Origin of the sequence: Lysinibacillus sp. PWR01, from assembly GCF_043359455.1 — a bacterium.
Lineage (GTDB): Bacteria > Bacillota > Bacilli > Bacillales_A > Planococcaceae > Lysinibacillus > Lysinibacillus fusiformis_F.
Genome location: NZ_JBHERJ010000073.1, coordinates 1 through 57,671, shown reverse-complemented (window position 1 = coordinate 57,671; position 57,671 = coordinate 1). Strand labels below are relative to the sequence as shown.

The following is a 57,671-nucleotide window of genomic DNA, read 5'->3' as shown; positions in this document are numbered from 1 at the left end:
GGAGATGTATTGATGGCATTTATCGGCGCCGTTGCATTTGCGACTATTTTAGCCGTTGTTTCTGGTTTAGTTCTGACAGGGGCGTCTGCCATTTCTCATGATATTTATGGAGAAATCATTAAAGGCGGTAAATTAACAGAGAAGCAACAGGTGATGGCAGCCCGTACAGGTTCTATTTCGATTGCAATCGTGTCTATTATTCTTGCTCTGTTTGCACAAAGCTTAAATGTTTCATTTTTAGTATCCTTTGCCTTTTGTATCGGTGCATCAGCAAACCTACCTGTGATCCTTTATACAATCTATTGGAAGAAATTTAATTCCACAGGTGCTGTAACAGCGATGGTAACGGGATTAGTGTCCTGTTTAATTTTAGGAGCAATGGGACCAAATGTCTGGAGCCCTGTTGAAGGTGCGGCAATTTTTGTTGGACAACCACTTGTGCCACTTGCTGTTCCAGCGATTATTACGATTCCACTTGGCTTTATTGCTGGATACTTGGGAACTGTCCTTTCACCTAACAGAGTGTCACAGGAAGAGGCAGAACGTATTTATAAAGAAATTCGTGTGAAAGCAAATACAGGTGTGTCTGTTTCTGATATTTCACATTAATATTTATACACCACCTGCATAATGAATCCTAATTCAAAAAGCGCAAAAAAATAGGCAAAAAATTCGATTTTTGGTCGAGTTTTTCGCCTTTTTTGTTATTCAATATCTACCAATTTATTTATCGAACAATATTATTTCACTTCCAAAAAACAGAAAAAATCCAATTTTCACTAGGCAAATAGTGTTTATTTTTGATTGAAAAAACGAGATTTTTTTGTAAATTTACCCTTCATTTTTTGTCAAGAATCTAGATTTCTCTTCACTTCATTTATTTATCTGAATTTTCTAAAACCCTTTATATTCTTGAGTTTACGCCATTTTTTCTCTCCTAAGAGTATTTTCTGAAAAATTTTTTTTACATAATTTTTCTGAAATGTATTGCAATTTTGTGAACTGTTTCATAAAATGAAAATGTGAATTCACTAAACTAGCAAAATCAAGTCTTGAGGTAGAAAAAATATACACAAAATGGGGAATGTTAATGGGGAACAATCAAGCAAAAAAAGGTATCGTGATTGACTATGATACAATTGCAAACCAAGAATCGTTTAAATCTCTTGTACGAAGAAAGAATTCTTTTCTTTGGTCTATGACTGCCATATTTTTATCGGCATACATGTTGTTACCAATTCTGACATCGTACACAACAATTCTACACCAAAAGGCATTTGGGGAAATTACTTGGGTGTGGATCTATGCAGCAGGTCTTTTCATCATGACATGGGGGTTATGTCATTTATATGTAGCAAAAGCAAACAGCTTCGATAGAGAAGCAAAAGCGATTATCGCTGAATACGAGAACGGAGGTGGCCGCCGATGAGTAACGGAATGAGTTTTACAGCCATATTCTTCTTCGTAGGCATTGTTGGTTTAACATTAGTTATTACATGGTGGGCATCTAAACGTACATCTTCAGCAAGTGATTTCTACACTGCTGGTGGTGGCTTAACAGGCTGGCAAAATGGACTAGCTATCGCAGGTGACTACTTATCAGCAGCATCCTTCTTAGGTATCGCTGGTGCTGTAGCATTATTTGGATTTGATGGATTCTTCTTCTCTATTGGTTATTTGGTAGCTTACTTAGTGGTATTATATATTGTTGCTGAGCCGTTACGTAACCTTGGGAAATTTACTTTAGCTGATATGATTACAGCGCGTTTTAATAACGAAAAAGTTCGTGGAACAGCTGCTTTAAGCACTATTACAATTGTTTTATTCTACATGATTGCACAACTAGTTGGTGCAGGAGCACTTATTCAATTACTTTTAGGAATCGACTATTGGATCGCCGTATTAATCGTAGGTTTCATGATGACAACTTACGTGCTATTCGGTGGTATGACAGCAACATCTTGGGTACAAATTATTAAAGCTTGTCTTTTAATGTTAGGTACAGTTATTATTTCATTCTTAGTATTAAAAGAGTTCGGCTTCAGTATTGCTACAATGTTTAAAGAAATGACAACTGTTACTGAAAGTGGCGCTGCTTATTTAAACCCAGGTCTTAAATATACAAATGGACTTGATACAATCTCTATGTTAATTGCGTTAGTATTAGGTACTGCGGGTCTTCCACATATCTTAATGCGTTTCTTCACAGTAAAAGACGCAAAAACAGCTCGTTCATCTGTTATTTGGGCTACTTGGATCGTAGGTATCTTCTACGTTCTAACAATTTTCTTAGGTTTCGGTGCAGCAGCATTCGTTGGGAAAGAAGATATTATCGCAGCAAACGCTGCTGGTAACATGGCTGCCCCACTTCTTGCAGAAGCACTTGGTGGCGACATTCTATTCTCATTCGTTTGTGCAGTAGCATTCGCAACAATTTTAGCGGTAGTAGCAGGTCTTGTACTATCTGGTGCATCTGCCCTATCACATGATATTTATGGACAAATTATCAAAAAGGGTAAAATTACAGAAAAAGAGCAAGTTCTTGCAGCTCGTATCGGTTCGATTACAATCGCTGTTATTTCTATCCTATTAGCACTTGGTGCACAAACATTAAACGTTGCATTCTTAGTATCTTTAGCATTCTGTATTGCAGGTTCTGCTAACCTTCCAGTAATCATTTACACAATCTATTGGAAACGCTTTAATACAGCTGGTGCTGTTACTGCGATGTTAACAGGTTTAATCTCTGCATTAGTATTAGTTGCTATGTCACCTAACGTGTGGAATCCAGTTGAAGGTAAGGCCATTTTCGTTGGTGATCCTTTAATCATGTTAACGAACCCAGCCTTAATCTCTGTACCACTTGGTTTCCTTGGTGGTTTCATCGGCACATTACTTTCTAAAGAAACAGATGATGCGAAATATCGTGAAGTTGACGTTAAAGCTAACACAGGTATTTCTGTACAGGACGTATCTCACTAATACACTCGACAGCCTCGTAAGTATCTTGCTTACGAGGTTTTACTTTTTCTTCCCTATTCGCTACTATAGAATTAAATAATGAATTGGAGGTTATGCTCGTGTCACAGTCTAACGCTAAAAAGAAGCGGATGCACATAAAACGCACAGTCGGTAAAGATGTTGAAAAAAATCGGCAATCTATCGCTTTCAGTACACATGAACGCTTAACGAAAACAAAGAACGAAAAATTGGAGCATGATTATACAAAATATAAAAAGCAGTATAAGGACGATTAACTCGTACCCTATACTGCTTTTTCTTTTAAAGCCGATAGAAGGCTTTCGTGTTTTGCGTAATGATTTTGGCCGCTTCCTGTATTGACAGTCCTTTGATAGAGGCAATCACTTCAATTGTAGAATGCATCATCCATGGCGATGTACGCTTGTTCGTAAACGGTCCTTCAAACGGCCAAGGACCATCCGTTTCCACCATCATCAGTTCAATCGGATAAGCATGAATTAGCTGTTGAATCTCCTCTTCATACAAACAATCTGGCGTAATGGAAATAAAATAACCACGCTCGATCATGCGCTTCACAACAGCTTCATCCCCTTTAAACCAATGAAAATGGGCTTGACGCAGCTGATGCTTTTCCAGCAAATCACACACAACACTAGCGTCCTCATATACAGCGTGTAATACAATCGGCTTATCAAGTTCCTTCGCCAATACAACAAAACGCTCTAATAACGCCACATAAGGACGGTCATCAATCGCTTGCTCTTGCCTTAAATAATAAGGTAGACCCACCTCACCAATAGCGACCATCTCATCCTGATGCGTACGAATCCAATCGAATAAAGCTGCCTCGTCGCTTGGACTTAGTAAAGGCTGTTCAGGATGGAAGCCAAAAGCAGGCTTTACTTGCTGATAGCTGTTCGATAAACGCAACGTTCTTTCACACGAGGATAGCTGCATGCTAACCGCAATCACAGCATCGACCTCTTCCAACAATAATGGAATTTCCTCATCATTATACTGTTCCAAATGAATATGCGCATCAATCAACATACATATCACCCTTTTCTTCTTGTAAATACGTAAATAGCTGTTGCTTTAACGCTGTGAACGCTGCGGAATGTCGAATCTCCTCTTTCCGTGGTCTCTCAAAGGGCACAATGATTTCCTTTTTTACAGTTGCTGGACGTTTGGTTAAGACAAGTATACGATCCGCTAAAAAGAGAGCTTCCTCAATACTATGTGTAACAAATAGGATTGATTTACGATACTCTTCCCAGATGGATAAAAGCCATGCCTGCATTTCCAGTCTTGTAAATTCATCCAACGCAGAAAATGGTTCGTCTAAGCATAAAATCGGCTTATCACTAACCATTGCACGAATGAACGATACACGCTGCTGCATGCCTCCTGACAGTTCGTTCGGATAGGCATGGATAAAGGAGGCAAGACCAACCTTTTCTAGCCATTCTTTGGCACGTTCCACATCAGGTTTATGCTGCAATTCCTCTACAAGCGTGACATTTTCTAAAATCGTACGCCAGGGTAATAGGCAAGGTTGCTGTGGCATATAGCCAATCGTTCCTCTTTTTTGCTGGATATCCTCTTCATTTAATAAAATGGCTCCTTGATCAATTGGCGAAACACCACCAATTAATTGAAAAAGTGTGCTCTTACCACTGCCTGAAGGACCCACAATGGCCACAAACTCACCATCCCTTACGTCAAATGAAAGTTGATCAAGGACTTTTAGTGCATCGAAGGATTTAGCGATGTTTTGAATGCTGAGCATGATAGCCTCTCCCCTTCACCATGAATTTTTCAATCAAACGAATCCCGCTAAACAATAGTAAGCTCAAGAGAACAATCGCAAAAATTGCCACAAATACACGATCTGTGCGGAAGGAGGACTGAGCTAAGGTCATGTAAACACCAATACCCTTTTTTGCACCGAGCCACTCCGCAATCACAGCCCCCATCACACTATATGTAGCAGCAATTTTAACGCCTGAGAAAATGGCTGGATAGGCATGAGGCCATTCCAGCTTCCAAAAGGTTTGTGCCTTGGTAGCACCGATCATGGCAAAATAATGCTTTAATTCAGGGGCCGTTTGCCTAAATCCATCCATCGCTGCAATGACAATTGGGAAAAAGCACACGAGGCAAATAATAATGAGCTTCGGTAATAAGCCAAAGCCAAACCAAATAATAAGCAATGGTGCCAAGACAAGAATGGGAACATTTTGCGACATAATAAGAATTGGATAAAACAACTCCCGAATGAATGTAAAACGATGCAACACAATCGACACCGTTAGACCACAAGCAATGCCAATGGCCAGACCTAGTAAGGCTAATTGCACCGTAGCAAATACATGTGGTAGAAAGGTTTGATACGACTGAAAGGCTTCCCACAAAATACTACTTGGCGCAGGTAATAACCAATGTGGAACTTCAGCAAAATGCACGATTAGTTCCCATATGAATAAGAGGAAGGCGATAAAAATTATCGTCCTTCCCTTTTGCAATGCACGTTTCATTACTGATATTTCTCCGTTAATGTATCCATCGTAATACCCTTTGGCTGATATAAAATTTTCACTTGTGTAATAACATTAATGGCACCAAGCTCGATCATCTTCTCATTCATTTTTTCAATGATTTGGAGCAATGTAGAAAGCTCGCCTTCCATCGTTGTTTCCAATGGATGTACCTCATATTTCACGCCAGAAGCATCGATCACAGCAATCGCTGCATCCACATAAGGTATAACATCTTCATATTTCTCTGTCTTTGGTATGATTTGCACACTGATTAATGAATTTGCCATCTTAATTGGCCTCCTTTTTAGGTAAGAAATCATTTGTAAAGGCTTGTTTCGCATCAAACTCGCCCTCTAGTACATGATTGCTAGACATCCATTTTGCATAGTTTTCCCACACAGAAAGCTTTTGCTCTCCCCATTGCTTGGCATCATTCTGATATTTATCTGCCAGCCATTCCTGACTTTTATGCACTAGCTCTTTATCTAAATCAGGAGCCGCTTCGATTAACATATCAGCTGCTTCACTTGGGTTTTCTATTGCGTATTCATAGCCTTTTGATGTAGCTGCAACAAAGGCTTTGACAACATCAGGGTTGTCCTGTAGCATTTTTTCATTCGTAGCTAGAACAGGTGTATAGTAATCCAATTGATCACTATAATCCGTTAGATACAGCATATTAATCTTTTCCCCACGCAGCTCAGCTTCAATCCCAGTCCATGCATAATAAATCCAAGCAAAATCAATGTCTTTTTCCATCATTGTGAAGAAATCTAAATCCCCTGCATTGACGATATCTAGCTTATTGATATCTGCCTTTTCTGTTTGCATTAATGATTGGAGAACGGCTTGCTCTAATGGCGCACCCCAACCACCATAAGTTTTACCTTCAAAATCCTTTGGCGATGTAATGCCTTTTGATGCAATAGAAGCAAAGCCAGATGTATTATGCTGAATAATCGCTGCGATAGAGACCAGCGGCACATCTTGTACACGCGCCTGTGTAATGCCTTCCTGATAGCTCACGCCAAATTCTGCCTTTCCAGAAGCAACAAGCTGATCTGCGCCCGCCTCACCAGGCATAATTATCTCAACATCTAAGCCCTGTTCCTCAAAATAACCAAGTTTTTTTGCGACATACAGACCTGTATGATTCGTATTCGGTGTCCAATCCAGTACCACAGACACCTTTTTCAGCTTGTCAGTTGCCTGCTTGTCCTCCTTGTCACTACAGCCCACTAAAGTCAAAAGTGCTGCCAATAGAATAAATAACCATTTTTTCATGCGAAAGCCTCCCAGTTTGTAATATGAAAGTGTTCATGAATGAATGTTGTCACCAGAAGAAAGCGTATACAAGGTTTTCAAACTATTGCTTGAAAACATAAAAAAACGCCTAGGATTCCTCCCAGACGTATTACAATCATTCTTCAAAACTTTGCTTTTTTGAATAGATGTTCCCTACGCTGGTACGAGCCAAATCAGGTTCAAAGGGTCAGCGTCTATCGGACACAATCTCAGCTAGCAACTACTAGCCCCCCTACATTCTTTCGCTATGAACTTTTCGATGATTATTATACCCATAGTTACACTTAAATGACAAGGTGCTATTTTTGAATAGCGATTGTATTCAAGACAAAAGCCCAGCTCTCCTAAGAGACTGGGCATGATATTAGCTAGGTTTTTGTTCTTTTTTGGCTGTTAATACATGGGAAATCGCCCCATCTGTTGCAATATCCACTTTAAACGAACCGTTGGAATGGCGATCTGCACGAGACAATGCTTGTACAGCAATTACCTCTTGAACGCCTTTTTCGGTTTCAATCACAACCTGCTCCTCGTCTGTCGCTTGTATAACTGCTACAATTCGGTGAGGATTTGCTTTTAACTCTGTTAATACTTTTAGTCCGCGTTTTGCACGACTTGCTACTTCAACTTCAGCGACATTCATTTTCTTCACGGCTCCACGCTGTGTCACAATCACTACATATTGTGTAACATCAGGCTGTAGCACATTGACACCAACTAAGGCTTCTCCATCTTTTAGCGTGATCCCTTTCACACCGCCTGTTTTCACACCTGTAACGGGTAGTTCCTCCATCGGGAAACGAATCGCATAGGCTGTATCCGTTGTTAGCATCAGTTCTACATCATCCGTCACAAACGATGCATAGATCATCGCATCACCAGCCTTGACGTTCATCGTTTTAATTGGCTTTGAATAACGTGTTACCGCATAGTCTGCGAGTGGTGAGCGCTTAATTTGACCATCTTTTGTGGCTGTGAAGACATACGTATTGGGCTGTTCAAATGTTTCAAAGCCATAGACCGCAATAATCGATTCATCTTCCCCTGTTGGGACAATACTGGAAATATGCTGGCCCAGGTCCTTCCAGCGTATGTCAGGAAGCTCATGAACAGGTTGATAAATATAATTGCCACGATTTGTGAACAGCAATAGATGGTGCTGTGTATTTAAGTTTGCTTCATACAATAAATAATCCGAATCCTTCATGGCAAAATCTTGCCCGTTTGAAGCGGCATGAGAACGTGTCGATGTACGTTTAATATAACCGTCCTTCGTCACTGTCACGACAACCTCTTCACTTGGCACAAGGACATCTAATGTAATTTTAATTTCTTCAATTTCTTGCTCAATCTTCGAGCGACGTGGCTCTGTAAAGCGTTTCTTAATGTCTAGCAACTCTTGTTTAATAACACGTACTAGCTTGGCTTCACTTTGTAGAATGCCCTCTAGCTTGGCAATTAACTTATTTAATTCGTCCTGTTCCTGACGAAGCTCTGTAATATCCGTATTCGTTAAACGATATAATTGTAGGCTTACAATGGCCTCTGCTTGTACCTCTGTAAAATCAAACTTCGCTTGTAAATTAAGCTTCGCATCCTTCTTATCATTAGAAGAACGAATCGTCGCAATCACTTCATCTAAAATGGAAAGGGCTTTAATTAAGCCTTCTACAATATGAGAACGGTCCTTTGCCTTTTGTAAATCGTAAATGGAGCGGTTTGTCACTACTTCTTTTTGATGGGCGATATACGCGTCCAGCAATAATGGCAATGTCATCATCGTTGGGCGACGATTGTGGATGGCAATCATATTAAAATTATAAGCTACCTGTAAATCCGTTGTTTTAAACAAGTACTGTAAAATTCCTTGCCCTGGTACATCCTTTTTCAGCTCAATCACGACACGTAAGCCTGTACGGTCTGATTCATCTCGAATTTCCGCAATACCTTCTAGTCGTTTATCTACACGTTGCTCATCAATTTTTTTCACAAGATTCGCTTTATTTACATCGTATGGTAACTCCGTGATAACAATTTGCTCTTTACCACCCTTGATTGGTTCGACAACTGCTTGAGCACGGACAATGATTTTGCCGCGACCTGTTTCATACGCCTTTTTGATGCCGTCCACACCTTGAATGATACCACCAGTTGGGAAATCTGGCCCTTTAATCACCGTCATCAATTCATCTACACTAACATTAGGCTTGTCTAAGCGCATCAACACAGCATCCAGTACTTCATCTAAGGCATGTGGCGGAATATCCGTCGCATAACCAGCGGAAATCCCTGTAGAGCCGTTGACTAATAGGTTTGGAAAACGTGCTGGTAAAACGGTTGGCTCCATATCCTGGTCATCAAAATTCGGCACAAACTCGACCGTTTTCTTGCCAATATCTCGTAGCATTTCAGCGGCAATAGCAGATAGTCTCGCCTCTGTATAACGCATCGCAGCTGGTGGATCACCATCGACCGAGCCATTGTTCCCGTGCATCTCAATGAGCATATGACGCGCCTTCCAGTCCTGACTCATACGGACCATCGCCTCATACACAGAGCTATCGCCGTGCGGATGATAGTTACCGATTACGTTACCCACTGTTTTTGCGGATTTACGGAACGGTTTATCGTTTGTATTGCCTTCTGTAAACATCGCATATAAAATACGGCGCTGTACTGGTTTAAGACCGTCACGTGCATCAGGCAACGCGCGGTCTTGAATAATATATTTACTATAGCGACCAAAACGGTCACCCATCACTTCTTCTAACGGTAAATCTTGAAACTTTTCTGTACTACTCATGCTTGGTCCTCCTCTTGTTGGATGAATTCATTCTCTAAAATGTTAGAATCATCCTCCATACCGAAGTCTACATTGGCTTCGATCCACTTACGACGTGGTTCTACCTTATCGCCCATTAACGTCGTGACACGTCTCTCTGCACGTGCACCATCCTCGATTGTGACACGAATCAATGTCCGTGTCTCAGGGTTCATCGTTGTGTCCCATAGTTGGTCTGCATTCATCTCACCAAGACCTTTATAGCGCTGTAATATGTAACCCTTTCCAACCTTTTTGATGGCCTTTTGTAAATCATTTTCTGTCCAAGCATATTCAATGACTTCTTTTTTTCCAGTACCTCTCGAGACTTTATAAAGCGGTGGTAGCGCGATATAGACTTTTCCTGCTTCAATTAGTGGACGCATATAACGATAGAAGAATGTTAATAGCAAGACTTGAATATGTGCCCCGTCTGTATCCGCATCAGTCATAATCACTACTTTATCGTAGGCGGAATCCTCCACCGCAAAATCCGTTCCAACACCTGCCCCGATCGCATGGATAATCGTTGAAATTTCTTCGTTTTTCATAATGTCCTGTAGCTTGGCTTTTTCTGTGTTGATTACTTTCCCACGCAATGGCAGAATCGCTTGGAATGTACGATCACGGCCTTGTTTGGCAGAACCTCCTGCAGAATCACCCTCGACTAAATACAGCTCATTTTTTGACGCATTGCGTGACTGAGCTGGCGTTAATTTTCCTGATAGAATCGTACTACCCTTTTTGTTTTTCTTCCCATTTCGTGCATCCTCACGTGCTTTACGAGCCGCTTCACGTACTTGCTGCGCACGAATCGCTTTACGGACAAGGGAAGCCGATAACTCCGCATTTTCCTCTAGCACATACAAAATTTGTTCAGACACCACACTATCCACTGCAGAACGAGCCTCACTTGTACCAAGCTTGCCCTTTGTTTGACCTTCAAATTGTAGTAAGTGCTCTGGGATACGAACAGACACAATGGCCGCTAAGCCCTCACGAATATCTGTTCCCTCAAGGTTTTTATCCTTGTCCTTTAACAAGCCAATTTTTCTTGCATATTCATTAAAGACACGTGTCAATGCTGCTTTTGCACCCGTTTCATGTGTACCACCATCACGTGTACGAACATTATTAACAAATGATAAGATCGTTTCCGAATAACCATCGTTATACTGGAAAGCGAACTCTACTTCGATATCATCTTGTATACCTTCTACATATTTCACTGGATGAAGGACATCTTTTTCCTCATTCAAATACGCAACGAAAGCTTCAATGCCATTCTCATAAAAGAACACATCATTTTTGCCTTCCTCGCGCTCATCGATTAATTCAATTTTTAAACCCTTTAATAAAAAGGCTGATTCACGTAATCGTTCTGCTAACGTATCATAATTGAATTTTGTGACAGAGAAGATCGTTTCATCTGGTAGGAAATGGACAAGTGTTCCTGTCTGCTTGGTTTGACCAATATTTTCAAGCGTTGTGACAGGCTGTCCCCCGTGCTCAAAGCGCTGACGATATTTTTTGCCATCACGATGAATCGTCACCTCTAAAAATGTTGAGAGCGCATTCACAACAGAAGAACCAACACCATGTAAACCACCACTTGTTTTATAGCCACCTTGACCAAATTTACCGCCAGCGTGTAACACCGTAAAAATAATTTCTGGTGTCGGTTTGCCCATTTTATGCATACCGGTTGGCATCCCACGGCCAAAGTCGCGCACACTCATACTTTGATCTTTATGAATTGTGACAATAATATGAGATCCAAAGCCAGCCAGCGCTTCATCCACCGCATTATCTACGATTTCATACACAAGGTGATGAAGTCCACGGCCATCCGTCGAACCGATATACATGCCAGGTCGTTTGCGCACCGCTTCTAATCCTTCCAATACTTGTATAGCGTCATCATTATAGACGCTAGTTGACTGTTTATTCGTCAAAAAAATTCCCCTCCAAAAACAAACGCATGTTCTATTTATGTTCTCATCCTAATAATAATAGCATTTCCTGTCAATAGCTAGCGACAGGTTCAATCATTTTAATAATTTGCTCACAGTTTTGATCATATTTCTAAATAGTAAACATCTTCAACAGTTGCTTAAAATTGGTATTTAAGCAAGACAGACTGCTTCTAGCTTCCATCAACATTGGACGCATCGAAGCCTATATAGTTGCAAAATAAATTTGTGTTGCTTGCAGATAGAAGCACTATTACGTACCTTGTGATGAAACTGGATAAAGTTAGACTTCTATTCTACCAAAGGAATGAGCGATTGACAAAATTGCCTTTTTGCCTATATTTTTAAAAAGGTTTTTTCACTTCTTACAAACTTATGTCTAAAAGCCTAGCCCTCGCTAATAGATTCTCTTTTGTATTGAATTCAAGGCTTCGTATGAAATCTCCTTCATATCATTGTAGATTAGCAAGAAAAAGTGTAAAATACTTGTTACAAACTATTAGTACCAAGTGATGGACTATGAATGAAAGGAGTCCAGCTATGATCAATGGACTTATTATTTTATGTGCTTATCTAATCGGCTCTATACCTTCTGGATTATGGATAGGCAAAATTTTTTATAATACCGATATTCGTGAACACGGGAGCGGTAATCTTGGTGCGACCAATACTTTTCGAACGTTAGGGAAGAAGGCAGGTATTGTTGTTACGGTGATGGATGTCTTAAAAGGAACAGCCGCTGTCTTACTCGTGACACTTCCCGTTTTCTCTGACAGTACACTTCATTCTTTATTACTTGGTCTTGTCGCTGTGATCGGTCATATGTTTCCGATCTTCGCCAACTTCCGAGGTGGGAAAGCCGTGGCAACTTCTGCGGGTGTATTATTAGGCTATTCTTGGCCTCTCTTTGTCCTACTATTTATTACCTTTATTGTGACATTAAAAATCACAAAAATCGTCAGCTTAACATCGATGATAGCCGCTTTAGTAGCGCTTATTTATGCAATCGTTTATTATTTTATTACAGGTGACTTTGCATTAGGCATCTTGGTAGCCTTTTTATTTACCTTTATTGTTTATCGCCACCGTGCCAATATTGCACGTATTAAAAACGGCACCGAACCAAAGGTAAAATGGCTGTAGGAAGAGAGGAGCATTTGAAATGAACATTGCATTGACAGATGAAGCCCTACAATGGTTCAAACATGAAATGGAAGTTGAACCTGGCGATACAATTCGCTTTTATGCACGCTACGGTGGCTCTAGTCCGTTTCATGAAGGCTTTTCACTCGGCATGACACGTGAGGAACCCATTGCCATAGGTGTACAGACAGTAATAGATGACGTCATCTATTACATTGACGAGAAAGATCTTTGGTTCTTTAACGATCACAATTTACATGTTGACGTTGATACAAGTAAAGATGAATTACAATACGACTATCGTACATAAAACAAGTCTATCCTTTCAGTCCATGAAAGGATAGACTGTTTTTTTATTTAGTACAGAACAATTTTTCGAGACAACTTGAAAAACCCGCATACGATTGTTGCAGAGTACGTGATTTAACCGCAATTAGCTAATTTTTCATCCCCTTTTCGTTTATCTCTCAAAAAAATTGTCCACTCTAATGATAATGAACGTCCATTTGAGGAGGAAAACATATGTCCATGTCCAACAATATCGAGACCTCCCCATCCCATACAACGAACGATTTGTTGTATACTTCCCTATCTAAAAATATAAAAATCATTCAACAGTCGCTAGGGCATAGTAATGATATTATCATACGCGAAATTACGATTGGAGAAGCGGTTCCCCATAACCTCGCCATTATTTCCATCGATGGCTTATCGGATAAAACCACTATTTCTGATTCTGTTATCGATAAACTGATGGCAAATATTGAAGAAGAACAAGATATTGAGATAACAACAATTAACCAATATGTACGGAATTCCTATCTAACGGTAGGCGATGTGACGAATATCGAGCATTTTACAACACTCTACAATGCTATCCTCAATGGTGAAACGGTTATTTTATTAGACGGTTTTGCTGAGGGGATTGTGACAAGTACCAGAAGTGCCAAGGATCGAGCTGTCACAGAGCCATCGACTGAATCTGTTATTCGTGGACCGAGGGAATCCTTTACCGAAACCATACGTACAAATACTGCGCTCATCCGTCGCAAAATAAAAAGTCCGAATCTCTGGATAAAGTCACGCGTTATCGGTGATGTGACACAAACAGATGTAGCGGTGATGTATATAAATGGCATCGCCAGTGACAAAATTGTCGCAGAGGTATTAGCTCGATTAGACCGCATTAATATCGACGGCATACTGGAAAGCGGCTATATTGAGGATTTTATTCAGGATTCAAAAAATTCTATGTTTCCAACCATCTACAACTCCGAACGTCCTGATGTCATCGCAGGTGAATTATTAGATGGCAAAGTGGCGATTCTCGTTGATGGCACACCTTTTGTTTTAGTTGTACCAGCGTTATTTACATCCTTTTTACAATCAGCAGAAGATTATTATCAGCATTGGATGATTAGCTCACTTGTACGTATCTTGCGTTTTTTTGGTATCAGTCTAGCGTTAGTAGCACCTTCTTTGTATGTTGCAATTACCACCTTTCACCAAGAAATGCTACCAACACCTATGTTGATTAGTATTGCATCGCAAAGAGAAGGTGTACCCTTCCCTGCTGTTGTCGAAGCCCTTATTATGGAGATTGCCTTTGAGGTACTAAGGGAAGCTGGGCTACGGATGCCTAGAACAATCGGGCCAGCTGTGTCCATTGTAGGGACATTAGTTATTGGTCAGGCAGCAGTTGATGCAGGCGTTGTTTCGGCTGTAATGGTCATTATTGTGGCCTTAACGGCGATTTGTAGCTTCCTATTCCCTGCTTATGGCTTATCGAATACCATTCGTGTGCTACGTTTTCCATTAATGATTTTAGCTGCTATGTTTGGTTTATTTGGTGTCATGTTTGGCATTATGGTCATTATTCTTCATTTATGTAGCATTCGATCATTTGGTGTACCTTATTTAAGCCCTTTTGCACCGTTAATATTACAGGATCAGAAGGATGCCTTTGTGCTGTTTCCACGTAGAAAGTTACTTACACGACCTCGTTTAGTCAATCAAAAAAATATTGTTAGAGGCCATAACTATGTCAATGTAAAAGGAAGGAAATAACTACTGGATAAATGAGGAATGGAATATGGCAAAAATAAAATGGATTTGCTTACTATGTATCCTCACTTTACTGTTAAGTGGTTGCTGGAGTAAGCGTGAATTAAATGAACTAGCCATTGTCGTAGCACTGGGCATTGACAAAATAGACGAAGAATATGAAATTACGGTTCAAATTGTCGATCCTAGTGAAGTTTCAGTGCGACAAGCTTCCACTCAGCGCTCTCCTGTCGTTAGCTATCATTCGAGAGGCGAAACCATCTTTGAGGCCATTCGAAAAATGACGACCCTTGCTGCACGAAAGCCTTATTTTGCCCATCTTCAAGTGGTTGTTTTAGGAGAAGATCTCGCGAAAGAAGGAATTAGTGATGCACTCGATTTAATTGTAAGGGACCATGAATTTCGTAAGGATTTCGATGTCATTATGTCTCATGAAGCGACAGCGAAGGAAGTATTAAATGTATTAACACCCATCGAAAAGGTTCCAGCTAATAAAATGTTAAATTCCCTCGATGTCTCTGAGAGAGCTTGGGGCTCCACAATAGCAGTTAATATTGATGAATTAGTCAATACATTAAGCAACAAGCATAAAGGGGCGTTAATTTCTGCTATTGAAGTTCATGGCGATAAGAAATTAGGGGTAGATCAAACAAATGTGCAACGTGTTAAAACACCTGTGCTGTTACAATATGCGGGATTAGCAGTCTTTAAAGGGGATAAATATATGGGACTGCTGTCCGAGGGAGAAAGCAAAGGCATTAGCTTTCTTAATGACAAAATTCAAAGTACGATTGAAATCATCGCCTGTCCTAATAAAGGGACTTTATCTACTGAAATCACCCAATCCACTACAAAAGTGAAAGGGTCATTTAAAAACGGCAAGCCGAAAATCGATGTTCATATTAATGTTGAGCAGAATGTTGGAGAGGTCGAATGTGATATTGATCTCACCAAAAATAAATCGATTGATTACGTTAATAAAAAAACAGCCCAGGGTATCGATGAACGCATTGAAAAAACATTAGAGATAATGCAACAGCAATATGAAATCGATGTTTTTGGTTTTGGTGATGCCCTACATCGTGCAGATGCAAAGCAGTGGGGAAAAATCAAGGATGAGTGGGCTTCCCTCTTTTCCGATTTGCCAGTGGATGTTCACGTGAAGGTAACAACACAAGGATTGGGTACGATGCAAAATTCATTATTAAACAAGCCAAAGGAGGAGTAATGAAATGGTGCTAGCTGTAGCTATCTTGATCATCTCAATCATCGTTGCACTTCTATTTATTCCAAAGTTCAAAAAGCAACAGGATAAAAAAACCATTATTGTCTTCTCCTTTTTGCTACTCATTGGAACTGCTTTAAATATGGCCATTGCCCTGAAAGTCCATATTCCAAGCCCATTAGATTTAATTACCTTTATCTTTACACCAATTAAGGATTACATTGTGTCATTCACAAAATAAAAAGATGGACTGAGAAACGGAGGGTAGCTAGATGGAAAAAGAGATCATTAGTTCAAGACAGTTTACAATCGTTACCTTCCTCTATTCTATCGGTACAGCAATTTTAATTATCCCTTCAAGTATTACGGGCGCTGCTAAGCAAGATGCTTGGGTTGCAGCCAGCATTGGTGTTGTGCTTAGTTTACTGGTCATTAAGTTATTCTTAACACTTGCCAATCAAACACCCTCTCTTAATTTTATAGAGGCGAACGAAAAAATTCTTGGTCGTTTTTTTGGGAAAATCACAGCCATTTGCTTTCTCATTCTCACCTTTTTCTCCACTGGAGAGTTACTTTATTTTATTGGTATTTTTATGAAAACCGAAGTTATGCCAGAAACACCGACATTAGCATTCGCCCTACTGTTCAGTATCATTATTATGTATGCCGCTTATCTAGGGATTGAGACGTTTGCCCGTTCAGCAGAAATTCTCTTTCCGTTGTTTATCTTTATCTTTATTTTTTTCGTCGTTTGTATTACCCCTCAAATTACATTTGAGAATATTCAGCCTCTACTAGAAGCAACCAAAACATCTATGTTTTATAGTATTGCACGCTTTATGAGTATCTTTTCCTTTCCATTAATTGTGTTATTGATGCTATATCCTGCTGGCGTCAATGTACAGCCATCTGCACAGAAAGGGCTATATATTGGGACCATCCTTGGTGGTGTCGTCTTAATTACGTTGATTGTCCTATCGATTCTTGTCTTAGGGCCTGAAAACACAGCATCTAGGACATTTCCCAGCTATGCCTTAGCGCAAAGAATATCCATAGGGAATTTTTTACAGCGCATTGAAATTATTATGGCATTTATGTGGATTTCGTCTATTTATATTCGCACATTTATGTATTTCTATACGACCGTTGTTGGCCTTGCCCAAATTTTGAAGATCAAGGATCATCGTCCGCTTATTTTACCGATGGGCATAATTATGATTGGGCTTTCTCAAATTGTTCATCCAGATATTGTGCATTCTACTAATTATAATAATGAAATTTGGCCTATCTTTTCCTTTATCTTCACCATTTTATTACCAATACTTTTGTTGATTGTGGCAGTTATTCGAAATCGTAAATCTAAGGCTCAAAATACCGAAACACCCCAACAGGATACAACGAAGGAAAATCAAAAAGTCTAATTTCTTCTACGTTTAGAAAAGAAATTAGACTTTTTATTAATTAGATATGATATTCGATTTCATCTACAAAATCCCATTCGTATGGTGTTTCTTGGTAGACATAGTAGTTCAACCAGTTAGAGAATAATAAATGCGTATGGGCACGCCATGTATTCATCGGCTCTTGTTTCGGATCATCATTCGGGAAGTAATTCACAGGGACGTCGATATCTATGCCCTTCGCCACATCACGGCTATATTCATCGGCTAGTGTTGTCGCATCATACTCCAGATGCCCCGTAATCATAATATTTTTATTATCTTTTGATTGTACGATGAATACCCCTGCATCCTCTGAATAGGATAATAATCGTAGGTCTGGATGATTGCGAACCTCGTCAATGGAAACAGATGTATAGCGAGAATGAGGCGCAGTAAATAAATCGCTAAAGCCGCGCACTAAATCCACCGTTAAATCTGTAATTACATGGGAATAGACGCCTGAGCATTTAGCAGAAAGCTCGACCTTCCCAATGCCATAATGGTGATACAATGCAGCCTGTGCCCCCCAACATATATGTAGCACGGATGTCACATTCTTTTTAGACCAATCCATAATTTCTGAAATTTCCTGCCAATAGTTGACATCTTCAAATGCCATTTTTTCTACAGGTGCCCCAGTAATAATCATGCCATCATAGCGTCGGTGACGAATTTGGTTGAACGTTGTGTAAAATAGCTGCAAATGAGATTTACTCACATTTTTCGATTCATGTGTGGCCGTATTTAAAAAGGTAATATTCACCTGTAGTGGTGTATTCCCTAATAAACGTAGTAATTGAAGCTCTGTTTTTTCTTTTTCAGGCATTAAATTTAGTATTAATATATTTAATGGACGGATTTGCTGTGTTTTCGCTCGATCCTCTTCCATGACGAAGATTTTTTCCTCACGTAAATGTTCTCCAGCTGGTAAATTTTTCGGAATATTAATTGGCATCTTGCTTTCCCCTCTCTATAATCACTCTCTTTTTTTAGCAAACCTTGCTTGCAAAGAATGCAACTAAATTAAAAAATCCTCCTCATTCCATACGAGATAGAATGAGAAGGATTTTTTCACGTCCACTCTTATCTCTCAAAGGAAAAAATCCTTTGCTGGAATTAGCACCTTTCTAACAATTGTTAGAGGTTGCTGAAGCGTCATCGGGCCAAATCCCTCAGCTTCTCTTGATAAGATTATTTAATTATCTTGAATTGTAACATGAACTAGTTAGAATATCAATAATTCATAGAATATTTTGTGATTCAAGTGCATGTTCCTTGCTCATTTGATGTACACTAAGCTTGCTATATGTGGTGTTTCTACATTTAAAATTTATGGTAAACATGCCGTAATTATGTTACCATATACTTTTAGTAAGAGAGAGGAACGTGAATAGTTTGATTAAAATTGAATTTCCAAAACCAGATCTAGTAATCCGTCAACGTGAACAAGATTTAAAACCAGGTGATGTGGAAATCACACCTTACTTCGGTTTTATTGACTTCCATAAAATCACACGTGATAAAGGCGGCATTTTCTTATTCTATAATGACACGAATGAGCTATTGTTTGTTGGGAAAGCACGTAAAATTCGTCAACGTATTAAAAAACATTTCGAGGACAATGTATCTCCGATGAAAAACCATCGTGATGAAGTGTTTAAAATTGAAGTCTATGAAGTAGAAGATCCAATGGAACGTGAAATTTACGAAACATATGCGATTAATACTTTCCGCTCTAAATACAATGTAGACAAAGTATTTTATTAGACATCATGCAAAGAAACCGAAATCTCGTCTAGAGGGATTTCGGTTTCTTTTTTCACATTATGGTCATGCGATCGATTGGTGTACTCTGGCCATTTATTCGCAAATCAATGGTATCAAGCTCAGGATTCTTGACGTTGATTTGAAAAACATAGGGCTGAGCCTCTTTCCTTTGCTCGCTGCCTTCTTCTAGCTGGATGATAAGCCTATTTCCCTCAGCCGTAATACTTGCCAACACATTCCCCTTTGAATAATAGACGAGGTAATATGAAGCATTATTTTCATGCAATAGTTGTATTCTGTCATTAGAAACAATATTTTTTTGGATATTGTCGGGGACAACAGTTAGCTCATGAATCGCTAGTGGATCAGCAGCTGGTGTAGCGTTACATGCTCCTAACATTAGTAAACTCATTAAACCTAGCAACACGATTTTTTTCACGTTACTCCCCTTCCCTTATACGACTATTCCAAGAAGAAAGCTTTTCGCTCCTTAGCAATCCAGTCTTCTAACTCCTGATCATCCCGTTTTACCAGTCGATTGATGAGCACATCATGCCAAATATAATCCTCTAATAAATAAATATGGACAGGATCATTGGTGATAAAAGCCGTCTCTTGCGTGGATGGAGAGTGACCATAAATCATTTCCTGACCATCTATCGATAAGATAAACCAATGCGGTGTAGACGATTTTTTTGTATAATGTGTGGCTCTATGCTGGTCAATCGAGGCTAAATGCTCCCCCACATACAAGGTAATGCCATGGACAGGAACATGCTGCGCCACCTCTTGCAAATCTTCTCGTAAGGCATCATACATATCCTCCCACATTGACAGCATCACCTTTTTCTTCGCTTTCTTTAGAAGTGACTGACAATAGTTAATGATGGATTCCTTGCCCTTTAGCATGACCACTTTAGGCTCCGCTTCTTGCACTTTTTCTTCTAGTTTCTCTAATTTCCCGCGCATAGATGTAAAATTTGACTCCCAGCGTTGTTGCATTTGCTGTAAAAACACAGACACTGGCATTGCCGCATAGGTTGTTTGTTCTGCGGTCTCTTCTTTTAACACAATGCCCTTATCTACAAGGATATTTAAAATATCATACACTCTTGCACGTGGTATGCCAGAATTTTTACTAACCTGATAGGCACTGACATGACTTTGCTGAACAAGTGCCGTATAGGCCTTTGCTTCATATTCTGTAAAACCCATTTCTTTCAACTGGGCGATTAATTCCTCCATGTAATCCCTCCATTATCTTTATTATAGGCTACTTTTGTGAAGATTTGCCAATGAAAAAATGAGGGTTTACAGCGCAAATAAAATTAGTTACTATTTCAGTAGTAACTAATTTAAAAGAGGTGTAATATGTTTTTTGAAGTCGATGTACATATTCTTATACTGTTAATTTCATTTGGATTTCTGGCGGCTTTTGTCGACTCAGTAGTGGGAGGGGGCGGTTTAATTTCATTACCTGCTTTACTGTTTGTTGGCCTAAATCCAGCCGCAGCTGTTGCCACGAATAAACTAGCAGGAGCAATGGGCTCGCTCACGTCCTCGATTTCCTTCTACCGTTCTGGCCAGCTGGACATTCGCTCTGTCCTCAAATATTTTCCTCTAGCATTTATTGGATCTTTATGTGGTGCATGGACTGTACATCTAATCAACCCAGCATTACTAAAGCCCTTAATGCTTGTTATGCTGGCGGCTGTTGGGGTATATACGATCTTTAAAAAGGATTGGGGCGCTGTCGCTACTGTAAAAAAACTATCTAAAACGCATTTATTTTTATTTATGCTGTTATTATTTGCTATTGGTTTTTATGATGGATTTCTTGGTCCTGGAACAGGCTCCTTTTTAATTTTTAGCTTCCTACTGGTAGGCTTTGATTTTTTAAAGGCGGCTGGTAATGCGAAGTTTTTAAATTTGGCGAGTAATGTGGCCGGCGTTTGTATGTTTGCTTACTTAGGTCAAATTCATTATGTCTATGGTTTAGTAATGGGCATTGCGCAAATTGGTGGAGCTATGCTTGGCTCGCGCATGGCGATCAAGAAAGGAAGCGGCTTTGTCCGCACGCTTTTTATTGTGGTCACGATGACACTACTTGCAAAAAATGCCTATGATTTTATGATGCATTAAAACAATAAACGCCACAGAATTTGATATCTGTGGCGTTTTTGAGTTAAATCATAAGTTTTTCGTTTTTAAATTTATGACTAGTAGTCAAACTAACAAGCACAAAAATAATGAAGGATGCGACGATTGGTATTGTGACTGTATGCATACCAAATACAGAAGGGTAGAATCGATCAATCATAATATACAACAGCATACCTGAAATCATCGATGCAATCGCTCCGTATTTATTCGCTTTTTTCCAATATAATCCTAAAACTACTGTCCAAATAAAGACAGCCTCTAGCCCACCGAAGGCAAATAAGTTCAACCACACTAATAAATCAGGTGGATTGAGTGCAAAGATGACAACCGCTAAGCCAATGACCGTTGTCACAATAAAGCTTGCACGTTTAATCTCTGCATCACTAGCTTTCGGCTTCATGTAATTTAAATAAATATCTTTGACAACCGTGGAACTGACAAGCATAAGTAACGCATTAACCGTTGACATTGTGGCGGCCATTGGTGCAGCTAAGACGATTCCTGCTAAAAATGGCGGTAGTACTTTTAATGTCAGAAGTGGCATTACCTTATCACCAATCTCAATGCCAGGTAAGACAGGTCGGGCTAACACACCAATTAAATGCATGCCAAACATGATTGTCCCTATGGCAATCGTGCCAATAATGATCGCTTGATGCATACTTTTTGAATCCTTGTAGCTCATCGCACGAACGGCAATTTGCGGAAGTCCTACAACCCCTACACCGATGAGAATCCAAAATGTCGAGACATACAAAGGCGTTAAGTCTCCTTGTGCGCCAAATGGTGACACAAAGTCAGGATTTTCAGCGACCAGTGAGGCCATTATATTGTCGATGCCTCCACCTGCCACAATGGTTCCGATTAATAAAATAATCGTACCAATCACCATAATCGAACCTTGGACCGTATCCGTTAACGCTACTGCTCGGAAACCACCGATAATGACATACACTAACACTGAAATCGCAAAAATAAACAGTGCCGCTGTGTAGCTTAAGCCAGTTAAAGACTCAATTAAGCGCGCACCCCCAACCCATTGGGCCATCATAGCCGAAAATAAAAAGACAATGATACTAATGGCTGACAAAATGACAATGACATGGCTTTTGTAGCGCTCTCGTAAAAAGTCGATTAACGTAATGGCCTGGTAACGACGAGCGATAATGGCGAATTTTTTCCCTAAAATCATGAGTACAAAATAACCTGCAGGTAGCTGAGCCATTGCCAGTAATACCCACCCAAGTCCTTTTGTATAGGCCACACCCGGTCCTCCGATAAAACTACTCGCACTGCCGTATGTAGCGATCATCGTCATCGCAAGGATAAAACCCCCCATTTCGCGACCACCAAGGAAATACTCCTGTAGGAATGAATTAGAAGAGCGGACATGCTTATTGGCCCAAATACCAATTCCAAATATAATAATTAAAAATAATAGCAATGGAAATACAACTTGCCAATGCATTAGCGATCCACCTCCTCATCATCAAATGGTACCTCTTTGAAAAAGAGTTTCATCACAATCCAGATGAGAAGGATCATAAAGCCTGTCCCTGCGATACAGCTATAGAAAAACCAAGCTGGAAAACCAAAGACATACGTATAATTTCTTGGGTCCCCTGAGCCTAGTCCATAGGCAAAGCCAAACCAAATCGCAAAGTTGACAAGGACGAGTCCAATCCCGATAAGCGCCTCTCGATGCGCTATTTTAAAGCGTTGATCTTTCACATGTAATCCCCCTAACCTACTCTATTTTACTGATATGTCGGTCTGATGGGAAGAGATGTGATTAAATAAGGATGAGTTATATAGAAATGATTTTGTTATACTAAGAAAAATTTATGATGTAAAAAAGACGGTTGATTCTGACGTTTTTCATACAAACCTAAATATCCCTCACCATTATGTAGACATCCGAATTTCGATAAATAAACTGATAATGGACATAAGTAAAAACCTTCGTCCATCTAGCTAGACGAAGGTTAGGTAGTTATAGCGGTCGCTTTTCCCACGGTTGTAGCGTGCCAACGATATGAACAGGCAGATCATGTTGAATAGCAGCAACGACACCTTGCGATATTTCTTCATGCGTAAGCCATCTCGAATGACCTTTTTCCATCATAAAACCTAGCTGGATTTGCCTGTATTGCGTACGATCAAGCAGCTTCAATTTCTCTTGGACTTCACTTACATTTACCTTACTCCCCAACACATGAAACAGTTTCCATTTTCCGCTATTCCAATTGGAAATTACACTGGATATGTTCTCTAGTGTCGTGTCAGCATAGGAATGAATCCACGCAATGACCAATTCAATGGGTCCATTATGCGCGATCGTTTCTTCTAGTTTCTCTTTTAATAAGGTGATATCACAATAATCAACTAAAATCGGTGTTAGAAGAGAAGGTTTGGTTGTTCTATTTCGCAAGTTTTCCATTCGATAGGCACTACGTCCAATTATTGACACATGATAGCCTTTATTCACTAACCAAAGAGATGTGTCAGCTAACATCCCTGTTCCACCCATCACTAATGCGTGGGCCATTTATGTGTCCCTCTCTCATTTCGTATTTAGCAAGATGAGCGTGTCTTCCTTCCCATCATCATACTTAACAGGTAGATGAGTTGACAAGCCTATACAATGCCTTTTTATCGATTTTACCAACGCTTGTTTTTGGTAGTTCATCTATGAAAATCATTTGTTTTGGAATCTTATAACGTCCTAGTTGTTGATGACATAGCTCGTTAAGATCATCTAATATAGAAGCTACTTGGTGAGGACAGACAATAAAAGCTGTCACGATCTCACCCCAATAGTCATCACCTACACCAATCACAGCTACCTCCCGCACATCTGGATGCCGTAATATACATTGCTCTACTTCCTGAGGATAGATATTTTCACCACCCGAGATAATCATTTCTTTTCGACGCCCTACAATATAAAAATCGCCATCCTCATCCATCATGGCTAAATCTCCTGTTTTCAGCCAGCCGTCTTGGAGGATATTAGCGGTTTCTTGTTTGTTATTCCAGTAAAAGCGAAACATATGCTTCCCTCTTACCAATAGCTCTCCTACTTCACGGGGTGCACAGCTTTGTCCCGCAAAATTAACAATTTTAGCTTCATTGAATTGCATGCTTTTCCCGACAGCGCCTTTTTTCGCATAGGCATGCTCTCGGGCAATGTAAAAATTATTTGGCCCTGCTTCTGTTAAGCCGTATCCTTCTTTAAAAAATAATCCCTTATTATGAAAGGCATCGTAAATAGGATGAGGGCATGGAGCACCACCAGATAAAAATACCTTCATCGAAGGAAATTGATTTTCCTGAAAATACTTCGTCGCAATCATCGCTTGATACATCGTTGGCACAAAAAGGGAAATGGTCGTTTGATATCGGTTCGTTGCTTGCAGTGCCTCTTCTGCATCAAACTTATCGCCAATAATGACGGTTCCTCCCGCCATAAGTAAGGGAATACATAAAGCATTCAAGCCACCAGTATGAAACATCGGCATATAATTTAATGTGCGATCTTGAGCATGTAACCCCCAGCTAATGATCGTATTCATGGCATTCCAATTGACCGACTGAAAGGATAGCACAACCCCTTTTGGACGACCTGTCGTACCTCCTGTATAAATCATTAGCCACGGATCATCCACAACCACGTCTTGCCTACTTGGTTGTATCTCCTTCTCGTGTTGGTTCACATGAAGTGAAAACATCTTTTCTAAAGCTAAAGGACAATGACTACCCTCTTCGTATAATAGGATAGCAGGGGTCGCATCTGCCAAAATTTGTGTTAGCTCCTCCTTGCTTAAGCGCCAATTTAACGGCACATAAATGAGCCCACGTAGCCCACAGGCAAATAAAACAGCAAACAATTGGATATGATTTTTCGCAAAAACAGCGACTCTACTTCCTTTTTGTAGCTGCTGACGCTCGAAAAATTGACTCCATTTGCCGATTTCCTCGGATAATTGCTGGTAGGTCCATTGTTCCTCTGACGCTAGATTAATCAAGGCGATGTGGTGAGGCGTTAATGCAGCACGTTTTAAAATCCATTCTTGCTCAACAAACATCTTGACCTCCCCCTATCACATCATAATCGCGCCATCCACATGCAGAGTATGCCCATGGACGTAGGAGGACTCGTCAGATGCTAGAAACAAATAAGCATTGGCAATATCTCTTGGCGTCCCTAAGCGTTGTAGGGGGACGATTGAGCGCATTTGAGCCAAAATATTTTCAGGCATTTTTTTGACCATATCTGTTTCAGTAAAGCCAGGTGCCACTGCATTGACATTAATTCCCTTACGCCCTAATTCCTTCGCCCATGTTTTTGTCATACCTACAATCGCGGCTTTTGTCGCTGCATAATTGGTTTGACCAACATTGCCATAAACCCCACTAACGGAGGATGTATTAATAATCTTGCCTCCACCAGCTGCCACCATATAGGGAATGACCTCCTGTGTACAATGAAAGACCCCTGTCAAATTGACATCTAACACCTGCTGAAATTGGTCCTCCGTCATCTTTGTCAGCATGGCATCTCTTGTAATTCCCGCATTATTCACTAAAATATCAATGCGGCCTGCCTGTTCAATCACTGATGTCACCAATTGTTTAACGCTCTCTCTACTTGCGACATCTACTTGTATAAACACTGCATTTTCCCCTAGTTGATGCGCTGCTAAAATGCCTGCCTTGTCATCAAAATCAGCGATAAATACCCATGCTCCTTCTTCGATAAAACGTTCTGCAGCCGCATAGCCGATGCCATTTGCAGCACCTGTAATGATTGCCACTTTATTGTTTAAACGCATACTGTCTTCCTCCAATTTCTAAAAAGGCTTCAATTTCAGCTGTTAATTGTGCTAAATCATCAATCAAAGGTGAATGTCCACAATTTTTTAGGCTTACAAACTGTGCTGTTTTGCCTAAATCATGTAGCAATTCAGCATTCATTTCTTCTGTAATCACTAAATCTCGATCCCCTCGAAGCACTAAAATTGGGAAATGGAGCAATAGGGCATCCTGTGATCCTTTTGCCACCTCGTTGTCAACAGCACTTATATTAAATGTATTGAGAGCATGATATACTTCTGCTAAATTCCGCTGTGTAAGCATATCCTCCACATATTCTTGATATTTTTCAGCCTCTGGTTGCTGATGCGTATAAATTAACGCATTCCATATAGACTGTAAGCCTTCTGCATTTTTTGACTCATAGAAGCCTTGAATCAGCTTTGTTTTCGATGTATCCACGAGTACCTCTTCATAATGATAGGCTCGCTTAAAGGTGGCTGGATTGCCTGTTCCCAAATCCGTGTAAAATGGGTAGCCACGTGTAGAAGCAGAAGCCAGTAAAATCAGTCGTTGACAGTGACCTGGATAATCCGCCGCAAACTGCATACAGACGGCTCCACCTGTTGACCAGCCAACCATATCAAAGCTTTGCAATTGCATGGCATCCACAAAAAGCTTGACATCATCACTAAAATCTTTAATAGCAGTAATGGGCTTATGATAGGACGATTCGCCAAAGCCACGTAAATCTATCGCGTAAATGGTGTATTTCTCGTCTAAAGCATCCATCAGAATATCCCAATGCTTCGAAGATGTCATATTGCCATGGACCAACACTAAAGGATGACCTCCACCTAAGCGCGTGCGATAAGCCATCGTTTCCCCATTTTCTAGTTGAATCTTTTTTACCATGCCATTTCCCCCTTATCCCCAGCGTATTGTGATAGCTCCCCAAACATAGCCAATACCAGCACTAACGAGCGTCACAATATCGCCTGCTTGAAGTTGATTTTGCTCCTGTGCTAGCTGTAGGGACAAAATTTGATCGATCTGACCAATATGTCCATAGTCTTGCAAATAAATAGACTGCTCCTGCTGTAAGCCAAGCTCCGCTAAAATATAATCATGTGCAGATCGTTTCATATGCAGCATCGCTAAATAATTTAGCTGTTCCTCACTGTATCCACTTTTCGCTAAAGAACTGCGAATGACCTTCAAAAAATTGCTTAAAGATTTTTGTTCTAGCCGCTCCTTCATCCCAATGGGGTCCAAAACGTCAAGCTTATATAAATTTTCGGTTAAATGAGATGGAGTTAATGGATTTTTCGTTCCTCCAACTGGTACAACTACATCCTCTGAGAAAGAACCATCCGTTATCATATCTGCCTCTAGTAGCAGATTTTTTTCATAGTTTTTTTGTACTAACATCGCGCCCCCACCTGCCGCCAAATTGTACATAAAGCGCGTTCGCGGATTGCTATAATCGATAAAATCAACATTGCGATAACCACCTGCTAAAAGAATGGTTTGTATCGTGTCATCTGAGGCCATTAAGCTTTTCGCCACTTTCAACGCCATGATCGTTGTGCCACAGCGTAATTGCACATCAAATGCCCATGCATTGACTGCACCAAGCTCCTCCTGTATTTTAATGGAGGCTGTCCAGAGTGGATATTCCTTATGTTCCTCCCCCATATAAATGACAACATCTATATCCTTGGGGTCTATATTTGCTTTTTGAATCGCCTCCTGTGCTGCCCAGATCCCCATTTGCACTGTATGATCATGCTTACCTGGGATTGGCTTTTCATGGATGCCCATTTTTTGACGGATAATGTCCTCAGGAATATTGGAAACAGCCGCTATGTCCTGCGATGTCATCTTCTGTTGAGGTAAATAAATACCTGTACTAACAATACCAACTGTCATTCAAATCGCTCCTTTTCCTGTGGCAGGGGACCCGTCGTTTTTCGTTGCTTTAGCCTTCCTCGCCACTTCCAAAACAGCAGTCTTAGTGAGCCGATAATACCTTTAGGGAAGAAGATAACGGCTAAAATATAAAGAATCCCAAAGAAGATAATCCAGCGTTCGAAAATAGGATAATCTCGCGCAAGCCCAGACAGTGCATGTTGTGCATATTCGATGACTGCCGACCCTAATAACGGCCCAACTAAAGTGCCAACCCCACCGATAATCGTCATTAACAAAGCATCCAGTGTAATATCCATTGCCATGACACTTGTGTTGACGAAACGTAATGACACTGCATATAAGGAACCTGCAAAACTTGCTACAATGCCTGCCACAACAGAGGCAATGACTTTATAGTGCAACGTATTAAAGCCTAATGATTTCGTCCGTTGTTCATTTTCACGAACGGCAATTAAAATACGACCTGTCGGCGAATTAACAAAACGGTAGAGCGCTAAAAAGATGACAACTAGGCTTGCTAGCACAAAGAAATAGAAGGTCATTCGATCTCTAAATAGATCAGGTGCTCGAAAAGTAAAGCCATCATTGCCATACGTAATAGAGCGCCACTTTTCAGCTAAGACTAAAAATAACCCCGAAAAAGCTAGTGTCAGCATCGCAAAAAAATGACTTTTTAAGCGCAAGGTCAATAAGCCTACTAAAAAGCTAATGAAGCCTGCTAGTATCATGCCAATCACGATGGACAGTACAAAGATCAAGAGTGTGTTATCCATCTGCTTCAGCATGACCGCTGTTGTATAGGCGCCAATGCCGAAAAACATGGCGTGCCCAAAGGAGACGATGCCTGTATAACCTAGTAAAATATCATAGCTCATCGCCAATATCCCAAAAATAAAGATTTGCGTGAGTAAAATAAGTAACGTGCGTGAATCATTAACAAAAGGAAGGATAATAAAAATGGCAAGTAACAGAAAAAATGCGATCGAGCGTAAGGTTATTTTCTTGTTCATGATGTTCGCTCCTTTCGCATCGCAAACAGCCCCTGCGGACGGAAAATTAAAACGATGGCCATTAAAATCATATTGACTGCCAGTGACAGCACAGGGACATAATAAGCCATAAAGCTACCCGCAAGCCCTACTAAAATCGCTGCCAGCAAGGAGCCAGAAAAACTACCCATGCCGCCAATTACCACGACAATAAAGCCTAAAATAGCATATTCCATACCCATTTCCGCATAGATCACACCTGAATAGGGAGCCATCAGCATCCCACTTAGTGCCGCCAGAGCTGCGCCGACCATAAAAACATATAAAAATACACGCTTAATATGAATACCGAGAGCCTGTGCCATTTCCTTATCCTGCACACCCGCACGAACGATCAAGCCAATCTTCGTACGCTTCAGCATATATTGGAAAATACCAAAAATGATGAACCCTATGACAATAATAAATAAACGATATTTAATGATGATCACATCACCAATTTCCCAGCTTCCTGCTAAATAACTCGGTGTTTTCACTGCCACACCATTCGGACCAAAGACCACCTTAATAAGCTCCTGCAAAACAAGCATCAGCCCTAAGGTAATTAAAATTTGCTGAATATGATTGCCGTAAACAGGCGTAATAATAAATTTCTCTGTCAACAGTCCAAGTAACGCTCCCGTCACAATTGCACCTATAATCCCAACGATAAAACTTTCTGTCCACATATAGGTAAAGATCCCCGCATAAGCCCCCCAAACAAATAACCCACCATGCGCAAAATTCAATACATCCATTAAACCGAAAATTAACGTCAAACCGGCTGCTAGTAGAAAAATTAACATCCCCGTGGCCAAGCCATTAATGATTAAATTGACGAATAACTCCAATGATGGTCACCCCCTCTATCCAATGCCAAGATACTTGCGCTTTAGTTCTTCATCATGAATCAAATCCTGCATATTGCCCGAATTTACGGTTCTGCCATCATCGATTAATGTATAGGTATCACCAATTCGACTAGCCATCATAAAGTTTTGCTCAACGAGGACAATAGACGTTTTCTTTTTCATTTCCACAATCGCTTCCATCACTTTTTCCACAACAATAGGAGCAAGTCCCTTGGAAGGCTCATCTATCAATATTAATTGGCTATCATTGATAAAGGCTCTTGCCATGGACAGCATTTGCTTTTGACCACCAGATAAATGCCCGCCAGCCTTTTTCCAAAATTTCTTTAAGTCAGGAAACAGCTCTAGCACATATTGCTGTCGCTCTAATGTTGCCGTATCCTCCTTGCGCATCGCTACCTTCATATTTTCCTCTACCGTTAAATCTGCAAAAATCCCTTGATTTTCAGGCACATAGCCAATCCCTAATTTCGCCACCTTATAGGTTGGGCTTTTTTTAATCGAATGAGAGCGAAAGGCAATGTCACCCTTTGTTGCAGGCGTTAATCCCATTATTGTTTTCAGAGTGGTCGTTTTTCCTGCGCCATTACGTCCAAGAAGTACTGTAACCTGCCCCTCTTTCGCTTCAAAATTAACGCCCTGCAATATATGATATTGGCCGATATGCGTGTGAACCTCATTTAATGTCAGTAAGGTGGTCATCGTACAGCCCTCCTAAATATGCATGTTGCACAGTATCATTATTCATAATTTCCTCTGGTGAGCCATCTGCTAATAACTGACCATTGAACAACACCATAATGGAATCCGATAAATCTAAAATCATATCCATTTTGTGTTCTATGAGCAAAATGGTTTTATCCCCTTGCTGTTTAATGCTCCGAATGACTTCTAAAATCGTAGGAACTTCCTCTAACGACATCCCTGCAGTTGGTTCATCGAGCAGCAAAATTTCAGTATCTAACGCGAGTAGCATGGCTATCTCAAGCTTTCTTTTCTCTCCGTGGGATAGCATCGTTGTAAGAGCATCTCGTTTATTGTCGAGTAAAACGAGTGCCAATAACTCCTCCGCTTTTTCCGTAATCGCCTTATAGCTTTTGTAATGACGGAATAGCTGGTAACGAATTTTCTCCTTGGATTGAACAGCTAAGCGGACATTTTCGAGAACCGTTAAGTTTGGAAAAACATTGGTGATTTGAAAAGAACGTCCCAATCCCATACGTGTTCTTTCGATAGCCGACTTTTGTGCAAGTGATTGCCCTTTAAAATAAACATCACCCGCAGTTGGCTTTAGTTCACCACTAAGCAAATTAAAGAATGTTGTTTTCCCAGCACCATTCGGCCCAATAATGGACTTCAAATGCTTCTCCGGCATTTGAAAATTAACGCCGTCCACAGCCGTGTGTCCGCCAAAACGGATTGTTAAATTATCAGTGTATAATAGCGGCTCCATTCTCTACTCCCTTTCCTTCTAATAGATATGTAGAGAGACAGCCATGCTGCCTCTCATTTGTTTAATTCATAACAGGAGGTGCCGTTTCCTCAGGACTTAACTCCCGAATAAGCACTGGTACTGGATAATCCACACCATCTTGTTGCTCTAAGCGAATCGAATACATCGACTGAAGAGCCTGATGATCCTCTTCACGGAACGTCATCGTACCTTTAGGTGTCTCAAATGACATACCCTCCATTATGTCAATCAGCTTATTGGCATCTACATCCCCATCCGATTGTTTCAATGCCTCCACAACAGCAATCGCCGCAGACATACCACCAGGAGTAAATAAGTCAGGCACTTCGTTGAAACGTTTTTGGTGTTCATCAACTAACCATTTATTGACATCATTTTGCGGTAGCGTATGATAATACACCGAGAAGCCTTCCATCCCAACCAATGGATTCATAAATTGAAGGGCAATAATGTCCGGTGCACCCGTCGAAATCTTAATGCCCTTTTCTTGAATTTTAAGATCAGCAATTTGATTCCACGGTGAATTTGCCCCAGCCCAGACAACAAACAAATAATCAGGCTTCGCATCAATCACCTTTTGCAAATTGGATGTAAAGTCTGTTGCTGCAGGATCTGCATATTCCTCAAGTACAATTTCAGCCCCTAATTTCTCCGCTGCCGTTTTAAAGGCATTCACCCCATCCCAGCCAAACGAATAATCTGGCGCAAATGTAGCAATCTTCACACCTTTGCCCGCAATAGCCGCTGCCGCAGCATACGCATCCTGTGATGAATTACGACCTGTACGGAAAATATACTCATTAAACTCGGAACCCGTAATACTGTCAGCCACTGCTGGCTCTACCACCATAATTTTTTCATACTCCTCGGCAAGTGGTAAAACAGCGAGCGTATCACCCGAACTCGAAGAACCGACTAAAAAATCAACCTGATCATCTTCCAAAAGCTTTGTCGCCTTCTGCACAGCCACCTCTGGCTTCGTCTCCGTATCCTCATACACAATCTCTATTTTCTTACCATTGACCTCCATCGTGCCACCTGTTGCATACTCAATCCCTAAATCAAACCCACGCTGCGTCTGCTTTCCATATGACTCAAGCGCCCCCGTTAACGAAGCAAGCACCCCAATCTTAATTGTGCCACCTTCCGCAGTGACCGCCTTCGTTTCCCCATCAGAAGAATCTGCATCCGTTGCATCATCCTTCGAGTCTTCCCCATTACAAGCCACCAACACCACAGCCAACATCACGAAAAGAAACCAATACCACTGCTTCCTCATCCCATATCCCCCTTCAAAATAAGCTCCCTAGAAAGCGCTTTCTTGCTATGACAACACTATATAAAAGTCCAGTTACAAATTAGTTACAAAAAATGCTTTGCACTTTAGTGTAGAGCATTTTTATGTCCCGAAAGTGTAGCGGAGCGCCTACGAATGCGATTATTCATAGCGACGATAATCTACAAATTGGGCATTTATGGTATTATTACTTTAAGTATTTTAAAGAAGAGCGAACAGTGTAGGATATTTATGTAACAACTCGTATTATCTTTACTAAACACCTAAAAAAAGAGAGGGAATTTTAATGAGTGAATATTATTCCAGACATTTTAATCTTGAAAAAGTAAGTGAAGGTATTTATGCCGCTATTGCAAAGGATGGTGGTGGCGCGTTTGGAAATGCTGGTCTCATTGATTTAGGGGACAAAACCATTATTTTTGATACATTTAACACGCAACAAGCAGCTGAAGATCTAAGAAATATAGCTGTACATATTACAAATAAACCCGTCTCTTGGGTAATTAACAGTCATTTCCATAGTGATCATACGAGAGGAAACCAAGTATTTAAAGATTGTCATATCGTTTCTAGTCAAATAACACTTCAACAAATGAAAGAAAACCATCCAGCAAAAATTGCTGAACAAAAGGCAGATTTAGAAGGGTTAAAAAAATACATTGCCTCCCTTGTCGCTTCCACTGACATACAAAAAATGAATGAAATAAGTTTTTTAAAAGAGATGGAAAGCTCAATCCCTGACCTGGAATTAGTTTTGCCACAATATACTTTTACTCATGAATTTACTATTTTCGGAACAGAACGTACCGCTAGAATAATGACACTGGGAGGTGGTCATTCTCCCTGTGATTCTTTTCTTTATATACCTGAAGATGAAATCATATTTATGGCTGACCTTCTATTTGTCGGTATGCATCCATCATTTTTCCCTTATTCCAATCCAACACAATGGGAAAATATTTTAGAAGAAGTAAATAACTTGGCCATTCAAAAAGCTATCCCTGGCCACGGTTCAGTAGGATCTAAAAAAGATATAATGAAGCTTAAAAACTACATTAATGAAATGAATTTGTTATCAAAAAATTAGGAACATGGAAGACGTTTCAATACCTACAGCATATCAAGATTGGACAACTATCCATATCGACGTTATGGAACTGTTTATTAAAAATTTAAAAGTGCTAAAAGATTTGTAGCTACGATATATAAAGAAAGACAAAAACGTTGAATGTACAACATTTTTGTCTTTTATATGAGGAACTAATTTTTAAGTGTTCCAAATTAGATTCTGTAATTTCCGATGAGGACAATCTACAAAAAGGATTTCAACATATCCAATAAAATGCAGAATGTTCATTTAATGCATAACTTTTAACATGATGACCATTCCTGTTTCAATACACTATACAAAAATGAATCTCGCCAAACCCCATCTTTCATTAGCATATTTTCACGTAATACTCCTTCTTTTAACATTCCTACTTTTTCTAAAACCTTTGCTGATCCAATATTTCTAGGATCACAGGTTGCACAAATACGATGGAGCTTTAATGTTTCAAAGCCGAAAGTGATCATTAATTTAGCACTCTGCGTTGCTACTCCCTTCCCCCAATAATCAGGGTTCACGATATAACCAATTTCCCCGACCTTATTTGTAAAATCCCGAATCATGATTTCTACCGCACCTATTAACGTTTCTTGATAAATAATCGCAAAAACATATCTTTCCCTTGGTGTTTGTGTTGCTTCATCGAGAACATCCTGAATGAATTCTTTTGTATCCTCCTCTGTATTTGGTCCCCATGTTTGATACCTACAAACAATTTCCTGTGAGGCATATTTATGAACATCAATCCAGTCATATTGCGTGAATTCTCTTAAAAGTAATTTTTTATTTGCAAGGATCACTTTCATCCATCTCTCCCTCTACACGATTCAACCATTCACTCATCAGCTTGGTAAACAATTCAGCTTGTTCGATCTGCAAATTATGCCCCGCAATATCTAATATGGCAAAAGTTGCTCTAGGAAATTTTTTTAAAATCGAAAAAGCATCTTTATAGCCAACAACGGAATCTTGTTTTCCAAGTAAAAAGAGACTTGGCTTGTCAAAGGACTGTTCGTCAACGGCAAAGGAAAATCCATAGCTTTGCTGAATTTTTTCTAAAAATGCCTGATCTGCAAGGTTACACCCTGCCAACACCTCTGTTGTATAGCGCTCCCAATTATAGGCATCTAGGACGACTTGATTAGCCCCAAAATCATCTTGCTCCTGCTGACTTAATGTTGATAAAAAAACAGCATCTGCTTGTACAATACAATGCTGTGGCACCGTACGTTGCTCTTTTTCAGGAATGATGAGAGGACAAATAAGGGCAGCACCTAAAAGTTGATCGACTGACGTTCTCATAATACCGCGCGCTAAATAGCCACCGTAAGATTCACCCACCAACAAGTAGGATTCATTTGGAATGATCGTGTGTATCAATTCGATGATTGCTTCTAGCATTTCATCTGAGTTCTGAATCGATGAATAGTCTGTTGTCTTCCCCATTCCTGGAAGATCAATATAGATACGCTTCCATCCTTCTCGCTCTATAAAAACGGGCTCCATACATCCCTTCATCAAACGATGATCAGGAGAAAAACCATGTAGCATGATAATAGGTGTCCCTGTTCCAATAACTTCATAGTAAATATTCGCTTTATTCGTCTGACAAAATGACATTGTTGTTCCTCCAAATAGGGTACATTTTTGTACATTGTATATAGTCTACTCCACAGTTGGAGCGGGTTGACACGGTTTATGAGCGGCTTTCCTCTTTGATTGAGCGCTTTGACATCATTTCGGAGCGGCTCTCTCCTTAGTTGGAGCGCTCTGACCACACTTAGGAGCGGCTCTACTCTCAGTTGGAGCGCCTTGACCACACTTCGGAGCGGCTCTCTCCTTACTTAGAGCGCTTTGACATCACTTAGGAGCGACTCCCCTCAATGCTGGAGCGCTTTGACTCCACTCAGGAGCGGCTCTCTCCTTAGTTAGAGCGCTCTGACCACACTTAGGAGCGGCTCTACTCATAGTTGGAGCGCCTTGACCACACTTAGGAGCGGCTCTCTCCTTAGTTGGAGCGCTCTGACCACACTTAGGAGCGGCTTTCCCCTCAGTTGGAGCGCTTTGATTCTACTTAGAAGCGGCTCTCTCCTTAGTTAGAGCGCTTTGACCACACTTAGAAGCGGCTCTCTCCTTAGTTGAAGCACTTTGACTCCACTTAGGAGCGGCTCTACTCATAGTTGGAGCGCTTTGACTTCACTTAAGAGCGATTCTCTCCTTAGTTGGAGCGCCTTGACCACACTTAGGAGCGGCTCTCTCCTTACTTAGAGCGCCTTGACTCCACTTAGGAGCGGTTCTCTCCTTAGTTAGAGCGCTTTAATCCCACTTAGGAGCGGGTTTCCCCATAGTTGGAGCGCTTTGACATCATTTAGGAGCGGCTCTACTCTCAGTTGGAGCGCCTTGACCACACTTAGGAGCGGCTCTCTCCTTACTTAGAGCGCTTTGACCACACTTAGGAGCGGCTCTACTCTCAGTTGGAGCGCCTTGACTCCACTTAGGAGCAGGTTTCCCCATAAAATGAGCGCTTTGACTCCACTTAAGAGCAGTTCTCCCCATAGAAGGGTCACTTCCCACACTCAATGAAGCAGTCCCATCCAATACTAAACCACTTCGCCTAGCCTTAAAAGCAACACTGGCTACCCCATTATCAAATCATAGACTGTCATGGTGGATTCCATGGGGGTTGTGTTTAGCTCCTGTTGTAATTGTTGGACACATTTTTCATACCATTTTAAGGCCAGGGAGCGGTTTTGGAGTTGGTAGTGGCTGTACATGAGCAGGCGATACGCTTCCTCCCAGAGTGCATCCTCGCGCAGGATCTTTTCTGCGAAAAAAATAGCTTTTTTATATTGCTGTTGTCTTGTTGCGTTTTGTGCCAGTCGTTCCAGGACTTCGATATATAAAAATTGTAGCTTTTCACGGTCCTGCGTAAGCCAGTCGATTTGCTTTTTTTCCGCATAGAGCGCGTCCGTATAGCTCGCTTCCGCTAATAATAGCCATTCATTGGACAACTGTGGATCATATTCCTCCATTCCTAAGCTGTAATAATAGTGAAAGCGTTCTACATCAATTTGGAGAAAAGCGATATTTTGTAACTGATACATATTATTTTTTCGTTGAATGAAAAAGCTATCTTGTCTTGCATGACGTTGTGGCTCCAACACTTTGAGTAATGTGTTTAAGACCACCTTAAAATCTCGATCTAAGGACTCGACGCTACGATCTGACCATAATGCCTGTGCTATCTCTTCCTTCGGTGTAAAGCGATTGCGATGACAGTAGAGGTACACGAATAATTCCTTCGATTTATCACGCTGCCACTCTTTGTCTTCCAGCTTTCGTTGTGCTCGAATTAAATTTAAACTCCCAAAAAGATTCATCTGTACTTCATCCTGCGGATAACTGATGCTATCCTCGACCTGAAAATAACTTTGCAATGCTAAGATAGCTGAATGCTCCATCTGACAAGTTTGACTAAATTGCAGTAGCTCGTAAAATATCATTCGATTGCTCGGACCAAGTATCGATGGCCTTTGTAAGAAATATTCATAGCCATTCCCCACACATAGTTGGGCAAACTGTTGAAAATACTGTTGAAACGGCTTCTTATTACACTCTTGCATGGCAATCACAGACTGATAAAATAAAACATGCATCAAGCCATTGCGATCACCGCATTCTTGAAATAGTTGCTGTGCCTTCTTTAATAATTGCTTCGCTCGCCCTCTTTCTTGCTGGGAAAGGATGATTTTTACCTCTGCTAGAAGAATTAGAGCCGTCATCCACGCATCTTGAACTTGCTCTGTTTCCTGTAAGCCCAATGCTAAATATTTTTTTGCCGCTACCATATCTCCTAAAAAATGTTTGACAATGGCTAACCCCATATAAGGCTCAGCCTTCACACGAGAAATATTAATGGCATTCATTAACGTCAACGCTTTTTCATAGGCTTGACATGCCCCCTGATGATCTGGGAAATCCATTAACAGCAGGGCATGTGCCTTTCTGATATAGCCTACCGCCTCTATGAAAATAGACTTCTCTTTTAATCCTCTGCGAATTCCATGTTGGGCAGCATACCAGGCTTCTTTGCCTTGACCTAACAATGCATAAACGAAAGCCGCCAGCAGTTCACTTTCTCGATGGGTTGCAACAAGCTGAGGCGGTAATTCAAGTCGCTGTGCTAATAACTCCTTGGCCTCCCGTAGTTGTCCAGTTCGTAGTAAAACACGAACATCGACATTCGCTCGTTGTATGACATCCACTGGCAATGCGACGTCCTCCATAAAGAGCTGTGCACCCTTGGCCTTCCCTAGGTTCACTAAATTTTCAGCATATTGCCGTTGAAGTTCTAATAATTCCTCTTTGCGTAATGGTGTATGTTTCGCTAGCTCTAATGCTTTCTCTAGATAGGGCTCTGCTAAAGCCGGTTGAATGGTGTCTAAGTATATATGGGCTATCCCGGCTTGAGATTTTGTCATAAATAGGTGATCCCGCTGTTGCTGTGCGATGGTTGCACATTTTTCATAGGATTGTTTCGCTTTTTCATAATAAGCTCGGTAGCGATGGCACTCACCCTCGAAATAATATAATCTATAAAATTTGTCTTTTTCCTGTTCAGTAAATCGATTGATTTTTTCTAACAACCACTCAAATTGACCCGCACGTACGATTGATTCTGCATGAAGCTGTAATAGCTCCCCACAAAAGTCATGATCATTCGTTTTAAAGGCATGATACAGGACAGCTTGAATATTATGACGGTCTACATAATACAATGCTGCTTGTTTATGAAGGTCCGTATATTGGCTTGGATGCTGTCGCCATTTCATTTCTAAAAATCGACTGAACAATGCGTGAAAACGGTATAAACCATCTGTTGTCACTGGTTGGATAAATAAATGACGCTGGGTTAATGCATTCAGTATTTGTGCAATTTCAGCGCCATAAAACGCTTCCAATAACTCTGCAGAAAAGGTAGGGAAAATTGCTAATTTCAAGATGGTCTCCTGCTCAGTAGCGGTCATCGTACTATAAACTTCTTCTGATAAGTAAGTGAATAGATCATTTGTAGAAATCGTTAGCCAATGATCCAGCGAAGCATGGTGCCATTGCTCCGCCAATAAGGAAATACTAATGGCCCAGCCCTCCGTGATCTCCAATACCTTGGTCATTTCAGCCTCGGATAAATGCACATCTACATATTCTTCAAAAAACACCGCAATTTCCTCCGTTGTAAATGCCAGTTCGTCCTCTTTCATAACCAGCCATCTTTTTTGCAGTTTTAATTTCCTCATAATATCCCAATTGGGGAGTGTTCTTGAAGCAATAATAAAATGAATGCTGGGTGGAGCAAATTCAATGATTTTTTCCATGAAATAATTAATAGGAAAGACATGATCTACTAGATGAAAGTCGTCAATTACAATAAGTAGTGACTCCTCTATGTCACATAGGCAATTGACAAATAGCTTATACCAACGATTGAGCTCATCCATCTTAGGAAAACGTGACAATTGATTCCACCCATCAAAGGTATGACCAAAATTTGGTGCAATTCGCTGTATGCTAAAAAAAAGATGTCTCAAAAAGGGTAATAGATTATCATCTTCATCCGAGATACTATACCAAGAAAATTTACTCGATTCGTTAGCAAGAAATTGAGTTAGAATCGTTGTTTTACCATACCCTGCACCACTATGCAGAAAGGTACAAGTGTGATGATGGCTTTTCTTTAATGTTCGCATGAGTGTCGCTCTATTAATGCAATGCGTGGAAGGATTTGGCGCCATACATTTTGATTGAATAATAATTTCCGCTGTCATATAAATATAACCTCCATATTTTGTAAGGTTACAAAGATTTCTACAAAAATTCAGATTATTAAATTATTGACAGTTTACCATATTTTTTATGTAATTTTATAGATTTCATCCCCATTTTTTGTTTTGGGAATGGAAGTAGAATTTCGTTTGCATTTTATGCCTAATTTTAGTAATCTGTTATATTACTAAAATTTAGAAGGAAAGTGGATAAATGAACAGTCTAGATAGAGCAACGAAAAAGAAACAACAAGCAGAAAGCGTTTTAACTGACTTACAATTGATTCAGAAATGGAGTACTGTAGGCGAATGTTTTTTAGTAGGGGCAGCTGCTTATAATTTGATGGTTTCCCCCGATATTGACCTCGAAACATTTTGTGATGTGCCTAATCCTCACATCATAATGAGCGAATTAGCCATGCTCACACAGAACAAGAATGTCATTGAACTAAAATATAGAGATTATACAAGTTCCGATTTTAAGGGACATTATTTTAAGTTGCTTTACCGAGCGGAGGAAGTTGAGTGGAATATTGATATGTGGTTATTTCCAAATAGCCACAATGGTGCCATCTCAAAAGATTTAGTACCATTTATGAAAAATCATTTAACAGTGGAAACTAGAAAAGCCATTCTTGATATAAAGGAAGCATTACTTCATCTTCCTACACAATACGCCTCTATTTTTATTTATCAAGCTGTCTTGGAATTTGGCATTAGACATGTAGATGATTTTTTACAATGGACGAAACATCATAACACAACTGTACCGTTTCATTGGCAACCTATTTCAGCAAACAATTAGGCTAAAAAAATTCCCGATTACCAACTCTATGATAATCGGGATCATTAGCTAGGATTATAGTAATTCTTTACGTAATTCAGCAGCTGATTTTGGCGAAAGTAGGCTGAATGGGATATCAAATACTGTTTTCGCACCTTTATCACCAGCTTGACTTAAACGGTGTGCTGCACGTGCGTAAGCCACTAATACACTCGATGTAAAGTTTGGATTACTGTCAAGTTTTAATGAGAATTCGAGAATTTGTTTATCGTTTGCACCACTGTCACCACTGCGAATGACAAAACCACCGTGTGGCATACCAGTATGATTTGCTTTAAATTCATCTTCAGTAATGAAGTTCACTGTTGTGTCATACTCATCGAAATAGTTAGGCATTGTGACAATTTCTTGTTCAATCTTCGTTGCATCTGCACCTTCTTCTAACACAACCCAACATTCACGTGCATGTTTTTCACGTGTTGTTAATTCAGGGTTTTCACCGTTACGAACTCGCTCTACAGCTTCTTTAATCGGTAATGTGTATTGAACAGCATTTTTAACACCTTCGATACGACGAACAGCATCTGAGTGTCCTTGACTTAGGCCATCGCCCCAGAATGTATATGTTGTACCAACTGGTAATACTGATTCTCCTAGTAGACGATTTAAAGAGAATAAACCTGGATCCCAACCAACTGAGATAACAGATACTTTACCAGATTTTTGTGCCGCTGCATCTACAGCATCGAAAAATTCAGGAATTTTCGCATGTGTATCGAAGCTATCAATTGTATTAAACCATTGTGCAAAATGTGGACCTTGCTCTGGTAAATCTGTTGCAGAACCACCACATAAAATCATGACATCAATGTCGTTTTGGAATTTTTCAGCGTCATCTACTAAATATACGCTCGCATTGCTTGCTACGTTTACTGTTGAAGGATCACGTCGTGTGAACACCGCTACTAATTCCATATCTGGATTTTGTGAAATGGCATACTCCACACCACGTCCTAAATTTCCATATCCTACAATACCTACTCGAATTGCACTCATTAAAAATTCCTCCTAACGATTTCGTGACTTTGTGAAAACTTTCACGTTAAATCTAATTACAATAATACTTCGTGTTAGAAAAATTCACAATAGTTTGAGTATGAGTTTTTTAAAAAGAATTTATATCAGTTTTCTATGGTTTTTATCCCATAACGGTATGAATACGGTTACAAATTACTAAATCTTCCATGAACCTTAAAGTTATTGTAAAAGCCTTGTAAATAACGGCTATTTTCCCATCTAGTCTTGTACAATAAATGTAACGACAAAAGGGGGCATGTTGAATGAAAAGTACTGGTTACTCATCAAGCACAACATTGGCACAAGGAGAACTACTTGCATTCCATATGACACAAAATACTGCAAACAAGCATAGTGAAGCGATACAAACTGGCCGTAAGCCGCATGGAAAATTTCTATCAAACAATCCTGTATGTATCGGTGTTTTACCTTTTGACGTTTTAGAAAACATACCTGACATCTCCATCCAAAAAAACAAGGTAAATGAGGTGGACTTCTACAATAGTGGTAAGGACATCGCTCGCTGGTTCATTAAAAAAAGTGAATACAACAAGGATGGCTTTGACTTTATTTAAAGAAGTCAAAGCCATCCATAGAATAGAGGCTCGCCTGTCTCGCTATCCTATGGAAGACAAGTTGCCTTCCACTACACCCCACTTTTTAGCAAAGGTTTTTAAATAATGTGAAGGTTGTCACTACTCTTTATGGAGAGGTGTTGTCACGCATCGCTTCTCCACATTTTTCACTACTGTTAGTATGAAAGAAAAGGAAAAGACACTTTTGCAGAATGGTTGATTGGAGTGGAGCCAGCGTCACAGAGGAGATCCTGGAGCGAACGTAAGTGAGTGAAGCGGCTCCTCGGACGCCCCCTGGAAAGGACGCTGGCGGAACGGAAATCAACCGCCCCACCATGTTAAAAGATCTCTTTCTACTAGTGACATAATCTTTTTTCAACAACATGATGGCTTTGACTTCATTTAAAGAAGTCAAAACCATTTTTAATTTATAGCTTATAAAACTGAATTAATTCCTCTAGTTGATCGGCTGTTCGCGTTAGCTGATCTGCACTGCTCGTAACAACTTGAAGCGAGCTACTGGATTGCTCTGCTGATGCGGCGGTTTGCTCCACACTGGCTGCAGCCTCCTCTGTGACAGCAGCTATTTCCTCAATCATTTTACTGACACTTTCACTATCCTTCATGACGATTTCAATTCTTTCAGATGTATCTTGGATAGTAATCGTCACCATTTTAACTGCTTCATTAATATTTTCAAAGGTATGCCCGGTCATTTTCATTTGCTCTGATCCCCTCGCGACTTCTACATACCCCTTTTGCAGAAATTCTGTCACTGTGTTAGTTTCTTGTTGAATTTTCTCCACAATGCCTGTAATTTCAACTACAGAATAGGAAACTTGATTTGCCAATTTCTTTACTTCCTCCGCAACGACAGCAAAGCCCTTTCCGGCATCACCTGCACGAGCCGCTTCAATTGCAGCGTTTAATGCTAATAAATTCGTTTGGTCCGAAATTTCCCGAATCACGGTGACAAGCTGATTAATTTCTTGAGACTGCTTGTCTAAATTGTTGACATTTGTTACTGTTCCCTCAAATACCTCATGGATGATGGACATTTGAAACAAAGATTGATCCATTAATTCTTTGCCCTGACCAGTCATCGCTAAGATGTCATGTGACTTCTGATATATATGCTGACCGTTTTCATTCATTTCACAAATGTTTTTAGAAAATACGTCCATCTTAGAAACCATTTCACTTGCTAAATTTGCTTGTGCTTCGGCCCCTGAGGCAAGTTCTATCATCGTTTCCGTTGTTTGCTCTGAACCATTAAATACATCCTTTACAGATTGTGCAATATAGCCAATTTGTTGATGTAATTCCTTCGCAGATACTTTTACCTGCTGCAATAACCGATTATTATTTTCACTAACAAAATTAGATGCCTTCATCAGTTCTGCCACTTCATCTTGAAATTTAACTTTCAATGGTGGATCCGTTAAATCACCTTCAGCAATTTTTTGTAAACGTTTCATAACCAAATTGATAGGTTTCACTATACCGTTTGTCACAAATATCGCAATGATTATTCCTATTAGAACTATCAGAATAGTGAAAATTGAGTTGAATTGAATATTTTTATTTCCTATTTCAATCACTTGGATACCTTGTTCTAATACATCCTGCTTGCGCTCGTCTGCCATAGCTGTAAAACCACTCATTAATTCTCTTGCATAGTCTTGTGCCTCTCCATTTAAAATAGCTTCAGCTTGTTTAATTTTTCCCTGCTCAAAAAGAGGAAAAACATTTTCAACAATCATTTCATGCCATTTTCTTCCTAATAAGATCAGCTCCTTAGTCTTTGGAGATTCCGTTTGTTGCAGCAATTCTTCCTCTAGGGTACTGGCTTGCTCAGCATATTTCTGAAACTCATTCTTATAAGAAATATCGCCTGTCAAAATATACCCTCTGGCTAATGCAATTTTTTCTGCCGTGTTAAAGGCCATTGATTGATCCAGCATAAGCAAAGGTAACTGCTCTTGCATGATATGGTTGGTATCTCGATGAATTTTTTTCATCGACTCGATTGTGAAAATAGAAAGAATGATCATTAGAAGTAAGACAAGCAAAAAACCAAATAAATTTTTCTGTCGCACTGATTTAAGTTTAATTATGGCCATTTTAATTCCCCCAAAAATATTTAAAACCTAAGACATATTTAACGTTCATATTGCTGCTTTTCATTCACTAAAAGAGCTTTTAATTGCTGTAACTTATCCACTACTTTATGAGAAACCAAGGTAATTTCGCGAAGATAAGCTTCCGTTTGATCTTTGTAACCTTGATTGAATGCTTGTACAGCTTTTTTTGCTAGCTCATGGATGAGCATATGAGGTTCTTCGAGCTCTTTGAAAATAGCTTTATCTCCAAGCAATGTTTTTCCTAATCCGTAATACCATTTACCGAGACGACAGTTTTGATAGGAGGCTATTTCTTCTTCAGACATTTTTTCAAAGCCTAATAGTAAATTATAAATTTTCCAACTCCATAGCAAATGATCAGTAATCGCTAATTCGATAATATCTTCCTGACTAATGATGTAATTATTGGAAATCGTTTTGGTGCGGTAATCATCAATCATATTGCTCAGTCGGTAAATGGAGGAGCCCATATGAAAAACAATTTCCTTACTTTTGTCCATGCTTTCAGTAATATTTTGATTGCACTCGGCAATGTAGTTAGCCGATGCAGCTTGACTTCTAGCTGTCTCTGCAATCTCTCCAAAACGGATACCTTGCTGCTGAATATTATCGTTTAAATTTGTAAGTGTTTCTGTAATCATCGCTGTATCGACTACGCCTTTATGCAAATCTTTGGCAAACTGCTGTGTAACGGATTGTATGTCTGCCGTTATGAGCAGTAATTCATTGATGTCCGTATGAATCGAAAGTACGGACGATTTTGTATCATCAGCCAATTTACGTATTTCTTCCGCTACTACTGTAAAGCCCTTTCCTGCCTCTCCCGCTCTTGCAGCCTCAATTGTGGCATTGAGTGCCAGAAGATTCGTCTGATCAGCAATGGCTTTAATCAATTCCATTAATTTTGCCACACTATTGACATGGTTTACTAAAAGACCGATATTTACCTGCATTGATTTTTGGCTTTCATCCGTTACTTGCAAAATGGAAGTAATATGCTTTAAAGACGCTAGGTCTTCATTTAATTCAAACAATGCTGTTTTAGTTTGAGCTGAAATATCACTTACAGAAACAGCAATTTCTTCAATGCTATTTTCTAAATCCTGCATCGATTGATTTGCGGCAACTATCTCCTTTTGCTGCACCTCTTGGAACTCGATTAATTCTTTGATTGAGTTGAGTTGTGTATTATATTTAATAATTTCTCCTAATCCTGTCACAACAGAATTTGCCTGGTTTTCTATATACGTTTCAAAGATAATTTGCTGATCAATATTCAATAGACTTTCAAATGCGAGTAAAACATCCAACATGTTTTTAGGATTTCGAGCTAATTCTTTTACGATGAGTGGAATAATCAATTGATTAATTAACATATAAATCGCAATGATTTGATTTGGTAAGATGCCAACACTTAAAAGTATGGATGATAATTTCCTTCTTTTAAAAACATATTGAAGGTTCAATTCATCCTCAAACAAGCTCTCAAAATAATCATCAATTAATTGCTTGTCTCCACCTAGATCAGGATACTTCTCTGCTATTTTGGCAAAATCTTGTACGTCATTTAAACGGTCAGATAAATTGTCTAAAATCTCCTGTCGATTATTCTCGTAAATTGTACGTAAATAACGAACTAGCTCCCTCCGATTTTTCGAAAATGCTAAAAAATCTAGTTTTTCTTTGAATCGCTCATTGGATTCTATATCTGAAAAATTTATTGCAGAAAAATAATTATAATCTCCAGCTACTTTCTTAGAAAAAAACATTTTTTCTCTCGCTGCATAGCCATAGCAAATGGGCTAAAGGCGTCGCAGCTCCCCCCTTTTTATTATTGTTGATTAGATGTCATAGTTAAAAATAGTATAAACACAGAAACTAAGAAAAACAATCTATAAAATGTAAGATTTTAGTTCAAAATAAATTCTAAATAACTATATCTAAAGACCTATAACTTTTTTAGTTCTGCTATTTGAAAAATACAGGAGTTTTATCACAGCTCAATTCTGTACAGTGAAAGAATACTTATTTTGACTAGAATAATTATTTTGAAGTAGGTAATTACGCTCTCCTCTATGAATGAAAGAAGGAGGGCCTCAAATAATCTTTGAGACCCTCCGGTATTTTTCATTGTATTTCTTGTGCTAGCTGAGCAAGACGCTTGTCATTAATAATATGATAGCTAGTCTTATGCTTTTCCAATATCTTCTCTTCACAAAACTGTGCCAATACATATAATAAATGACGATAAGAAACCCCTAAATACTCACAGATTTCTGTATGCTTTTCTTTGTAGACACCTTGATCGGCAGATAATTGGATAAATGCCGCTAAGCGATTTTCCAACGGATATGCTTGATTTTGTGTATATTTAGATGTCATTTTTGTGGCTTTTTCCCCTAAAAACACACAAAGTCTACGTAAAAATAAGGCATCCGCAAGTAACTTTTCCTTACATGACTGCGTAATCGAATAACAAATTGTCTTGGTGACAGTTTGTATCCCCTTTGTATACCTTGCCTCATTCAGCAACTCAATTTCCCCCATAAAAAGTGGTGCTTCTAGGTATTCAATAAGTGAAACCTTCCCATTTTTATGTGTCATATAGAGCTTCGCCTTTCCTTCTATCATGTAATACACTGTATCTGGAAAGGAGCCTTCCTGGAAGATCCACTCTCCCTTGTCGAACTGGCGGACTTCTAGATAAGGATTGATATCAAATGAGAAAAAATCATCAATCGGATATTTTTCAAGATAATGGGCACGTGCTTCAGCTGTTAAAATATGCATTTTTTTACTCTCTCCTATAAAAAATATGAGATATCTCACATTATTGTAGCGATGAACATGCTATTATTCAACATAGTTAATGGAGGTACGGAAATTATATGAACAATCAACGATGGCTTTCTCAGAATTTCTTTACATTTTTCATCACTTGGGGCATTTTCTTACCCTACTGGACAGGTTGGCTGGTGGATGCGAAACATCTAACCGTTTCGCAGGCAAGTGTGGTGATGGGCTGTGGGCTCCTAGCTCGTGCCACATCCAATCTTTTCTTCTTTCCAGCACTTGCAAAATATGTACACAATAAACGACTCATTACGATTTTAGCAATAGGCTCGCTACTAACAGCCTTCCTCTATATTCCAAGCACAGGCTTTACAGCATTATTAATCGTGACCATTTTATTTAGTATTTTTTATCCAGCACTATTACCTGCTGTGGAAAGTAGTGCAGCAACACTTGTTCAGCATGGCAATATTCATTATGGCAAAAGCCGCTCCTATGGTTCATTTGGCTTTGTCATTGCCGTTTTAATTATTAGTATGCTGACAGGCGTTTTTGGTAAGAACATCATCTTTTGGAGCATGATTATTGGGTTGATTGGCATGTTGCTTATGCAGCAATTAGCGACACCAAAGGAATTACTCGTGGTGCCGACCAAAGAACAACGGGCAAAATCTTTGTCGATGAAGACATTATGGCATATCAAAGGCTTCCCGATTGTTTTATTCATCGTCATCTTGCTACAGGGTGCACATGCTTCCTATTATAGCTATGGTTATATTTATTTAGAAGATTTACAGGTTGATCCATTCTATATGGGGATGATTATTAATATCGCAGTTATTTGCGAAATTTTATACTTTATGAAAGCTGATACGTTATTGACGAAATGGCGCTCATCGTCTTTATTACTCTTAGCAGCGAGCGGCTCTTCCCTACGCTGGTTACTCATCTTTATGTTCCCGAATGTCTGGGTATTTATCGCTTCTCAAACCTTGCATGCATTATCCTTTGCATTAGCGCATTTTGCCTTTATTCGCTACTTAACAAAAGCGCTACCAAAGGAACAAATCCCCAATGCACAGGGTTTATACTCAGCATTAGCTATGGGCTTAAGTACTGCCATCCTTACGTTTCTAGGTGGCTATTTGTACGAAATATCGCCAGGTCTATCCTTCGCAGCCATGCTCATTTGTACAATACCAGCCATCGCTATTTTGCTTATGACACGTAAAAAATATCAATATTAAACAAAAAGCAGGTGAGAACTTCTTCACCTGCTTTCGTTATTTTGGATAATAGGAAAAGCCAGGATATTTCACTACTGGCCATTTTTCTTTTCTGAGAGCCTCTAGTAGCTCCGGACCGACCTGCAAATTACTTTGCACCAATTCTGTCGGAGTTAAGGCCATCCATTGATTTAAGGACACATCCTGAAACCGATCACTTTTAAACATTTCTAAAAACCATAATGGCTCTGTGCCCGTATTTTCAATATAGTGTCCCGTGGCAAACGGCACATAGCCAACATCACCCGCTCGATAATCAAATGTTCGAGCCGTTCCATCCCCTGTAAATACTGTCATACGTCCTTTTCCTTGCAGATAATATTGCCATTCATCGTTGTTCGGATGCCAATGCAACTCCCGCATCGCTCCAGGTTCAATTTCCACCAGTGCAGCCGCGATATTTTTAGAAATAGGGAAATTAGTCGAATCGACAATGCGCACACTGCCTCCTGGTGTTTTTAATGGCGGCTGTGCCAACAGGCGATGTTTAAAGGTTTGAGGAACCTGCCCGTAAGGAGACTGTACTTTCTGCGAATCGATTGGTCCCGGGACCCGATCCTGATAAATATACACTTGTTCACTCGGAATGTGATCAAAAGCGCTGATGGGAACCCCAAAATTTGCTGATAACACCTCTTTCGGCGTATGAGCAAACCAATCCGAGATTGACAGTGTATTCAGATCAGAGAAATGCCCATCATCAAATACTAATAAAAATTCACAGCCATCCTCTAGCCCTTGAATGGAATGTGGGATGCCGGGTGGAAAATACCATAAATCGCCTGGCCCCACATCCGCTATAAAGTTACAACCATTCTGATCGACTGCTGTAATACGAGCATGACCAAGCAGCATATAAGACCACTCCGCCTGCTGATGCCAGTGCAGCTCGCGCACGCCCCCCGGTGTCAAACTCATATTCACACCCGCCAACGTCGTAGCAATCGGCAATTCACGAACCGTAATTTCCCGTGACCACCCACCTTGATTTAAGGTCATATGCGTGTCTGAAAACGAGAATCGTAGATTTGGAATCAAACCTGCATCGGTCGTTGGTGGCACCAGCATATCAGGATTTTCTAAATCCCTCATAATATCCCGCGGCCCCTTATCCACCCCTCCAGCCCCATCACCTCGCATAGGCTGAGGCACCTGAAAATAACCTGGTGGTAAATTCTCCAATCCTTCACCTCTTTATGTTAGAAATCGAAATAAAATACTTTCATCCTTCTAAAATGTATGGATGCAATGCTCAGATTATTCACTTTCTTTTCTGTTGGTGAGATGAGTGACTGAGCGTGGATACTTGATTAAGAGAGGGGGCTTGCTATGTTGATCACTTCTCACTGAATTTGGAGCGGGGGCCTCATTTTTTGATCGCTTTTCAATCACTTTGGAGCGGGTTTCTTACTTTTTTGATCGCTTCTCACTCACTTTGGAGCGGGTTTCTTACTTTTTTGATCGCTTCTCACTCACTTTGGAGCGGGTTTCTTACTTTTTTGATCACTTCTCAATCACTTTGGAGCGGATTCCTCTCTTTTTGGATCACCTCTCACTCTCTTTAGAACGGGTTCCTCACTTTCATGATCATCTCTTACTTACTTTGAAGCGGGTTCCTCTCTTTCATGATCACCTCTCAACCACTTTAGAGCGGGGGCCTTACTTTTTTGATCACCTCTCAACCACTTTGGAGCGGGATCCTCATCTTTTTGATCACCTCTCAACAACTTTGGAGCAGGGTCTTCATCTTTATGATCACTTTTCAATCACTTTGGAGCGGATTCCTCGCTTTTTGGATCACCTCTCACTCTCTTTAGAACGGGGGCCTCACTTTCATGATCACCTCTCAACCACTTTAGAGCGGATTCCTCGCTTTTTGGATCACTTCTAACCCACTTGGGAGCGGATTCTTGAATTCCATGATCACTTCTCACCTTATTTAGAGCGACCTCCTCACCTCCACGTTTCCCTAACTTCAGAGCAAGTCCTTACTTACTCTTTCGTACCATAGCCGCAACCACATATTCATGCAGGATTCGTAAGCCTTCTTGTAATTCTTCAAAGGTTGCATAGGCATAGGATAGCCGAATATGGTGGTGATTGTGTGGATCGTAAATATAGCCTGGATTGATTAATACTTGTTGCTGCAACAGCTTCATAAAGAGGTCTTTGTCTACAAGCGGTTCGTGAAACTTGAGCCAAATATAAAAGCCTCCTTTTGGTTTATTCCAATTCGCTATGTCTTTAAATTTTTCCTGTAAAAGCTGTTCCGTAAAATTGGCTCGCTCCTGTAATTGTTGACGTAATCCAGTGAGATGCTTTTCATATTTTCCTGATTGCAGCCAATGCAGGACAATTTCTTGTGAAATGGCACTTGAGCCATAGTCTGTTTGCATTTTTATATCGGCTAATCGTTCGATGACAGTGGTTGGACCAATGAGCCAGCCAATGCGTAGCCCAGGGCTTAAGGTTTTGGAGACGCTACCAATATAAAGGACTTGCCCACTACTTTCCATTGCTTTAATCGGAGGGGATGTCTCTTCAAAAAGCAATTCATGGTAGACATCATCCTCTATAATCGGAATGCGTGATGCCTGACATGCTTCATATAGCTGCTTTCTCTCCCGTGTTGTCCACACATGCCCTGTTGGATTATGTAAAGTAGGAATTGCGTAAAACACGGCTTGTTTTTTTCGTTTCCTTTGGGACAATGTACTGGCAAGCTGGTCATCACGCTGAATGCTAATCATTTGCATGCCGACGGACTGAAATGGATGAACAGAATTTAAATACGAAGTTGGCTCCTGAAACACAATGGACCCTTGCTCTAATAAGCCAACAGCAATCAACTGTAGTGCCTGAAGAGCACCTGAGACAATACAGATGTTTTGAGGCTCGGCAGTAATACCCCTTTTTTGGACATATTCGCAAATTGCTGCACGAAGCTGGTCATTTCCCTGTGGTGAAGAGTAGCCTAATGCTTTGGGTTGAAAGGATAGCTCTCGAAGTGATGCTTCTATTTCCTCGGTGGGCAACAAGCTAGGTGCTAGCTCTCCCGTTCCTAAACGAATTACATCATCACGCTGTTCGTATTCATTAATTATTTGGATGGTATGATAATTTGGCTTATGGATGCTTGTCTCAATATAAGTTTGCCAATTCGGCTGTGTTTGTTGGATTAATGCATGCCAAGAATGGTGTGTAACGTAAACCCCAGAGCCTACTTTTGCTTCAAGGATGCCCATTGCTTTTAATTCCTCCAAAGCCTGTTGAACAGTGCTACGGTTCACATCGAACTGGATGGCCAGCTGTCTTTGGGTGGGCAGTTTTGTCCCTGCTACCCAGTCTCCTCGTTCCACTTGGGCTGTTATCCACTGTACAATCTGCTGCTGTAATGTAGTGTCACTTTGTCTATTCGGCTGCCAGCTCATGATCCCTCTCCTTCCATCCTATAAAATTGGGTGGATAAAAAACCAGCCAATTGGTCGTTTTCTTTTAGTTATATCATATCTAAAATGAGTAGTGAAAGGAGGAATGATCGTTGGAAGCTTTTCTGCATGGTATCATTTTAGCATTCGGACTCATATTGCCATTAGGCGTTCAAAATGTTTTTGTTTTTTCGCAAGGTGCTACACAACCAAATTTATTACGCGCTTTGCCAGCAAGTGTGACAGCTGCGATCTGTGATACAATACTCATTCTGCTTGCGGTATTCGGTCTATCACTAATTGTCCTACAATTTGAGTGGCTGCGTATCACTTTAATGACTATTGGTATCGTTTTTTTACTTTATATGGGCTATACCATTTGGCGTTCGAATCCAGCAACCACTGAAAATAGTGAAGCATTGCCCATAAAAAAACAAATTCTCTTCGCACTTTCGGTGTCACTTCTCAATCCACATGCTATTTTAGATACAATCGGCGTCATTGGTACGAGCGCATTAAAATATAGTGGTACAGAGCAAATGATGTTCACTGTTGCTTGTGTGTTCATTTCTTGGCTATGGTTTTTCGGTCTGACATTGACAGGCGCCTCATTCAAAAAACTCGATAGCTCTGGAAAGCTGATGCGTATTTTTAATAAATGCTCTGCCATCTTTATTTGGGCAACAGCATGTTACCTCGTAAGTGGCTTATTGTAGCATACATAGAAAATGCTCAGGAGGAATCCCTGAGCATTTCTTTTATAGAGTGACAAACAAAGTGAGTTTTTCATTAAATAATGCCGTCTCAATGGATTTCGCATGAGGCCATTCCTCGCCATAATGAATAGCTTTGACTAATACATTGGCTTGTAATAAAGATTCATGCTGCTGAATGATGGAAAGCACCTCTGCACTACCATTAAAAGCAATCGTTACATATTGCTCCACTGGTAGCTGCCATTTTTTTCGTGCATCTTGTATTGTACGAATCAATTCTCGCATTTGCCCTTCTTGTAGCAAGCTCTCTGTGAGTTGAACATTTATCAAGACACGGCATGTGCTATCCTCCGCTAAAATATAGTGATCCTTCACGATTGATTCAGCTATCACATGTTCTGTTACTAATGTTAGCTGTTGACCTTCCATCATGATATCCACTGTTCCTTGTTGTTGTAGCTTTTGTTTCTCATCATCCGTTAATGTCAACACATATTCTTTTACTTGATTAACCTTTGGACCAAATACCGCTCCAGCCGTTTTAAAATTCAGCTTGTAATACACGCTTTCATAAGCCGAAAAATCATATGTCCATCTACAAACTTTGATGTTTAACTCATCCTGAATGAGTTCGCAATAGACTTGATAATCTGCCGGTTCACCTCCAATGGCAACAATGAGCTCACTTAAAGGCTGTTTAACCTTGATTCCCTGACTATTACGAATGCTACGTCCAAGTTCCACAACTGTTAAAACTGTTGCCATTTCTTGTTCAAGCTTCATATCCACTAGTTGATCGTTGAATGTTGGATATTTCTCAAGATGAACACTTTTCCCACATAATTGACGGTAGATATCCTCTGCTATAAACGGTGTAAACGGAGCTACTAATTGACAAATGGATGTAAGCATCTCATAAAGTGTGCTAAATGCACCGCGTTTATCTGCTGTCATTCCATTTGCCCAAAATCTAGCGCGTGACCGACGAATATACCAATTGCTTAACTCCTCTACCAATTGACCAATTTCCCGTGTAGCCTGTGTAAATTGATAATCATCCATGGATGTTGTGACAAGCTGGATAGTATGATGTAAGCGAGACAATATCCAACGATCTAGCTGTGAGCGTGTACCTGTATTTGTAGCGTCATACGTAAAGCCATCGATCTGGGCATACATTTCATAAAATTTAAACGTATTGTCGAGTGTATCCACTAGTTTAGATTTCGCATCTAGGACAATTTTCTTAGAAAAACGCTTTGGATTCCATGGGGAGCTATCAACTAAAAATGCCCAGCGTAAAGCATCTGCTCCATACTGCTCAATTAACTCAACAGGCTCTAACGCATTGCCTTTACTTTTGGACATCTTCTGTCCATGCTCATCCAGTACATGCCCTAACGATAGCACATTTTTATAAGGTGGTTTTCCTGTAAATAAGGTCGATACCGCTAATAAGCTATAGAAAAAGCCTCGCGTTTGGTCGATTCCCTCAATAACAACATCTGCTGGAAACTGATGATGAAAAGTCGCTCCATCCTCAAAAGGATAATGCTGTTGGGCAAATGGCATCGAGCCACTGTCAAACCAAACATCGATAACTTCAGGCGTACGTTTCATGTCGCCTCGACAGACAGGACAGGTACAGACAATGTCATCAATAAATGGTTTATGGAGCTCTAATTGCTCATCGACAGTCCCTTTGGCTAATTGTTTTAGTGCTGCAATACTGTTAGGTGCCTCCTCATGAGTGCAGTCCTGACAAATCCATACATTGAGCGGTGTCCCCCAATAGCGATTACGACTAATATTCCAATCCACTAAGTTTTCTAAGAAGTTGCCAAAGCGACCATCCTTGATATGGCTAGGATACCATGTCACCTGTTGATTATTTTGTAAAAGCTGCTCTTTTAATGCAGACATTTTGATAAACCAGCTATCTGTTGCGTAGTACAGCAATGGAGAATCACAGCGCCAGCAATGCGGGTAGCTGTGCTCATATTTTTCTTTAGCAAATAAAAGCTCATTTGCTGCAAGCATCTTAATGATATCGACATCACAGTCTTTCACAAATCGTCCGACAAGCTCAGGTACAGCTTCTGTATAACAGCCTTTAAGATCGACTACATTGACAAAGGACAAATCATTTTGTTGGACCGTTTTATAATCGTCTTCTCCATAAGCCGGCGCTATGTGTACGATTCCTGTACCACTTTGCTCTGTCACATAATCCGCCATGACAACAACATGCCCTTTATCGACGGTTATATAGGAAAATGGCGGTAAATAGGAAACACCCGCAAAATCCTGCCCGTCATGCTCACTTAATATTTCCACAGGCTCTGAAAAAACCTTTGATACTAACGATTTGGCGAGGATATATATGTTATTTGCATGCCTTACACGTACATATCGAAGAGCAGGATTCATAGCCAAAGCTACATTGGCTGGTAACGTCCAAGGTGTCGTTGTCCAGCCTAAGAAATATTCGTCTCGATCCTCAAGCTTAAACATTGCAGTAACGGATAAATCCTTGACATCCTTATAGCCCTGTGCCACCTCATGAGAGCTTAAGGATGTTTGACAGCTAGGGCAATAAGGTGAAACGCGATGCCCTTTGTATAAAAGTTTTTCCTTGTGAACATGGCTTAAAATATGCCATACAGATTCTATATAGTCATTACTTAATGTTAGGTAAGGATCATCCATATCGAGCCAGTAGCCAAGCTGCTCTGTAAAGGTACGCCATTTTTGCTCATAGGTAAAAACGCTCTTTTTACATGCCTGAATAAAGCGCTCTACCCCGTAGTTTTCAATCTCCTGCTTTCCAGATATGCCTAATGTCTTTTCTACCCCTAATTCCACAGGCAAACCATGTGTATCCCAGCCTGCTTTTCGTTCAACCAAATAGCCTTGCATCGTTTTATAACGTGCCACGACATCTTTTATGGTTCTACCAAATGCATGGCCAACATGTGGTAAACCATTCGCTGTTGGTGGTCCCTCATAAAACACAAAGGGCTGCTGTCCAGCACGATTGCTAACGGATTTGGTGAAGGTCCCTTCTTGCGCCCACAATGCACGAATCCTTGTTTCTCGTTCAACCGTTGTTTCTTTCTTTTGTTCTTTCTGCATATTAGCTCCTCCTATACAAGCAAATTTGTATAAAAGGCATACAAAAAACCCCGTCCCAAGGAAAAGGGACGGGGTTAACCGCGAATACCACCCTAATTCTATTGACACGATGGCCAATAGCACTCAGCAACGTACAATCATACGTGTTCTTTTTAACGGTAGACACCCGGATTAGCTTACTCGATTCAGCTAATCTTCTCAGAGAGGATTTTCATGTAACACCTGCACACCGACTTCCACCAAATGTCGGCTCTCTGTAGAACAAAATGAAACACTACTCTTTCTCATCAACGAATTTGTATGCTTTTATTGTCCTTCATCTTAGCAAATTACCAATTGTCTGTCAACAGTGGACAATCTTAAAAATTTTCGTTGAGACAAGTGGCTATACTTTGATGGAGAACAGCATACCGTGGCTGATGAATGGTTTGAATCAAAAGGCTCTTTAGCAAAGTTTTACTATTGAATAGTACTATTCTGTATTGTTCTTCACTCAGCTGTTCCTTTAATACGGCTATAGTGAATGGCATTTGCTGCACTAGTTGGATGACTTCATTTTGATTCAGTCCCTGCTCCAGCATCGCGAATATTGGCACTAATAGCCTTTCATCTTCATTATGGATAAAGACGTAATCTGGTTGTAAATAGATGGACCATAATGCATGTAGCAAATCGATATAGGCTGTTGTCAGTGATTTAGGATTTTTCACGAGTTCATCGATAGCATCTGAAACATGTGCCACATTATGCGCCCATCCCTTGCCAGGCACATAGCCTCTTACATCCTTTTCAGATAATACATAGGTTAGTACCTTTGTTTGACAGTCCTCTATATTAGCCTTGGATAAAAAATTATCCTGTAGATCCCTTGCTAAAATAAGCGCTACTAATAATGATGTAAAGGAGCGAGTAAAGACCCAATCCGATTCCTTTTCTCCAATTCCCTTAACTAATAAATGGTTTAAGCTGTAATCCCACAGCTCCGTTAAGCAACGATGATCCAGCAAGTTTTTTTCTAAAATCCATTCATAAAAGCTGCTATAAATATAGGTATCCCGTAGCTCACTATCAATAGAACCGATGTGTGCTAGCATGGAATGCACAAGCTGCTCTTGATTCACTAGCTCCATTGTTGTTTGTCCCTTTTTCAATGCTATTAATCGATCCTTTAATTCTTCTTCCTTCAGTACATCTTGTATCAACTGTTTGACTCCCCTTTGCTTATTTATTTTGATACTCACTTTTTCGGTATATCCCATCTAGCTTCCATCCCTCATTAAAACGGACATATGTAAATTCCTTTTGCCAATTATCTTGGTGTACAATCACCTTACTACGCCAAGGAAAGGTTGCCGCGTATACCTGACCACTGCGAACTTCAGCTATGTCATCAGCAACATCTAGAAGTGTCGAAGGAGCAATCGTATTGTGCATCAAATAAAGCTGTCGATCTGAACTGTCCTCAAGCTCTAGCATTACCTGCTGATGAAACGCAATCACTTGCTGATTTGCCTGATAAAGTGAATAAACGAGTGAGCTCCCAAATAGCACCATCAATGTTGCCACAATCACAACATGCTTTTTCTTTAAGCCTATATAACATGCCCACTTCTTTTCCTTGTTGTATAAATGGATATAGATTGCTAGACTAATTGGCCATAAAAATAGGAACTGCCAAAAGAGGACAACCCAAAAAAGCGCACCATCCGATACAAAATAACGAATACCAAAGTAATTCAACAACCATAAAGGCATCGACCAGCGCCAAGAGGATTCTTCCTGTGACATACTTTTTAAATAAATCAGTAGAAGAGGTAAGCTTAGGAAAAAAGCTGTCGCATTATCTAATATAGCAAATAACAATTCAACACCTCTATTTTAGAAAAATATTACAACTATTGTATATGAATCCAACTTTAAAGAAAAGGCTAGACATTCTATAATCATTGAATGTCTA

At 40.1% G+C, this 57,671-nt stretch carries 52 protein-coding genes, 2 riboswitches and 1 other annotated feature (1 of these 55 running past the window's edge); of the genes, 18 read left to right on the top strand and 34 right to left on the bottom strand.

The window, feature by feature from the left end:
* The 4 genes from ACEVFT_RS14965 to ACEVFT_RS14950 all read left to right on the top strand — a co-directional run.
* Positions 1–609 carry the 3' portion of a solute symporter family protein gene (locus tag ACEVFT_RS14965; RefSeq protein WP_342440592.1) on the top strand. It extends 945 nt beyond the left edge of the window, so 609 of the gene's 1,554 nt are visible here — the last part of the coding sequence; the start codon falls outside the window, past its left edge; the stop codon is at positions 607–609.
* Positions 610–1,090: 481 nt separating this feature from the next.
* Positions 1,091–1,429, top strand: a complete 339-nt coding sequence (locus ACEVFT_RS14960; RefSeq protein WP_342440593.1) for a DUF485 domain-containing protein — start codon at positions 1,091–1,093, stop codon at positions 1,427–1,429.
* Positions 1,430–1,437: 8 nt separating this feature from the next.
* Positions 1,438–2,982, top strand: a complete 1,545-nt coding sequence (locus ACEVFT_RS14955) for a solute symporter family protein (RefSeq protein ID WP_393950738.1) — start codon at positions 1,438–1,440, stop codon at positions 2,980–2,982.
* A 92-nt stretch (positions 2,983–3,074) separates the two neighbouring features.
* Positions 3,075–3,257 (top strand): hypothetical protein, encoded by a 183-nt coding sequence (locus ACEVFT_RS14950; protein ID WP_342532451.1) that lies wholly within the window; start codon positions 3,075–3,077, stop codon positions 3,255–3,257.
* A gap of 25 nt (positions 3,258–3,282) precedes the next feature.
* Here ACEVFT_RS14950 and ACEVFT_RS14945 read toward each other — a convergent pair whose 3' ends face one another.
* From ACEVFT_RS14945 to parE, 7 genes are all read right to left on the bottom strand, one after another.
* Positions 3,283–4,032, bottom strand: a complete 750-nt coding sequence (locus tag ACEVFT_RS14945) for a TatD family hydrolase (protein ID WP_393950564.1) — start codon at positions 4,030–4,032, stop codon at positions 3,283–3,285.
* Positions 4,022–4,771: an ABC transporter ATP-binding protein gene (locus tag ACEVFT_RS14940; protein ID WP_393950563.1), complete on the bottom strand. Its 750-nt coding sequence runs from the start codon at positions 4,769–4,771 to the stop codon at positions 4,022–4,024. The genes ACEVFT_RS14945 and ACEVFT_RS14940 overlap by 11 nt, the downstream gene beginning before the upstream one ends.
* Complete coding sequence (locus ACEVFT_RS14935; protein WP_342532454.1) at positions 4,746–5,519, bottom strand: ABC transporter permease; 774 nt, start codon at positions 5,517–5,519, stop codon at positions 4,746–4,748. Before ACEVFT_RS14935 ends, ACEVFT_RS14940 begins: the two co-directional genes overlap by 26 nt.
* Positions 5,519–5,809 (bottom strand): thiamine-binding protein, encoded by a 291-nt coding sequence (locus tag ACEVFT_RS14930; protein ID WP_205443692.1) that lies wholly within the window; start codon positions 5,807–5,809, stop codon positions 5,519–5,521. The genes ACEVFT_RS14935 and ACEVFT_RS14930 overlap by 1 nt, the downstream gene beginning before the upstream one ends.
* Position 5,810: 1 nt before the next feature.
* A complete protein-coding gene (locus ACEVFT_RS14925; protein WP_393950562.1) occupies positions 5,811–6,806 on the bottom strand; it encodes an ABC transporter substrate-binding protein in 996 nt (331 codons plus the stop codon).
* A 154-nt stretch (positions 6,807–6,960) separates the two neighbouring features.
* Positions 6,961–7,071, bottom strand: a riboswitch (TPP riboswitch).
* Positions 7,072–7,191: 120 nt separating this feature from the next.
* Complete coding sequence (gene parC, locus ACEVFT_RS14920) at positions 7,192–9,630, bottom strand: DNA topoisomerase IV subunit A (RefSeq protein ID WP_205443696.1); 2,439 nt, start codon at positions 9,628–9,630, stop codon at positions 7,192–7,194.
* Positions 9,627–11,603, bottom strand: coding sequence for a DNA topoisomerase IV subunit B (gene parE, locus ACEVFT_RS14915; protein ID WP_393950561.1), 1,977 nt, complete (start codon positions 11,601–11,603; stop codon positions 9,627–9,629). Before parE ends, parC begins: the two co-directional genes overlap by 4 nt.
* 558 nt (positions 11,604–12,161) lie before the next feature.
* On the opposite strand from parE, the gene plsY reads away from it, so the two are divergent.
* The 6 genes from plsY (at position 12,162) to ACEVFT_RS14885 (ending at position 17,474) form a co-directional block, all read left to right on the top strand.
* A complete protein-coding gene (plsY, locus tag ACEVFT_RS14910; RefSeq protein WP_205443698.1) occupies positions 12,162–12,764 on the top strand; it encodes a glycerol-3-phosphate 1-O-acyltransferase PlsY in 603 nt (200 codons plus the stop codon).
* A 19-nt stretch (positions 12,765–12,783) separates the two neighbouring features.
* Positions 12,784–13,074, top strand: coding sequence for a HesB/YadR/YfhF family protein (locus tag ACEVFT_RS14905; protein WP_205443699.1), 291 nt, complete (start codon positions 12,784–12,786; stop codon positions 13,072–13,074).
* A 212-nt stretch (positions 13,075–13,286) separates the two neighbouring features.
* Positions 13,287–14,831 carry a spore germination protein gene (locus tag ACEVFT_RS14900; RefSeq protein WP_342440598.1) on the top strand — a complete coding sequence of 515 codons (1,545 nt, stop codon included), beginning with the start codon at positions 13,287–13,289 and terminating at the stop codon, positions 14,829–14,831.
* Positions 14,832–14,856: 25 nt separating this feature from the next.
* Positions 14,857–16,056, top strand: a complete 1,200-nt coding sequence (locus tag ACEVFT_RS14895) for a Ger(x)C family spore germination protein (protein ID WP_393950560.1) — start codon at positions 14,857–14,859, stop codon at positions 16,054–16,056.
* 4 nt (positions 16,057–16,060) lie between these two features.
* The gene (locus ACEVFT_RS14890; RefSeq protein WP_342440600.1) at positions 16,061–16,294 is read left to right on the top strand and encodes a hypothetical protein; all 234 of its coding nucleotides are present in this window, start codon (positions 16,061–16,063) and stop codon (positions 16,292–16,294) included.
* A 31-nt stretch (positions 16,295–16,325) separates the two neighbouring features.
* A complete protein-coding gene (locus ACEVFT_RS14885) occupies positions 16,326–17,474 on the top strand; it encodes a GerAB/ArcD/ProY family transporter (RefSeq protein ID WP_393950559.1) in 1,149 nt (382 codons plus the stop codon).
* 40 nt (positions 17,475–17,514) lie between these two features.
* Here the strand turns inward: ACEVFT_RS14885 and metA are convergent, their stop codons facing one another.
* The gene (metA, locus tag ACEVFT_RS14880) at positions 17,515–18,450 is read right to left on the bottom strand and encodes a homoserine O-acetyltransferase MetA (RefSeq protein WP_393950558.1); all 936 of its coding nucleotides are present in this window, start codon (positions 18,448–18,450) and stop codon (positions 17,515–17,517) included.
* A gap of 125 nt (positions 18,451–18,575) precedes the next feature.
* Positions 18,576–18,687: riboswitch (SAM riboswitch) on the bottom strand.
* Between the two features lie 203 nt (positions 18,688–18,890).
* Between metA and ACEVFT_RS14875 the strand changes: the two genes are divergently transcribed.
* Positions 18,891–19,262, top strand: a complete 372-nt coding sequence (locus ACEVFT_RS14875; protein WP_393950737.1) for a nucleotide excision repair endonuclease — start codon at positions 18,891–18,893, stop codon at positions 19,260–19,262.
* A 52-nt stretch (positions 19,263–19,314) separates the two neighbouring features.
* On the opposite strand, the gene ACEVFT_RS14870 is transcribed toward ACEVFT_RS14875, so the two are convergent.
* Positions 19,315–19,701: a hypothetical protein gene (locus tag ACEVFT_RS14870; protein WP_393950557.1), complete on the bottom strand. Its 387-nt coding sequence runs from the start codon at positions 19,699–19,701 to the stop codon at positions 19,315–19,317.
* Between the two features lie 23 nt (positions 19,702–19,724).
* Positions 19,725–20,507 carry a TrmB family transcriptional regulator gene (locus ACEVFT_RS14865; protein ID WP_393950556.1) on the bottom strand — a complete coding sequence of 261 codons (783 nt, stop codon included), beginning with the start codon at positions 20,505–20,507 and terminating at the stop codon, positions 19,725–19,727.
* Between the two features lie 126 nt (positions 20,508–20,633).
* Between ACEVFT_RS14865 and ACEVFT_RS14860 the strand changes: the two genes are divergently transcribed.
* Complete coding sequence (locus ACEVFT_RS14860) at positions 20,634–21,404, top strand: TSUP family transporter (RefSeq protein WP_393950555.1); 771 nt, start codon at positions 20,634–20,636, stop codon at positions 21,402–21,404.
* A 43-nt stretch (positions 21,405–21,447) separates the two neighbouring features.
* On the opposite strand, the gene panF is transcribed toward ACEVFT_RS14860, so the two are convergent.
* The 12 genes from panF to ACEVFT_RS14800 form a co-directional block, all read right to left on the bottom strand.
* Complete coding sequence (panF, locus tag ACEVFT_RS14855) at positions 21,448–22,893, bottom strand: sodium/pantothenate symporter (protein WP_205443709.1); 1,446 nt, start codon at positions 22,891–22,893, stop codon at positions 21,448–21,450.
* Positions 22,893–23,156: a YhdT family protein gene (locus ACEVFT_RS14850; RefSeq protein ID WP_004227902.1), complete on the bottom strand. Its 264-nt coding sequence runs from the start codon at positions 23,154–23,156 to the stop codon at positions 22,893–22,895. The genes panF and ACEVFT_RS14850 overlap by 1 nt, the downstream gene beginning before the upstream one ends.
* A gap of 262 nt (positions 23,157–23,418) precedes the next feature.
* On the bottom strand, positions 23,419–23,973 hold the full coding sequence (locus ACEVFT_RS14845; protein ID WP_393950554.1) for a short-chain dehydrogenase: 555 nt from the start codon (positions 23,971–23,973) through the stop codon (positions 23,419–23,421).
* Positions 23,974–24,037: 64 nt separating this feature from the next.
* A complete protein-coding gene (locus ACEVFT_RS14840) occupies positions 24,038–25,513 on the bottom strand; it encodes a class I adenylate-forming enzyme family protein (RefSeq protein WP_393950553.1) in 1,476 nt (491 codons plus the stop codon).
* Between the two features lie 15 nt (positions 25,514–25,528).
* Positions 25,529–26,260 (bottom strand): 3-oxoacyl-ACP reductase FabG, encoded by a 732-nt coding sequence (gene fabG, locus ACEVFT_RS14835; protein WP_393950552.1) that lies wholly within the window; start codon positions 26,258–26,260, stop codon positions 25,529–25,531.
* Positions 26,244–27,155, bottom strand: a complete 912-nt coding sequence (phaZ, locus tag ACEVFT_RS14830) for an intracellular short-chain-length polyhydroxyalkanoate depolymerase (protein WP_393950551.1) — start codon at positions 27,153–27,155, stop codon at positions 26,244–26,246. Before phaZ ends, fabG begins: the two co-directional genes overlap by 17 nt.
* Positions 27,156–27,167: 12 nt before the next feature.
* On the bottom strand, positions 27,168–28,172 hold the full coding sequence (locus ACEVFT_RS14825; RefSeq protein WP_393950550.1) for a 3-oxoacyl-ACP synthase: 1,005 nt from the start codon (positions 28,170–28,172) through the stop codon (positions 27,168–27,170).
* Complete coding sequence (locus ACEVFT_RS14820; protein ID WP_393950549.1) at positions 28,169–29,185, bottom strand: branched-chain amino acid ABC transporter permease; 1,017 nt, start codon at positions 29,183–29,185, stop codon at positions 28,169–28,171. The genes ACEVFT_RS14825 and ACEVFT_RS14820 overlap by 4 nt, the downstream gene beginning before the upstream one ends.
* The gene (locus ACEVFT_RS14815) at positions 29,182–30,054 is read right to left on the bottom strand and encodes a branched-chain amino acid ABC transporter permease (RefSeq protein WP_342440623.1); all 873 of its coding nucleotides are present in this window, start codon (positions 30,052–30,054) and stop codon (positions 29,182–29,184) included. The genes ACEVFT_RS14820 and ACEVFT_RS14815 overlap by 4 nt, the downstream gene beginning before the upstream one ends.
* Before the next feature lie 15 nt (positions 30,055–30,069).
* Entirely contained in the window at positions 30,070–30,777 is a 708-nt protein-coding gene (locus tag ACEVFT_RS14810; protein WP_016992704.1) for an ABC transporter ATP-binding protein, read from the bottom strand.
* Positions 30,752–31,528: an ABC transporter ATP-binding protein gene (locus tag ACEVFT_RS14805; RefSeq protein WP_205443719.1), complete on the bottom strand. Its 777-nt coding sequence runs from the start codon at positions 31,526–31,528 to the stop codon at positions 30,752–30,754. Before ACEVFT_RS14805 ends, ACEVFT_RS14810 begins: the two co-directional genes overlap by 26 nt.
* Positions 31,529–31,589: 61 nt before the next feature.
* Positions 31,590–32,828, bottom strand: coding sequence for a substrate-binding domain-containing protein (locus ACEVFT_RS14800; RefSeq protein WP_393950548.1), 1,239 nt, complete (start codon positions 32,826–32,828; stop codon positions 31,590–31,592).
* A gap of 304 nt (positions 32,829–33,132) precedes the next feature.
* Between ACEVFT_RS14800 and ACEVFT_RS14795 the strand changes: the two genes are divergently transcribed.
* Positions 33,133–33,933 carry an MBL fold metallo-hydrolase gene (locus tag ACEVFT_RS14795; RefSeq protein ID WP_393950547.1) on the top strand — a complete coding sequence of 267 codons (801 nt, stop codon included), beginning with the start codon at positions 33,133–33,135 and terminating at the stop codon, positions 33,931–33,933.
* 284 nt (positions 33,934–34,217) lie between these two features.
* Here ACEVFT_RS14795 and ACEVFT_RS14790 read toward each other — a convergent pair whose 3' ends face one another.
* The 3 genes from ACEVFT_RS14790 to ACEVFT_RS14780 all read right to left on the bottom strand — a co-directional run bounded on the left by ACEVFT_RS14790 (position 34,218) and on the right by ACEVFT_RS14780 (position 39,779).
* Positions 34,218–34,754, bottom strand: coding sequence for a GNAT family N-acetyltransferase (locus ACEVFT_RS14790; RefSeq protein WP_393950736.1), 537 nt, complete (start codon positions 34,752–34,754; stop codon positions 34,218–34,220).
* On the bottom strand, positions 34,738–35,574 hold the full coding sequence (locus tag ACEVFT_RS14785) for an alpha/beta fold hydrolase (protein ID WP_393950546.1): 837 nt from the start codon (positions 35,572–35,574) through the stop codon (positions 34,738–34,740). The genes ACEVFT_RS14790 and ACEVFT_RS14785 overlap by 17 nt, the downstream gene beginning before the upstream one ends.
* A gap of 1,016 nt (positions 35,575–36,590) precedes the next feature.
* The gene (locus tag ACEVFT_RS14780; RefSeq protein ID WP_393950545.1) at positions 36,591–39,779 is read right to left on the bottom strand and encodes a winged helix-turn-helix domain-containing protein; all 3,189 of its coding nucleotides are present in this window, start codon (positions 39,777–39,779) and stop codon (positions 36,591–36,593) included.
* Positions 39,780–39,990: 211 nt separating this feature from the next.
* Here ACEVFT_RS14780 and ACEVFT_RS14775 point away from each other — a divergent pair, with 211 nt between their 5' ends.
* On the top strand, positions 39,991–40,581 hold the full coding sequence (locus ACEVFT_RS14775; RefSeq protein WP_393950544.1) for a hypothetical protein: 591 nt from the start codon (positions 39,991–39,993) through the stop codon (positions 40,579–40,581).
* A 54-nt stretch (positions 40,582–40,635) separates the two neighbouring features.
* Here ACEVFT_RS14775 and ACEVFT_RS14770 read toward each other — a convergent pair whose 3' ends face one another.
* Positions 40,636–41,616 carry a diaminopimelate dehydrogenase gene (locus ACEVFT_RS14770; protein WP_205443726.1) on the bottom strand — a complete coding sequence of 327 codons (981 nt, stop codon included), beginning with the start codon at positions 41,614–41,616 and terminating at the stop codon, positions 40,636–40,638.
* A 284-nt stretch (positions 41,617–41,900) separates the two neighbouring features.
* Between ACEVFT_RS14770 and ACEVFT_RS14765 the strand changes: the two genes are divergently transcribed.
* A complete protein-coding gene (locus ACEVFT_RS14765; RefSeq protein ID WP_393950543.1) occupies positions 41,901–42,212 on the top strand; it encodes a hypothetical protein in 312 nt (103 codons plus the stop codon).
* 428 nt (positions 42,213–42,640) lie between these two features.
* Here ACEVFT_RS14765 and ACEVFT_RS14760 read toward each other — a convergent pair whose 3' ends face one another.
* The 3 genes from ACEVFT_RS14760 to yeiL form a co-directional block, all read right to left on the bottom strand.
* On the bottom strand, positions 42,641–44,335 hold the full coding sequence (locus ACEVFT_RS14760) for a methyl-accepting chemotaxis protein (RefSeq protein ID WP_393950542.1): 1,695 nt from the start codon (positions 44,333–44,335) through the stop codon (positions 42,641–42,643).
* Between the two features lie 38 nt (positions 44,336–44,373).
* Entirely contained in the window at positions 44,374–46,125 is a 1,752-nt protein-coding gene (locus ACEVFT_RS14755; RefSeq protein ID WP_393950541.1) for a methyl-accepting chemotaxis protein, read from the bottom strand.
* A gap of 358 nt (positions 46,126–46,483) precedes the next feature.
* Entirely contained in the window at positions 46,484–47,146 is a 663-nt protein-coding gene (gene yeiL, locus ACEVFT_RS14750) for a transcriptional regulator YeiL (RefSeq protein WP_205443731.1), read from the bottom strand.
* Between the two features lie 98 nt (positions 47,147–47,244).
* On the opposite strand from yeiL, the gene ACEVFT_RS14745 reads away from it, so the two are divergent.
* Entirely contained in the window at positions 47,245–48,396 is a 1,152-nt protein-coding gene (locus ACEVFT_RS14745; protein WP_393950540.1) for an MFS transporter, read from the top strand.
* A gap of 36 nt (positions 48,397–48,432) precedes the next feature.
* Here the strand turns inward: ACEVFT_RS14745 and ACEVFT_RS14740 are convergent, their stop codons facing one another.
* On the bottom strand, positions 48,433–49,575 hold the full coding sequence (locus ACEVFT_RS14740) for an oxalate decarboxylase family bicupin (RefSeq protein WP_205447540.1): 1,143 nt from the start codon (positions 49,573–49,575) through the stop codon (positions 48,433–48,435).
* Between the two features lie 253 nt (positions 49,576–49,828).
* Between ACEVFT_RS14740 and ACEVFT_RS14735 the strand changes: the two genes are divergently transcribed.
* Positions 49,829–50,326: a hypothetical protein gene (locus ACEVFT_RS14735; protein WP_393950539.1), complete on the top strand. Its 498-nt coding sequence runs from the start codon at positions 49,829–49,831 to the stop codon at positions 50,324–50,326.
* Between the two features lie 97 nt (positions 50,327–50,423).
* Here ACEVFT_RS14735 and ACEVFT_RS14730 read toward each other — a convergent pair whose 3' ends face one another.
* Complete coding sequence (locus ACEVFT_RS14730) at positions 50,424–51,866, bottom strand: aminotransferase-like domain-containing protein (RefSeq protein WP_393950538.1); 1,443 nt, start codon at positions 51,864–51,866, stop codon at positions 50,424–50,426.
* Between the two features lie 110 nt (positions 51,867–51,976).
* Between ACEVFT_RS14730 and ACEVFT_RS14725 the strand changes: the two genes are divergently transcribed.
* Positions 51,977–52,579: a LysE/ArgO family amino acid transporter gene (locus ACEVFT_RS14725; RefSeq protein ID WP_393950537.1), complete on the top strand. Its 603-nt coding sequence runs from the start codon at positions 51,977–51,979 to the stop codon at positions 52,577–52,579.
* Positions 52,580–52,621: 42 nt separating this feature from the next.
* On the opposite strand, the gene ileS is transcribed toward ACEVFT_RS14725, so the two are convergent.
* The 3 genes from ileS to ACEVFT_RS14710 form a co-directional block, all read right to left on the bottom strand.
* Positions 52,622–55,714 (bottom strand): isoleucine--tRNA ligase, encoded by a 3,093-nt coding sequence (ileS, locus tag ACEVFT_RS14720; RefSeq protein ID WP_393950536.1) that lies wholly within the window; start codon positions 55,712–55,714, stop codon positions 52,622–52,624.
* Between the two features lie 61 nt (positions 55,715–55,775).
* Positions 55,776–56,014, bottom strand: a binding site (T-box leader).
* A 59-nt stretch (positions 56,015–56,073) separates the two neighbouring features.
* Entirely contained in the window at positions 56,074–56,916 is an 843-nt protein-coding gene (locus ACEVFT_RS14715) for a DUF2785 domain-containing protein (RefSeq protein WP_393950535.1), read from the bottom strand.
* A gap of 19 nt (positions 56,917–56,935) precedes the next feature.
* Positions 56,936–57,577 (bottom strand): hypothetical protein, encoded by a 642-nt coding sequence (locus ACEVFT_RS14710; RefSeq protein WP_393950534.1) that lies wholly within the window; start codon positions 57,575–57,577, stop codon positions 56,936–56,938.
* Positions 57,578–57,671 lie beyond the last annotated feature (94 nt).

Coding starts and splice junctions, on each gene's coding strand:
- ACEVFT_RS14740 (WP_205447540.1), bottom strand. CDS start 49,575: ATGCGAGGTGATGGGGCTGGAGGGGTGGATAAGGGGCCGCGGGATATT.
- ACEVFT_RS14950 (WP_342532451.1), top strand. CDS start 3,075: ATGCTCGTGTCACAGTCTAACGCTAAAAAGAAGCGGATGCACATAAAA.
- ACEVFT_RS14845 (WP_393950554.1), bottom strand. CDS start 23,973: ATGGCCCACGCATTAGTGATGGGTGGAACAGGGATGTTAGCTGACACA.
- ACEVFT_RS14805 (WP_205443719.1), bottom strand. CDS start 31,528: ATGGAGCCGCTATTATACACTGATAATTTAACAATCCGTTTTGGCGGA.
- ACEVFT_RS14730 (WP_393950538.1), bottom strand. CDS start 51,866: ATGAGCTGGCAGCCGAATAGACAAAGTGACACTACATTACAGCAGCAG.
- ACEVFT_RS14925 (WP_393950562.1), bottom strand. CDS start 6,806: ATGAAAAAATGGTTATTTATTCTATTGGCAGCACTTTTGACTTTAGTG.
- ACEVFT_RS14955 (WP_393950738.1), top strand. CDS start 1,438: ATGAGTTTTACAGCCATATTCTTCTTCGTAGGCATTGTTGGTTTAACA.
- ACEVFT_RS14795 (WP_393950547.1), top strand. CDS start 33,133: ATGAGTGAATATTATTCCAGACATTTTAATCTTGAAAAAGTAAGTGAA.
- ACEVFT_RS14960 (WP_342440593.1), top strand. CDS start 1,091: ATGGGGAACAATCAAGCAAAAAAAGGTATCGTGATTGACTATGATACA.
- ACEVFT_RS14810 (WP_016992704.1), bottom strand. CDS start 30,777: ATGACCACCTTACTGACATTAAATGAGGTTCACACGCATATCGGCCAA.
- plsY (WP_205443698.1), top strand. CDS start 12,162: ATGATCAATGGACTTATTATTTTATGTGCTTATCTAATCGGCTCTATA.
- ACEVFT_RS14755 (WP_393950541.1), bottom strand. CDS start 46,125: ATGTTTTTTTCTAAGAAAGTAGCTGGAGATTATAATTATTTTTCTGCA.
- ACEVFT_RS14765 (WP_393950543.1), top strand. CDS start 41,901: ATGAAAAGTACTGGTTACTCATCAAGCACAACATTGGCACAAGGAGAA.
- ACEVFT_RS14760 (WP_393950542.1), bottom strand. CDS start 44,335: ATGGCCATAATTAAACTTAAATCAGTGCGACAGAAAAATTTATTTGGT.
- ACEVFT_RS14745 (WP_393950540.1), top strand. CDS start 47,245: ATGAACAATCAACGATGGCTTTCTCAGAATTTCTTTACATTTTTCATC.
- ACEVFT_RS14940 (WP_393950563.1), bottom strand. CDS start 4,771: ATGCTCAGCATTCAAAACATCGCTAAATCCTTCGATGCACTAAAAGTC.
- ACEVFT_RS14780 (WP_393950545.1), bottom strand. CDS start 39,779: ATGACAGCGGAAATTATTATTCAATCAAAATGTATGGCGCCAAATCCT.
- yeiL (WP_205443731.1), bottom strand. CDS start 47,146: ATGCATATTTTAACAGCTGAAGCACGTGCCCATTATCTTGAAAAATAT.
- parC (WP_205443696.1), bottom strand. CDS start 9,630: ATGAGTAGTACAGAAAAGTTTCAAGATTTACCGTTAGAAGAAGTGATG.
- ACEVFT_RS14775 (WP_393950544.1), top strand. CDS start 39,991: ATGAACAGTCTAGATAGAGCAACGAAAAAGAAACAACAAGCAGAAAGC.
- ACEVFT_RS14785 (WP_393950546.1), bottom strand. CDS start 35,574: ATGTCATTTTGTCAGACGAATAAAGCGAATATTTACTATGAAGTTATT.
- ACEVFT_RS14890 (WP_342440600.1), top strand. CDS start 16,061: ATGGTGCTAGCTGTAGCTATCTTGATCATCTCAATCATCGTTGCACTT.
- ACEVFT_RS14825 (WP_393950550.1), bottom strand. CDS start 28,172: ATGACAGTTGGTATTGTTAGTACAGGTATTTATTTACCTCAACAGAAG.
- ACEVFT_RS14895 (WP_393950560.1), top strand. CDS start 14,857: ATGGCAAAAATAAAATGGATTTGCTTACTATGTATCCTCACTTTACTG.
- phaZ (WP_393950551.1), bottom strand. CDS start 27,155: ATGGTAAAAAAGATTCAACTAGAAAATGGGGAAACGATGGCTTATCGC.
- ACEVFT_RS14860 (WP_393950555.1), top strand. CDS start 20,634: ATGTTTTTTGAAGTCGATGTACATATTCTTATACTGTTAATTTCATTT.
- ACEVFT_RS14865 (WP_393950556.1), bottom strand. CDS start 20,507: ATGGAGGAATTAATCGCCCAGTTGAAAGAAATGGGTTTTACAGAATAT.
- panF (WP_205443709.1), bottom strand. CDS start 22,893: ATGCATTGGCAAGTTGTATTTCCATTGCTATTATTTTTAATTATTATA.
- metA (WP_393950558.1), bottom strand. CDS start 18,450: ATGCCAATTAATATTCCGAAAAATTTACCAGCTGGAGAACATTTACGT.
- ACEVFT_RS14840 (WP_393950553.1), bottom strand. CDS start 25,513: ATGTTTGTTGAGCAAGAATGGATTTTAAAACGTGCTGCATTAACGCCT.
- ACEVFT_RS14905 (WP_205443699.1), top strand. CDS start 12,784: ATGAACATTGCATTGACAGATGAAGCCCTACAATGGTTCAAACATGAA.
- fabG (WP_393950552.1), bottom strand. CDS start 26,260: ATGCGTTTAAACAATAAAGTGGCAATCATTACAGGTGCTGCAAATGGC.
- ileS (WP_393950536.1), bottom strand. CDS start 55,714: ATGCAGAAAGAACAAAAGAAAGAAACAACGGTTGAACGAGAAACAAGG.
- ACEVFT_RS14930 (WP_205443692.1), bottom strand. CDS start 5,809: ATGGCAAATTCATTAATCAGTGTGCAAATCATACCAAAGACAGAGAAA.
- ACEVFT_RS14935 (WP_342532454.1), bottom strand. CDS start 5,519: ATGAAACGTGCATTGCAAAAGGGAAGGACGATAATTTTTATCGCCTTC.
- ACEVFT_RS14800 (WP_393950548.1), bottom strand. CDS start 32,828: ATGAGGAAGCAGTGGTATTGGTTTCTTTTCGTGATGTTGGCTGTGGTG.
- ACEVFT_RS14900 (WP_342440598.1), top strand. CDS start 13,287: ATGTCCATGTCCAACAATATCGAGACCTCCCCATCCCATACAACGAAC.
- ACEVFT_RS14885 (WP_393950559.1), top strand. CDS start 16,326: ATGGAAAAAGAGATCATTAGTTCAAGACAGTTTACAATCGTTACCTTC.
- ACEVFT_RS14820 (WP_393950549.1), bottom strand. CDS start 29,185: ATGAACAAGAAAATAACCTTACGCTCGATCGCATTTTTTCTGTTACTT.
- ACEVFT_RS14770 (WP_205443726.1), bottom strand. CDS start 41,616: ATGAGTGCAATTCGAGTAGGTATTGTAGGATATGGAAATTTAGGACGT.
- ACEVFT_RS14945 (WP_393950564.1), bottom strand. CDS start 4,032: ATGTTGATTGATGCGCATATTCATTTGGAACAGTATAATGATGAGGAA.